Source organism: Streptomyces sp. NPDC026246, from assembly GCF_055567995.1.
On record NZ_JBVHPJ010000016.1, the window covers coordinates 1 to 54,926 of the forward strand.

Below are 54,926 nucleotides of genomic sequence, written 5' to 3' on the forward strand. Positions count from 1 at the left end.
CGCGGTCCCCAGCGGCCCACCCCCCGAGCACACCTCGCCGACCGGACGGAATCTCGCCACGGATCCGGGCCCGCCCCCCGAGACACCCGCCCGGTGCACCCGCCCGGCAGGACGAAGCGGGGACCGCACGCCACGCCACCCACCGGCCCACCACCGGAGGGCAGGCGTCCGCGGTCCCCCGCGGCCTACCTCCCGAGCACGGAGGCCAGGGCGACGACGAGGAACATCAGCACGAGCACACCGGCCATGATCCGGTTGCGGGTCTTCGGGTCCACGCCACCGAGCCTAACGGGCGCCGCCGAGCGCCCAGCGCCCGACCGCCTCGTAACGGGGCTGCTCGCCCGGCACCCCGGACACCGGCAGCCGGCTGCGCACCAGCGCCAGCTCCTCCACGGTCCAGGTCCGGCCGCCGAACGCCGCCAGGGCGTCCACGTAGGGCCGCACGTCCCGCGCCTCCCGGCTGCGCGCCACGGTCAGGTGGGCCCGGTAGCGCCGGTGCTCCCCCATCGGCACTCCCGCCTTCCGCGCCGCCGCCTCGGCCCGCTCGGCCAGCAGCCGCAGCGCGGCCACGTCCTCCCCGGCCCCGGCCCACAGGGCCCTGCCGTGCCCGAACTGGCCCCCGCCCCGCACGGCCAGCGGGAAGGGAGCGGTCCGGTGCGCGGCCCGCTCCAGCCGGGCCGACAGCTCCGGTACGAGCGCGTCGTCGACCTCGCCGTAGAAGGCGAGGGTGAAGTGCCAGCCGGGGCGGCCGGTCCAGCGCATCCGGTCGGCACCGGGAAGGCGCCGCAATCCGTCGACCGCGGAGCCCAGTTCACGCACCACGTCGTCGGGGGGCAGCACGGCCGCGAAGAGTCTCATGGGTCCACGATGGCACCCGGGCCCGCGGGCCCGGGCCGGTCCCGGTCACCGTGCGTATCGTCGTACCGCGCGGCCGGTCCGACCACGGGTACGGCCGAGGGGGAGCGCCGCGATGACCGTCCTTGACGCGACGAGGTCCCCCGGGACCGACCCTCCCTACGCCGCCGGGGCCAGCTGCTCCTGTTCCCGGGGGACGAACCGCACGCGGGGGTGGCCGCCGTGCCAGCCCACCGACAGGCGCAGGTTGCCGACCCGGGCCAGGATCAGGCCGATGACGGCCGCGGCGAGGGCCGCCACCGCGCCTCCGGCGGCCAGGCCGACCCGCGCGCCGTAGGTGTCGGTGATCCAGCCGACGATCGGGGCGCCGACCGGGGAACCGCCGAGGAAGATCATCATGTAGAGGGCCATGACGCGGCCGCGCATGGCCGGGTCGGTGGACATCTGGATCGCGGTGTTCGTCGTGACGTTGACGGTCATGCCGAACAGCCCCAGCGGGACCATGAGCAGGGCGAACATCCACAGCGCCGGGGTCGTCGCCGCGAGCACCTCCAGCGCGCCGAAGGCCATGGCGGCCACGATCAGCAGCCGCAGCCGGGCGGTGCCCCGCCGTGCCGCGAGCAGCGCGCCGGCGACCGAGCCGACGGCCATCAGCGTGTTGAACATGCTGTAGGCGCCCGCACCCGCGTGGAAGACGTCGTCCGCGAAGGCGGAGAGGTAGACGGGGAAGTTGAAGGCGAACGTGCCGACGAAGCCGACCAGGACGATCGGCCAGATCAGCTCGGGGCGGCCGGTGACGTAGCGGACGCCTTCCCGCAGCTGCCCCTTGCCGCGCGGGGCGCGCTCGGCGACGTGCAGGTCGCGGGCGCGCATCAGCAGCAGCCCGGCCAGGGGCGCCACGAAGGACAGGCCGTTGAACAGGAAGGCGTACCCGGTGCCGACGCCGGTGATGAGCAGGCCCGCCACGGCGGGGCCGACCAGGCGGGCGGACTGGAAGTTCGCCGAGTTCAGGCTGACGGCGTTCTGCAGCTGGCCGGGGCCGACCAGCTCGGAGACGAAGGACTGCCGGGCGGGGTTGTCCACGACCGTGGCGAGGCCGACCGCGAAGGCGGCGACGTACACGTGCCACACCTGGACGTGGCCGGTGAGGGTGAGGACGGCCAGGGCGATCGCCGTGAGGCCCATCGCCGTCTGGGTGACGAGCAGCGTGGGCCGCTTGCGCAGCCGGTCGACGAGGACGCCGCCGTACAGGCCGAAGAGCAGCATCGGCAGGAACTGCAGCGCGGTCGTGATGCCGACCGCGGCGGAGGAGCCGGTGAGGCTGAGCACCAGCCAGTCCTGGGCGATGCGCTGCATCCAGGTGCCGATGTTGGAGACGACCTGCCCCAGGAAGAACAGGCGGTAGTTGCGCACCCGGAGGGAGGAGAACATCGAGGACGTGCGGGCGGGCCGGGAGACGGGGGCTTTCGGTGCGGGCGGGGAGTCGTGGGGTTCAGGTGCGGGGGCGGAAGCTGTTCCGGGTCCCGAACTCAAAGGGTTCGCCTCCTTGGCGCATACGGCTTACAGGTGCGCGAGCTTCTCCAGCACGGGGGCGGCGGCGCGCAGTTTCGCCCACTCGTCCTCGTCGAGGTTCTCCGCGAGCGAGGCCAGGAACGCGTTGCGCTTGGCGCGGCTCTCCGCGAGCATCGCCTCGGCCTGCTCGGTGCGGGTGACGACCTTCTGGCGCCGGTCCTCGGGGTGCGGCTCCAGCCGGACCAGGCCCTTGGCCTCCAGCAGCGCCACGATGCGGGTCATCGACGGCGGCTGGACGTGCTCCTTGCGGGCGAGCTCGCCCGGCGTCGCCCGGCCGCACAGGGACAGGGTGCCCAGCACCGACATCTCGGTGGGGCTGAGCGACTCGTCGACCCGCTGGTGCTTGAGACGACGGGACAGCCGCATCACGGCGGAGCGGAGGGAGTTCACGGCGGCTACGTCGTCGCCATGGCTGAGGTCCGGCATGTTCGTTAGTCTAACTCATTACTCTCGCTAAGGACCACCGGTAACACACCTCTCCGGCCGTGACCCCCGCCACTGCCCTGCGAGATCACTCGTTCGAGTGACGCGGTGGCGGAACCGGACACACCGCCCCGAACGGTGCCGCGACCCTCATGGTCATGGGGACCAGTGTGCTCAGCCTGCGAATAGACCACGACCTGCTCGAACGGCTCCGGCACCATGCCGCGAAAAGAGGAATGAGCGTCCAGGACTATGTCGTCCGGACGCTCATTCGGGATGACTTCGACCAGCGGTTCCAGGCCGCGGTCGAGGAGACGGAGCGGTTCTACGGTTCACCCGGCTCCGAGGACGGCGATCAGGTCAGACCCAGCGCCGGCATCAGGTAGTAGAAGGCGAAGACCGCCGCCACCGCGTACATGGCCGGCGGCACCTCGCGGCCCCGGCCCACCGCGAGCCGCAGCACCACGAAGGTGATGAAGCCCATGCCGATGCCGTTGGTGATCGAGTAGGTGAACGGCATCATCAGCATCGTCACGAAGGCCGGCGCGGCGATCGTGTAGTCCGCCCAGTCGATCTCCTTCACCGACCCGGCCAGGATCAGGAAGCCCACCGCGACCAGGGCGGGGGTCGCCGCCTGGGACGGGACCATCGTGGCGATCGGCGTCAGGAACAGCGCGACGGCGAAGAGAGCGCCGGTGACGACGTTGGCCAGGCCCGTCCGGGCGCCCTCGCCGACCCCGGCCGTGGACTCGACGAAGGCGGTCGTCGCCGACGAGGAGCTGGCACCGCCCGCGGCGACCGCGAGACCGTCGACGAACAGCACCTTGTTGATGCCGGGCATCTGCCCCTCGCCGTCGGTCAGCTTCGCCTCGTCGGAGACGCCCATGATGGTGCCCATCGCGTCGAAGAAGCACGACAGCAGCACGGTGAAGACGAACAGCACACCGGTCAGCACACCGACCTTGTCGAAGCCGCCGAACAGGCTGACCTGGCCGATCAGCCCGAAGTCGGGGCTGGCGACGGGGTTGCCGGGCCACTTGGGCGTGGTCAGGCCCCAGCTCGGCACCTTCGCCACCGCGTTGATGACCACCGCGACGACCGTCATGGCGACGATCGAGATCAGGATCGCGCCCGAGACCTTGCGCACGATCAGCGCCAGGGTCAGCAGGACGCCCAGCACGAAGACCAGGACGGGCCAGCCGTCGAGGTGCCCGGTGGCGCCCAGCTGCAGCGGGACGGTGGTCTGGGCGGCGTCGGGGATCCGGGAGACGAAGCCCGCGTCCACCAGGCCGATCAGCAGGATGAACAGGCCGATACCGATGGAGATCGCCTTGCGCAGCCCGAAGGGGACGGCGTTCATCACGCGCTCGCGCAGGCCCGTGGCGACCAGCAGCATCACGACGAAGCCGGCCAGGACGACCATGCCCATCGCGTCCGGCCAGGACATGCGCGGGGCGAGCTGGAGGGCGACGACCGAGTTCACGCCGAGACCGGCGGCGAGCGCGATCGGGACGTTGCCGACGACACCCATGAGCAGCGTGGTGAACGCCGCGGTCAGGGCCGTGGCGGTGACCAGCTGCCCGTTGTCCAGCTGGTGGCCGTACATGTCCTTCGCGCTGCCGAGGATGATCGGGTTCAGCACGATGATGTAGGCCATCGCGAAGAAGGTGGCGAGACCGCCGCGGATCTCGCGGGGCAGGGTGCTGCCCCGCTCGGAGATCCGGAAGAAGCGGTCGAGTGCGCCGTACGTGGGCCCGGCTCCCGGCTGATCAGGGGCGGGGACCTTGGCGGGAGCCGAGGAGGACATGTATTTGGTGGTTCCTACGAAGAGAAGTGGTCAAACGCAAACCGTTTCAGTATGAACATATGAGGCCCGGCTCGGCCATCTCCGCGCGTAGACCTGATCGCCTCGTAAGCTGTCCCCCATGGCGAAGTGGACCCCCCGACACGAGGCGCCGGAGCCCCTGGAGGGCCCCGTGGTCGCCACCATCACCGGCGGCACGATTCTGTGGTTCGTCCTCTTCCTGGCGCAGCTGCCCTTCTACCGCTGGTTCGACGACCACGGCCACACCTGGTGGGTGTGGACCTGCCTGGCCGGTGGCGGGCTCGGCCTCATCGGCATCTGGTACGTCCGCAGGCGGGACGCCGCCATCAAGCGCTCGGCGTCCGGTGGGGAAGCCCCCGCGCCCCCGGCCGGATAGGGACCTTCCCGTCCCGCTCCTCGGGGAGACACTCCCCCGGCTCGTCCCTACGCTCGGAGGAGGCGGCCGGGCGTGCCCGAGACCGTCGGTGCGACACCGCCGCCCGACCGGTGAGGAGCGCAGCCATGACGACGCAGAACAGCACGGCCGACGTCGACCGTGCGCTGAAGGCCAAGCACCGCGCGATGTGGGCCCAGGGCGACTACCCGTCCCTGGCCGCCGAGATCATTCCCGAGCTCGGGGCGATCCTGGTCGAGGCGTGCGGGGTGGGCCCCGGGCAGCGGGTGCTGGACGTCGGGGCCGGGTCCGGCAACGCCGCGATCCCCGCGGCCCTGGCCGGCGCGGACGTGGTCGCCTCCGACCTGACCCCCGAGCTGTTCGGGGCCGGGCGGCGGGTGGCCGAGCGGCAGGGCGCGCGGCTCACCTGGCAGGAGGCCGACGCCGAGGCCCTGCCGTTCGGCGACGCGGAGTTCGACACCGTGCTGTCCTGCGTCGGCGTGATGTTCGCCCCGCACCACGAGCGGTCCGCCGGTGAACTCGTGCGGGTCTGCCGCCCCGGCGGCACCATCGGCCTGCTGAGCTGGACGCCCCAGGGGTTCATCGGGCGGATGTTCGCCGCGATGAAGCCCTACGCGCCGCCGCCCCCGCCGGGCGCGCAGCCGCCCCCGCTGTGGGGCGACGAGGAGCATGTGCGCGGCCTCCTCGGCGACCGGGTCACGGACGTGCGCGCCGAGCGCCGGACGGTCCGGGTCGACCGCTTCACCACACCGGAGGCGTTCCGCGACTACTTCAAGGAGCGCTACGGCCCCACCATCACCGTCTACAAGAACCTCGCCGGCGAGCCCGACCGCGCCGCCGCCCTCGACCGGGACCTGGTCGCCCTGGCCCGCGACGGCGGCCTGGCGGCGGGGCAGTACGGGACGGCGCTGCAATGGGAGTACCTGCTGCTCACCGCCCGCCGGTCCGGCTGAGGCCGGGCGGCGGCACCGCGGTCGGACGGCGTACAACTGCCGTACGACCACGGCACGAAGCCGGTCCTTCCCAGGTCGGATCTTCGCCGCATTCGGCGGGTGAAGCGGCAAAACCGCACGTACCGTCGAAGGCATGACGCATCTCGACGCGGGTGCCCGGACCGACTCCGCACAGCCGGGGACGATCACCTCACGCGAGACGGGGCTGACCGGCGCCCAGGTCGCCGAACGTGTGCGGCGCGGGCAGGTCAACGACGTGCCGGTGCGCAGCAGCCGGTCGGTCGCCGACATCGTCCGGGCGAACGTCTTCACCCGCTTCAACGCGATCATCGGCGTGCTGTGGCTGATCATGCTGGTCGTCGCACCGATCCAGGACAGCCTGTTCGGGTTCGTGATCCTCGCCAACACCGGCATCGGCATCGTGCAGGAGTGGCGGGCGAAGAAGACCCTGGACTCGCTCGCGGTGATCGGTGAGGCGCGGCCGACCGTGCGCCGGGACGGGACCGCCGCGCAGGTCCACACCTCCGAGATCGTCCTGGACGACCTGATCGAGATCGGCCCGGGCGACAAGGTCGTCGTGGACGGGGTGTGCGCCGAGGCCGACGGGCTGGAGATCGACGAGTCGCTGCTCACCGGCGAGGCCGACCCGGTCGTCAAGCAGCCCGGCGACCCGGTGATGTCCGGCAGTTTCGTGGTCGCGGGCGGCGGGGCGTTCCAGGCCACGAAGGTCGGCCGGGAGGCGTACGCGGCGCAGCTCGCGGAGGAGGCCTCCCGGTTCACGCTCGTCCAGTCCGAGCTGCGGTCGGGCATCTCCACGATCCTGAAGTACGTCACCTGGATGATGGTCCCGACCGCGATCGGCCTGATCGTCAGCCAGCTGGTGGTGAAGGAGAACGCCTTCGACGACTCCGTCGCCCGCACGGTCGGCGGCATCGTCCCGATGGTCCCCGAGGGTCTGGTCCTGCTCACCTCGGTCGCCTTCGCCATCGGCGTGATCCGGCTGGGCCGCAAGCAGTGCCTGGTCCAGGAGCTGCCCGCGATCGAGGGCCTGGCCCGGGTCGACACCGTCTGCCTGGACAAGACCGGCACCCTCACCGAGGGCGGCATGGACGTCACCGGGATGCGCCCGCTGCGGGGCGCGGACGAGACGTACGTCCGGAAGGTGCTCGGTGCCCTCGGCGCGTCCGACCCGCGGCCCAACGCCTCCCTGAAGGCGATCATCGACGCGTACCCGGCGGTGGCGGACTGGCCCTGCACCGAGGCGCTGCCGTTCTCCTCGGCCCGCAAGTACAGCGGTGCCGCCTTCGACGAGGGCGGCGGGCGGACCTCGCGGTGGCTGCTGGGCGCGCCGGACGTGCTGCTGGCGGACGACGACCCGGCGCTCGCGGAGACCGGCCGGCTCAACGAGCAGGGCCTGCGGGTGCTGCTGCTCGTCCGGGTCGCCCGGGACCTCGGCGACCCCGGCGTGACCGAGGACGCCGAGCCCACCGCCCTGGTCGTGCTGGAGCAGCGGCTGCGGCCGGACGCGGCCGACACCCTGCGCTACTTCGCCGACCAGGACGTGCGGGCCAAGGTCATCTCGGGCGACAACGCGGTCTCGGTCGGCGCGGTCGCCGCCAAGCTGGGGCTGTCCGGGACCACCGTGGACGCGCGGCGGCTGCCCGCCGACCAGGACGGCATGGCGGACGCGGTCGACGACGGCACGGTGTTCGGCCGGGTCACCCCGCAGCAGAAGCGGAACATGGTCGGGGCGCTCCAGTCGCGCGGGCACACCGTCGCGATGACGGGCGACGGCGTCAACGACGTGCTCGCCCTCAAGGACGCCGACATCGGCGTGGCGATGGGCTCCGGCTCGGAGGCGACCCGGGCGGTCGCGCAGATCGTGCTGCTGAACAACAGCTTCGCGACCCTGCCGTCGGTGGTCGCCGAGGGCCGCCGGGTGATCGGCAACATCACGCGGGTGGCGACGCTGTTCCTCGTCAAGACGGTGTACTCGGTGCTGCTGGCGGTCCTGGTGGTGTGCTCGCAGGTGGAGTACCCGTTCCTGCCCCGTCATCTGACGCTGCTGTCGACGCTGACGATCGGCGTCCCGGCGTTCTTCCTGGCGCTCGCGCCCAACAAGGAGCGCGCGCGGCCGAACTTCGTCCGGCGGGTCATGCGGTACGCGATCCCCGGCGGGGTGGTCGCGGCGGTGGCCACCTTCGCCACGTACCTCCTCGCCCGGGGGCACTACGCGGGGCCGGGCGCGCTGGACGCGGAGACCAGCGCGGCGACGCTGACGCTGTTCCTCGTGTCGATGTGGGTGCTGGCGATCATCGCCCGCCCCTACACCTGGTGGCGGATCGCGCTGGTCGCCGCGATGGGCGGGGCGTTCCTGCTGGTGCTGGTCGTGCCGTGGCTGCAGCACTTCTTCGCGCTGAAGCTGGTGGGGATGACGATGCCGTGGACCGCCGTCGCCGTCGCGGCGGTGGCGGCGGCCGCCCTGGAGCTCCTGTGGAGATGGGTGGACCGCCGCTTCCCCGCGTGAGTCAGACCGAGCGTGAGTGGCTCAGTCGAACCACCGGTCACGAGCCAGTTCCTCGGTGCGGGACGGGTCCTCCAGGAGGGCTGCCACCTCGAAGCGGCGGGGCCACTGGCCCGCCGCCCAGGCGAGTCCCGCGGCGACGCCCTCCAGGGTGGCCGCGTGCAGCACCCCGTCGTCGGTCAGCCGCCAGTCGATCTCCACGCCGTCCACGACGAGTTCGTCGTGCTCGACGTAGGAGGCGGGGGTCCGCGCCCCGAGCAGCGTCCGCACCGGCTCCGGCACCTCGTGCCCGGCACCCTCGGAGGTGACCTGGCCGGTGACGGACTCGCTGAGCCGCCGCACCTGGAACAGCTCCGCCAGCTCCGCGGCCCGGGCCGGGCGCACGGGCAGCAGGGGCACGCCCCTGGTGAACGGCAGCAGGTCGGGCGAGTCGCAGACCACCGCGTCGGCCGCGTCCACGACCTCCACCCGGCCGTCGACGACCGCGCGCAGATCGTCCGGCAGCGTCACCTGGTCCGGGTCCAGTTCGGCCAGCGCCCCGTACAGCGCGTGCAGTTGCGCGGCCGTCACCTCCCGCTCCGGGTCGGCCAGCCGGTCGAGCAGTTCGGCGGCGCCGCCGGGCTCGTCCAGCAGCGCGGCGACTGACGTCCGCACCCCCAGCGCCCGCAGCACCTGCTCGTCGTCGAAGCCGGTGGCGTCGGCCTCGTCGTACAGGCCACGCAGCAGCCGGTCCCCTCCGGCGGAGCGCAGACCCGCCGGGCGGCGGCCGTCCAGCACGGGGTTCCCGCGCAGCCACCAGGCGGTGTACGGCCGGACGGCCTCGTGCGTCCCGTCGTGCAGCAGGATCCGCACGGGCTGCACCAGGGCGTCCCGCAGCGGCGGCCGGGACAGCAGCGCCAGCGCCTGCGGCCACTTGTCCTCGTCGACCAGGTCCAGGTCCCGCACCGCGACGATCTCGGTCGCCACCGGCGGCACCGGGCTGTCGGGGAACCGGTCGAGCACGTCCTCGCACCACACGTCGACGGCGTCCAGCAGCCCCGGGTCGTCCGGCTCCGCGAAGTCACCCTCGCGCGGCTCCAGTTCGTCCGGGTCGAGGACGACGTCGGTGGCGCGGACCAGCGCGAAGTCCACCAGCACCCCGCACGCGGCCAGCGGCTGCTCCCCCCACCGGGATGCCAGCTCCGCGTCCGCGAAGGCCAGTTCGCCCTCCCGCATGACCTGGGCGAACGGCCCGCCCGGGTAGACCAGTTCGCACGCCGGGGCCGGTTCGCCGTCCTCGTCGGGCAGGGCGAGCGCGCCGAGCCAGGGCTCCTCGCCGGGCTCCAGGCCGGCGTCCCGGACGAGACCGAGCACGGTGTCGGCCAGCTCCTCGGCGTCGAGGACGTCGTCCTCCCAGTTGACCCCGCCCTCGTCGTCCAGGGAGGCGGCGACGGCGGCCCTCACCTGCGGGGTGGTGAGGACGGCCCGCGGGGTGGCGGGCAGGGCGCCCAGCTTCTCCAGGATCGGGTGCACGGCGTCCGGGTGGGCGACCTTCAGCCCCAGCCGGGCCAGGACCTCCGGGTCGATCCGGGCGGTCTCCGGCCCGGGCAGCAGCACCTGCCGCGGCCCGATCGTCGTCCGCCCCGCCCCTCTGCCGGACGCCTCGGGGTCACCCCCGGCCAGCGGCACGGGCAGTCCCGACAGCCGGTCCGGGTCGACCCCGGCGAGGCTGTCGTAGAGCCGCCGCCACCAGCCCGGCTCCTTCTCCAGCCCGGCCAGCCGGTCGATCGCGTCGGTGAGCGGGACCCGGGCGACGCCGAGGGTGCGCAGCTCGGCGCGGCGTTCCAGCCCGGCGGGCAGCAGCGTGGGCAGCACCTCGGCGAGGACCCGCACGGCGTCCGCGCCCGCGCCCTCGACGACCTCGGCGTCCCGCGGCCGCAGGGACTCGGGCAGGTCGTCGCCCTCCCGGGGAGGGAGCGCGGGCGGGAGGAACGCGGTGCGCGGAAGCCGCTGGAGGACGGCGTGGCGCAGGGCGCCGTCCAGTTCGCCCTTGCCGAGCGGGCCGGGCACCAGGTCGATGACGCCGGTGGACACCGGGCGCCAGGCGGCGAGGAGTTCGGCGTAGGCGTCGGCGGCACGCTCGACCAGGAAGTCGGTCAGCGGGCCGGGGGCGGCGTGGCGGCGCGTGGAGTCCAGCGGGAAGGACGCGATGAGCAGGGCGGGGACGCCGAGCGGCTCGTCGCTGGGCGTGGGGGCGTGCACCACGGCGCTGGTGCGCGGCCGGGCGGGGCCGCCGTCCCCGTCGACGGGCACGGCCCAGGTGACCGACCAGTGCGGCCGCAGCCGTTCCTCGACGGGCCGGTCGGCGAGCAGGCCCGGGTCGAGGGGGCCGTGGGCGGCGGCGATGCGCCAATGGGTGACGCCGTCGCGGGAGTCGTCGACGACGGTGAAGGGGCCGTCGGTGCGGCGGGTGAGGGTGCGCGCAGCCTCGTCGCCGATCTCGACGACGACCTCCTCCAGCCCGGGCAGGGCGAGCAGCAGCGCGTCGTCGACGGCCCGCAGCAGCCGCTCGGCGAGATCGGCGGCGGCCGCGTCGCGCAAGGGCAGGATGACGGCCGTGTCGTACGGGTCGGGCGCGGTGCCCTCGGCGGCGAACGGCAGCCGCAGCAGCGGGACGTGGCCGTCGCGCCGGCGGACCTCGTCGCCGAGACCGGGGCTGTGCCGGGCCGTGTCCGCGGCCAGGTCCCTGGCCTCGGCGAGGGACCAGCGCACCCCGCCGTGCCGGCCGACGACGGCGGGCTCGTCGGTGACGGACAGCACGGCGGCGAAGCCGACGCCGAACCGCCCGACGGAGGGAGTGTCGCGTTTGGCGGACGCCCGCAGCGTGGACAGCGACTCCACGCCCGTCGCGTCCAGCGGGGCGCCGGTGTTGGCGGCGACGAGCACTCCGTCGCGCAGCGTCAGCCGCAGCCGCCCGGCGGCCCCGGCGCGGGCCGCGGCGTCGGCGGCGTTCTGGGCGAGTTCGACGACGAGCCGGTCCCGGTAGCCGCCCAGGACCAGGTCCTCCTCGGCGTTGGCGTCCTCACGGAACCGGGCCGGACTGGTGGCCCAGGCGTCGAGGACACCGCGCCGCAGCCGGGCCGTGCCGAAGGGGTCGGCACCCTCGGCGGCGGGGCGCACGAACTTGCTGCTCACGTTGACTCTCCTCATCGGCCCTGATCGGCGTGAGGTCGAAGGTACCGCTCCCCGGCGGGGCGGTGAGACGGCCATGAGCGGCGCGGGCCCGGTGCGCCGGGCGTCAGCCCCGGGAGGCGTACGGCACGAACGCCGCCCACGTGCCCGGGGTGAAGCTGATGCGGGGGCCTTCGGCGTCCTTGGAGTCACGGACGTGGACGGTGCCGGGGGTGAGGGCGAGTTCGACGCACGACTCACCGTTGTTGCCACTGCTGTAGCTGCTCTTGAACCACGCCGGCTCGCAGGCCCCGGCAGTGATCTCGCGGATCATCTTTCTCCCAGCAGTTGCTCGATTAGGGTCAGCGACTCCCGCGGCGAGAGCGCCTGGGCTCGGATCGTCCCATACTGCAGTTCAAGGATGCGCAGGTGTTTGGGGTCCGACGTCGGCCGTCCGCTGAGCTCGCCATCGGCGCGGCCGACAGCCGTCCCGTCCGCGAATTTCAGCAGCTCGATCGTGCCGTCGGTCCCGGAGTGGGTCTCACAGTTCATCGGCATCACCTGGAGCACGACGTTGTGCAACCGCCCCACCTCCAGCAGGCGTTCGAGCTGCCGACGCCACACCATTGTGCCTCCGATGGGCCGACGCACCACCCCCTCTTCCAGGACGAAGCTGAGTGCCGGGGCCGGATCGCGCTCGAAAACGGCTCGCCGTGCGATGCGTGCGGCCACCATGCGCTCCACGTCGTCCGGAGAGTAGGGCGGCTGTGCCGCGCCGATGACAGCTCGCGCGTGTTCCGGCGTCTGCAGCAAGCCATTGATGCTGTTGGACTGGTACACCGCGATCTCGACCGCTCGCGCTTCCAGCTTCCCCAGCGCACGAACCTTCTGCGGATACCGGACCTTTTTCACGTCCTCCCAGGCCGCCGCGAGGAGTCCGCCCGCGCCCAGAACCTCGTCCGCCTTGTCCAGGAACTCCTGGCGGGGGATCCGCTTGCCGCCCTCGATCTTGTAGACCATGTCCTCGCCGTAGCCGACCACCCGGCCGAACTCGGCGGCCCGCATCCCCGCCGCCTCACGCCGCAGCTTCAGCTGCCTGCCGACGGTGGTGATGACCGCCACGCCCCACTCGTCGTCCGGGTCGACCTCCCAACCCGGCTCGTCCGCCTCGCTCTTGAGCCGACCCGCCCCCGCCTCGACCGCCGTCATGCCGCACCTCTCCCTCGGATGAACACCCCAAGTGACCATAGACGCACACGGGGTGACGGCATGCCGGTTGCCGGAACCCGCGTTCACGGACTCCGGTGCCGTCGGCGCCTTCCAGGACAAGAACGTGGGGAGAAAGCACCCCACCAAGCCCCACCCTTTCCCGCCCGGGGCCGCGCGCTCACTCGGGCGGGTGAACATCACCGGCTGAGCTGGATTTTCGCTCCCCCGGCACCTCTACGCTCAGCGCACACAACCGAAAAAAACTTCGGCCCCCGCCGGGACGGCAATCCCAGTGCGAGGGCCTGACCACCAAGGAAGCAAAGGCCCTTCCCCGATGGATACCCAAAACCCTAGCGCGCCCTCGCGCGCCCGGTCAGCCGCCGAGCGCAATTCGACCCGTTCGCGTCACCGCACGGGCGGCGTCGTCCACGAGAACACCCGCCACACCACCCGCTTCGTGGTGATCGGCAACCACCTCGCCCAGCACGAGGAGTTGTCGCTCCTGGCGATCGGGCTGGGCTGCCACATCCAGTCGCTGCCCGCCGGGACACCCGTGGACATCAAGAGCCTGGCCGCCCGGTTCACGGAGGGCACCACGCGGATCGCCGCCGCCCTGCGCGAACTGGAAGCCCACGGCTACCTCCGCCGCGAACGCGTCCGCACCCCCAGCGGCCGCATCGTCACCCGCACCATCTCCTGCAACCAGCCGGGCCACCGGCGACAGCCGGCCGAGCCTGACTGCCCCGACCCGCGGCCCCGGCCGGAACCGTCGCGACGGCCCCGGCCCCCCAAGGCCCTCCCCGCCGTCCCCCGGCCGACCCCCGCCGCAGCCACCGCGCTGCACCAGCAGGCCGCCGACCTCCTCACCGGCCTGCGCCGGTCCGATGCCCGCCTGCTGCTCTCCGCGGCGGACACCGCCCATCTGGCCCCCGGCGTCGTGGCCTGGCTGGAGCGCGACGTCACACCCACGGCCGTACGCCACGCCCTGACCGCCGGCCTCCCGGACGGGCCCCTGCGCCGCGCCGCGGCCCTCCTCGCGCACCGCCTCACGGCCCGGCTGCCCGCCCCGCCCCCGTACACCGCCCAGGCCGCCCCACCCGCGCCGCGCCACCCGCTGCGCTCCTGCGAGACCTGCGAGCGCGCCTTCCGCGCCCCCGCGACCGAGAGCCACTGCCGCGCCTGCCGCACGCACGCATTCCCCATCCATTGAGCAGGAGACGACCACCGCGATGTTCACGCCCCGGTGCCCGCCCTGCGGGCCGCCCTCGCCGTCGTGGATCCGCAGCGCCTGCCCGAGATGCAGCGGACGAAGGACGAGGCATTCGCCAAGGCCGTGGAGTGGCAGTCCCTCAGCCCGGTGCGGGGATGGGTCCTTGCCTGGGCTCGGGACATCGAGATCGCCCGCCGCCCGGACCTGGCGGCAGCTGGGCCTGGGAATACGCGTTCGGCGCAGAGGAAGCCGCGCGCACCGCCCCACCGTCCAGATCAGTTACCTCGGGCTCTGAGAGGAGACCGGCCGCACCGCCGCCGGCCTCCCCGGCGGGCTACGAGTGGCCGAGGTCGGCCGAGGGGTCGTCGGCCATGACCGGGACCGAGCCGGAGTCCGGGGCCGGGCGGAGCGGGAAGGGGTCCACGCGGGTCTCGTCGACGACCGGCGGGGCCGGCTGCGGCGGGCGGGGCATGACGGCGGCCTCGGAGTGGCCGCCGCAGCCGTAGGCGAGGGAGACCAGCCGGCCGTCGGCCGGGGAGAACTCGTTGGCGCAGGCGCCGAAGGCCTGGCCGAGGGAGCCGCCGATGGGCACCAGGAAGCCGCAGCTGACGCAGGACGCGGGGGCCGACTGGGCCATGGGGGTCTTGGCGCCGAACGCCTCCTCCCAGCGGTCGGCCGCGGTGTGCAGCCCGTAGCGGGACAGCACCCGGGCGCGGCGCATGCCCAGTTCCTCCGCGACGGCGGCGATGGAACCGCGCGAGGGGATGAGCGGGAGGCGGGCGGGCCCGTCCCCGGTGACGTCGGCGTCCTCCGCCTCCACCAGGTCGGCCATCTCGTGGGAGACCGCGGAGTTGGGCGGCGGCTCCTCCTCGCCGGAGTAGCCGGGCTCCAGGCGCAGGTCCTCGGCGTCCGTGGGGAGCAGGTCGCCCGGGCCCATGTCGCCCGGCCGCAGCCGCTCGCTCCACGGCACCCATTCGGGCGCCAGCACCGCGTCCGGCCCGGGCAGCAGGACCGCCTCGTCCACCGTGACGACCTTCGCCCGGGACGCCCGGGCCACGGTCACGGCCCAGCGCCAGCCCCGGTAGCCCAGTTCCCGGCACTCGAAGAAGTGCGTGACAACGCGGTCCCCCTCGGAGACCGTCCCCACGTGCTCGCCGACGATGCCCGGCGCGGCGGCCTCCTCGGCGGCGGCGCGGGCGAGGTCGACGGCCTCGGCGCACAGACGGTCAGGGGTGCGGCTTCGCGTTGTCGCTGCGCTCACAGGTATCGCTTCTCTCCATACGCCGTCTCACGAGTGCGCCACTCCCGGCGCGGGGACGGACGGAGCGGACCGGGGGACCGCGTCGACGTCCTTCATCCATTCTGCGGGATGGCTGAGATACGCACGCTACCCTTCCGCCCCACTTCGCGTACACCGACGGTCCTGATACCCACCGGACCGGTCATCACCGATCGCCCCCGGACAGTCACCCCAGAGGCCCTATACAAGCGGTAATGGCACTAGCCACAGCCTTATCGGGGCACTATGACGACGTGGCAGCCGCGAAGACGCCCCAGGGCGCCACCGGGACCGGTGGGTCGAAAGGGGTCAAGGGAACCAGCCGACCGCACGCGCCGGGCCGTCGGGGCCCCTTCCGCGCGTTCGGGCGCGCCCTGCACTTTCCGTTCACCGGAACCGCCCGCGGCATCCGCAAGGCCACGCACGCGCACGGCGCCGGCGAGTCCGGCCTCGGCAAGCTGATCGAACTGCACGGGGTGAACGGCGCCGGCGACGTCATGATCACCGTGGCCCTCGCCTCGACGGTGTTCTTCTCCGTGCCGACCGACGAGGCGCGCGGGCGCGTCGCGCTCTACCTCGCCATCACGATGGCGCCCTTCACCCTCCTCGCCCCGGTCATCGGCCCCCTCCTGGACCGCATCCCGCACGGCCGCCGCGCCGCGATGGCCGGGGCGATGTTCGCCCGGGCGCTGCTCGCGATCGTGCTGTCCGGCGCCGTCGCCAGCGGCAGCCTGGAGATGTACCCGGCGGCGCTCGGCGTTCTCGTCGCCTCGAAGGCGTACGGCGTGGTCAGAAGCGCCGTGGTGCCGCGGCTGCTGCCGCCGCGCTTCTCCCTGGTGAAGGCCAACTCGCGGGTCACCCTGGGCGGCCTCCTCGCCACCGGCATCGCCGCGCCCATCGGCGCGGGGCTCCAGCAGATCGGCCCGCGCTGGCCGCTCTACGGCGCCTTCCTGATCTTCGTCGCGGGAACGTTCCTGTCGTTCACGCTGCCGCCGAAGGTCGACTCCGCCAAGGGCGAGGACCGCGCCCTGCTGGCCGCGGACGAGCAGCACCTGCACGGGCCGCACCGCCGGCCGGTCAAGCGCCCCGGGCTGCGGACGGTCGGGCCGGCCGTCACCCACGCCCTGGCCGTCAACGCCTCCATCCGCTGCCTCACCGGGTTCCTGATCTTCTTCCTGGCCTTCCTGCTGCGCGAGCACCCGATCTCCGGCCAGAGCGCCGCCGTGTCGCTGGGGATAGTGGGCGTCGCCGCGGGCGCGGGCAACGCGCTCGGGACGGCCGTCGGGGCGTGGCTGCGCTCGCGGGCGCCGGAGATCATCATCGTGACGGTGGTGGCGTGCGTGCTGGGCGCGGCGATCACGGCCGCGGTGTTCTTCGGGGCGATCCTCGTCGCCGTGCTGGCCGCGATCGCGGGCTTCGCCCAGGCGCTGGCCAAACTGTCGCTGGACGCGCTGATCCAGCGCGACGTGCCCGAACTGGTCCGCACCTCGGCCTTCGCCCGCTCCGAGACGCTGCTGCAGATGTCCTGGGTGCTGGGCGGGGCGATCGGCATCGTCATGCCGCTCAACGGCACGGCGGGCCTCGCGGTGGGCGCGGCGATCGTGGGCACCGGCTGGCTGGCGACCGCCCGCGGCCTGATCGACTCGGCCCGCCGCGGAGGCACGGGCCGCGCCCGCGTGGCCTAGCCGACCGGGCACCGGGCGGAGCCGGGGCGGTGGGGTGGGGCGGGCGCGCCGGACCCCGCGTGGGCGGTGTGACCGGCGGGCCCGATAGCCTTCGCCCATGAACACGTTGCAATCCGCTGTGCGACGCCGCCGCGCCGTCGCCGCCGCCGGCGTCGTATCCGCCGGACTGCTCGTCCTGTCGGCCTGTGACAAGCCGACGTCGATGGCCACGCTGACCGTGGGCAGCGACTCGGTGAGCTCCGAGGCCACCTGCGGCGGCGAGGGCAAGTCCCTGAAGACCTCCGCGCTCACCCAGTGCCTGAAGGACAAGGGCATCAAGAGCATCTCCGTCGACCCCGACGAGACCGTCCGGTTCGGCGTCGACCCGGAGATCGCCGACGAGGGCTGGACGATCCTGATGAACGGTCAGCCGCTGACCGAGGCCAGCAAGAAGACCTACCGCACGATCCCGGGCAGCGTGTTCTTCAACGCCCAGTACGGCGCGCAGGGCAACTCGACGCTGGTGTCCATCAAGGCAGGCGAGAAGGACACCCAGGGACTCTGGAACTTCAAGCTCAAGAAGGACGCCTGATCGCTGCCGCTGAGCCCCGTCGGGTGCTGGTCGCCACCGCTGTTCCCGTGGAGCGGGACGCGGTGGCCGCGGGCCTTCACGGCAGCGGCAACGGCAGCGGCACGGACGTGATCGCCGCCGGGGTCGGGCCCGCGCTCGCCGCGGCCTCGACCGCCTCGGCCCTCACCGCCGCCGCCCTGCGCGGCACCCCGTACGGCCTCGTCGTCTCCGCCGGGATCGGCGGCGGGTTCCTGCCCGCGGCGCCCCCGGGGTCGCTCGTGATCGCCGACGAGATCGTCGCGGCCGACCTGGGCGCGCAGACCGAGGACGGGTTCCTGTCGGTCACCGAGCTGGGCTTCGGCACGGTCCGGCACGAGCCGCCCGCCGCCCTGGTGCGGCAGGCCGCCGACGCCACCGGCGCCCGGGCCGGCGCCGTACTGACCGTGTCGACCGTGACCGGCACCGCCGCCCGGGCCGTGGCGCTGCGCGAGCGGCACCCCACCGCCCTCGCCGAGGCGATGGAGGGTTTCGGCGTCGCCGAGGCCGCCGCCGCACAGGGGGTGCCGGTGCTGGAGATCCGGGCGATCTCCAATCCCGTCGGACCGCGCGACCGCGCCGCCTGGCGCATCCCCGACGCCCTGACGGCCCTCACCGAGGCGTTCGGGAAGCTCGCGCCCGTACTGGAGAGTTGGAACCAGCATGACCGTTGAGCAGCTGCAGATCGCGTACTCCCCCTGCCCGAACGACACCTTCGTCTTCGACGCCCTGGCCCACGGCCGCGTCCCCGGCGCCCCCGTGCTGGACGTGACCTTCGCCGACATCGACATCACCAACGGCATGGCCGAACGCGGCGAGCACGACGTGCTGAAGGTGTCCTACGCCGTCCTGCCCTACGTGCTGGACGACTACGCCCTGCTGCCGTGCGGCGGCGCGCTGGGACGCGGCTGCGGGCCGCTGGTGCTCACGCGGGAGGCGGGCGTCGACCTCACGGGGCGGACCGTGGCGGTGCCCAGCGAGACGTCGACCGCCTACCTGCTGTTCCGGCTGTGGGCCGCGGACACCCTGGACGGCGGGGTCGGCGAGATCGTCGTCATGCCGTTCCACGAGATCATGCCGGCCGTGCGGGACGGCAAGGTCGACGCGGGGCTCGTGATCCACGAGGCGCGCTTCACCTACCGCACCTACGGGCTGCACAAGCTCGCCGACATGGGCGAGCACTGGGAGCGCACCACCGGCCTGCCGATCCCGCTCGGCGCGATCATCGCCCGCCGGTCGCTGGGCGAGGAGAGGCTGCGGCTGCTCGCCGACGCGGTCCGGGCGTCCGTGCGGGCCGCCTGGGACGACCCGGAGGCGTCCCGGCCGTACGTCATGGAGCACGCCCAGGAGATGGACCCGGCCGTCGCCGACCAGCACATCGGGCTGTACGTCAACGAGTTCACCGCCGATCTCGGCGAGGACGGCTACGCGGCCGTGCGCGGGCTGCTGACCCGCGCGGCGGCCGAGGGGCTCGTCCCGCCCCTCGGCCCGGACGCGCTGCGGTTCCCCTGAGCCGCGGCGGGCTCGCCACATCCAACCGGTCGTCAGGCGGCCGACCGGTCGTCAGACGGGCCGACCGGTCGTCAGACGTCCAGCTGGTCGGCGACCGCGCGCAGCAGTCCGGCGATCTTCTTGCCGGCGGTCTTCTCCGGGTAGCGGCCGCGCTCCAGCATCGGCGTGATGTTCTCCAGGAGCGTGGTGAGGTCCTGGACGATCGAGGCCAGCTCGTCCGGCTTCTTGCGGGTCGCCGCCGCGACGGACGGGGTCGGGTCCAGGATCGTCAACGACAGCGCCTGGTCGCCGCGCTGTCCGGCGACGACGCCGAACTCCACGCGCTGGCCCGGCTTGAGCGTCTCGACTCCGGCGGGGAGGACCGAGGAATGGACGAAGACGTCACCGCCGTCGTCGCGGGAGAGAAAGCCGAAGCCCTTCTCACTGTTGAACCACTTGACCTTGCCGGTGGGCACGTCTGTCCTCGTCCTCGTACTCGTCGGAAAACTGCTTCTGAAACGGCTCTGGATAGCACTCGGGCGGGTCGTACGACCCGCCGGTACCAAGGCTAATGGTCTTGCAGCCGGTGACAAGACGTCACCCGGGCTGTTCCCTCGCGCTGGGAACTACCCTGGTCGGGTGCGTGACAAAACCCAAACGAATTCCGCCGCTCCCGGCGACCGCCTGGTCCGTACCGGAGCCGTCGTCTTCTTCATCGGCGCCGTGGCCACTCTGGTCACCGTCGCCCCGTTGTTCCTCGGAACGACGCCCTTTCCGACGTACATGTTCGGATTGAGCATGCTCATGGCGGTCGGTTTCCTGATGGCCGGAGCGGGAGTGCTGCGATCCGTGGCGGCCGGGCGGCGTCAGGCGCGCGCGGGACGGTAGTCCGAAATCCACCGCGGGAATTCGGTCAGGTCGCCGAGCACCACGTCCGCGCCCGCCGCGCGCAGTTCCTCCGGGGAGCAGGGGCCGGTGGCCACCGCGACCGAGAGCGCGCCGGCCGTGCGGGCCCCGCGGACGTCCCCGACGTGGTCCCCGACGTAGACGCCGGCCTCGTGCTCGCGCAGGGCCTCCGCCTTCTGCTCGGCCCACAGGTCGCCGATGACGGCGTCGGGCTCGATGCCCAAGTGGGCGAGGTGCAGCTTGGCGTTGGGCTCGTACTTGGCGGTGACGACGATCGCCCGTCCCCCGGCCTCGCGCACGGCGGCGATGGCCTCGCGGGCGCCGGGCAGCGCGAGGGTCGGCTCGACGGCGAAGGCCGGGTACATCTCGCGGTACACGTCCGCCATGGCCGGCACCTCCTCGGCCGGGAACCAGTTGATCAGCTCCTCGACCAGCGGCGGTCCGAGCCGGGTGACCGCGAGGTCGGCGTCGATGTACACACCCGTCCGCTCCGACAGCGCCCGGTAGCAGGCCCGGATGCCGGGCCGGGAGTCGATGAGGGTCATGTCGAGATCGAAGCCGACGGTGAGCGCGGGCGAGGTGGTGGCAGCCATATGGGCCATTGTGCCCGGGCGCCGTCGACGCCGGCCCGGAGCCTCTGACGGCCCTGGGCCGCAAGGGCCGGCGACCGCCTTTGCGGAGGGAGGCCGTGGCCTGCGGACCCGGTGGCGGCCCCCGGGTCGCAGCCGGTGACCGGCGGTCGGCGGACGCTGAGCCGTCCACGGCGGCCGCCCCGCCGTCGGCTATCCGCGGCGCTGGGAGCGCCTCGGCTATCCGCGGCGCTGGGAGCGCCAGACGAGGAACAGGGCCGACGTGATCGCCGCCGCCCGCACCACCCACGGCCAGGTCTCCGACACCGCGTCGTTCAGGTGCCCCTCGGCGACCGGGTCGCCCCAGCGGTCGTTCATCCGGCCCCAGAGCCAGACCAGTCCCCCCGCCACGCACAGGCCGGGCAGGACGGCGACCGTCCACTTGGTCTCCGCCGGGGTCAGGCGGCGCGAGGCGTAGGCCAGGAGCCAGCCGAGCAGCAGGACGAACCAGTTGCCGAGGACCGCGCCCGTCACCAGGAGTCCGGCGGCGACCAGCAGGAACGGGTTGCTCCAGCCCGACGAGGGCAGGCGCGGGAAGCGGCGCCGGCCGCCGGTCCCCGGGGCCGCGGGGGCCGTCTCGACCGCCGGGGCGGTGCCCGCGGCGGACCCGTCCGGTCCTGCTTTCTCCGGCTTCTCCGGCTTCTCCGGCTTGCGCTGCGGCGGCGGCCTGAGCAGGTCGGGCAGCTCCACCCCGCCCACGAACCCGGGCACCTCGTCACCCACGCCGAACGGGGTGCCGTCCACCCGCCACCAGTCCGGCTCCACCGCGCTGTCGCCGAGTTCGTGCGCCGCGGCCAGGTGCGGCGGGGTCGCTCCCTCCGCGGGGGCCGGCCGGGCCTCCTCGGCGGCCCGCGCCTGGCGGGGGCGCGGGACGACGCGCCGGACGCCCCCCTTGGGCCGCTCGCCCCGGCCCCGCGGCCCGGGTTCGCGCTGCACGGGAACGGCGGCGGGCGCGGTGCCCGGCGCGGCACCGGCGACGTCACCGCCACCGCCGTCGGCCGCCGCCGCCACGACCTCGTCGGGGCTGCCCAGCCGGGTCAGGATGCGGCGCACGGCGGCGGGCGAGTCGACGGTGGCCCGGGCGCGGCGCCGGTCGATCTCGTTGCGCAGATCCGCGACCAGGCGCATCCGGGTGGCCGAGGACAACTGCTGCTGCTGGGCCACGTCGCCGACGCGGCTCAGATACTCGTAAACGACCTGGTCGCTCTCAATCCCCACGAAGTCCCCTCCGGGGCGCATCCGTTGCGTGACGCCGTCGGACGACGGTACCGCGCGCGGCGGTGACCCGGCCAAACGCCCGTCCGCCGTCCGGGAGCGGGGCCCCGCACGGTCGGCCCGGGCGCCGGAGGCGACCCGCTACCGTGGACCGGATGAGCACCGAGGACACGCCTTCGGCCCCCCGCTCCCTCGCGGAAGCGCTCCGCGCGCGGGGCGACGCTTCGCTGGGCGCGCTCCTGCGCAGCCGCCCGGACCTCATCACGCCCGTCCCCACCGACCTGACGCAACTGGCGACGCGGGCGGGCACGCGTGCCTCGGTCGTCCGGGCCCTGGAGCGGCTGGACCGGTTCGCCCTGCAGACGGCGGAGGCGCTGGCGGTGGCCGCGGACCCGGCGGAGTACGGGGAACTGCTCGGGCTCATGGCCGGGGACGAGACGGACCCGGCCGTCGTCGCGGCCCTGCCGCGCGCCCTGGACGTGCTGCGCGAGCAGGCCCTGGTGTGGGGCGGCGACGACCGGCTGCGGCTGGTGCGCACCGCGCGCGAGCTGCTGTCGCCCTCGCCGCAGCACCCCTCGCCGACCGGTCTGGGCCCCACGGTGCGGGAGGCCGCCTCGGGGATGTCCCCGGGGCGGATCCAGGAGATCGTCACGGCCGCCGGGCTGCCCTCCACCCACGACTCGGTCTCCGCGGTGACCGCGCTGTCGGGGCTGTTCGGGGACCGCGCGCGGATGGCCGCCCTGCTCGACGGCGCCCCGGCCGACGCGCTGGAGGTGCTGGAGCGCCTGGTGTGGGGGCCGCCGTACGGGCAGGTCACGGCCGATCCGGCGCCCCGGCTGCGCTGGCTGCTGGACCGCGGGCTGCTGCTGCCGACCGCGCCCGGGACGGTGGTGCTGCCGCGTGAGGTCGCCCTGCACCTGCGGGGCGGTCGGGCCCATCGGACGCCCGAGCCGGTGCCGCCGGCCGTCGAGGCCGCCGCCGCGTACCGTCCACAGGTTGTGGACAGCACCGCGGCCGGCCAGGCGTACACCGCGCTCGCGACCGTCGAGGAGCTGCTGAAGGACTGGGACGAGGGCGGTCCGGCGGTACTGCGGGCCGGGGGCCTGAGCGTGCGGGACCTGAAGCGGACCGCGGTCGCGCTGGACGTGCCCGAGCCGGTCGCCGCGTTCTGGGTGGAACTGGCCTACACGGCGGGCCTGATCGCCTCGGACGGGGAGGCCGACGAGCGCTACGCGGCGACCCCCGCCCACGACGAGTGGCGCGAGCGGCCCGCCGCCGAGCGCTGGGCACGGCTGGTCACCGCCTGGCTCGCGGCGACCCGCACGGCGGGCCTGGTGGGCGGGCGCGACGCCAAGGACCGGACGCTGTCCGCGCTCGGGCCCGGACTCGACCGGTCGGCCGCGCCCGAGGTGCGGCACCGGGTGCTGACCCTGCTGGCCGGGCTGCCCGAGGGCGCCGCGCCGGCCGCCGCGTCGGTGCTCGCCCGGCTGCGCTGGGAGCGCCCTCTGCGCGGGGACCGGCGCGAGGACGATCTGCGCGGGCGGCTCGCCGAGTGGGCGCTGTCGGAGGCGGAACTGCTGGGCGTGACGGGCCGGGGCGCCCTGTCGGGCCACGGCCGGGCCCTGCTGGGCCTGCCGCCCGGCCCGGCGAAGGAGACCGGGGCGGAGCCGTCCGGCCCGGGCGACAAGCTGCCCGTCCACCATCACCACCGTCCCGCTCCGCCCGCCCCCCTGAACGCGGCCGAGCAGGCCGTCGCCTCCGCGGCCGCGGCCCGGCTGCTCGCCCCGCTGCTGCCCGAGCCGCTGGACCACGTGCTGCTCCAGGCCGACCTGACGGCGGTGGCGCCCGGGCCCCTGCAGCGGCCGCTGGCCGACATGCTCGGGGTGCTCGCGGACGTCGAGTCCAAGGGCGGGGCCACCGTCTACCGGTTCACGCCCGGCTCGGTGCGCCGGGCCCTGGACGCCGGGCAGAGCGCCTCGGACCTGCACGCCTTCCTCGCCGCGCACTCCCGGACGCCGGTGCCGCAGCCGCTGGCCTACCTGATCGACGACGTGGCCCGCAGACACGGGCACCTGCGCGTCGGTGCCGCGTCGTCGTACGTGCGCTGCGACGACGAGGCGGTGCTCAACGAGATCCTCGCCGACAAGCGGGCGGGCGGTCTGGGACTGCGCCGGCTCGCCCCCACCGTGCTGGCCGCGCAGGCCGATCCGGCCGGGCTGCTGGAGGGCCTGCGGGCGATGGGCTTCGCGCCGGCCGCCGAGTCCGCCGAGGGCGATGTGCTGATCACGCGCGCGCTCGCCCACCGCACCCCGCCCCGCAGCGCGCCCGAGCCGGTCCCCGACGGGCCGCCGGTGCCCGACGACACCCTCCTGTCGGCCGCGCTGCGCGCGATCCGCGCCGGCGACCTCGCCTCCACCACGCCGCGCAAGCCCGGTACGGCCCCGGCCGCGGACGGCGAGCTGCCGCGCACCGGTGCGGCGGAGACCCTGGCCACCATGCAGGCCGCCGTCCTCACCGGCGAGGCGTTGTGGATCGGCTACGTCAACGCCGAGGGCACCGCCAGCCAGCGCCTGATCGCCCCGATCCGGGTGGAGGGCGGTTTCGTCACGGCGTACGACCACACCGCCGACGAAGTGCGCACGTATCCGCTGCACCGGATCACCGGCGTCGCGGAGCTCGCGGACGACGCCGGCTGAGACCGCCCGGCGTCTCACCCGTACGGGTGCACACCGGCGTTCATGCACGCCACGCCGGGGAGGTCCCACCCTCGGGCGACCTTGCCGGGGGCGCCGCATCACCGGCCGGGCACGGGGGCAGCCACCGGGTGTCCTGATGCGACCCGGCCCCAGGGAGGGGGCCCGGGTCGGTTGCCACCCGAAAGGAAGTGTCCCCATGCGCGCTGCCCGCCGTATCGCCGCCGTCCTGGCCACCGCCGTGCTGATGACGTTCGGTTCGCTCGCCACCCCGGCGGCCGCGGTGAGCATCGACATCGCCGGTCTCGTCCTGGAGACGCCGCAGATCTGATCCGCTTCGCACCGTCGGCAGGGAAGGGGTCCCGTCGTACTCATGCGTGAGAAGTCCGCCGCCGTCGTCCTGTTCGCCGTCGCCCTGCTGGGCACGGCCGCGCCCGCCGCCACCGCGCGGCCGGCGCTGCCGCTGCCCCTGCCGGTCGCCGGGGTGGAGTCCCTGATCACCGAGGGGGTGAGTGTCGAGGGCCCGCTGGTGAACAACGTCGCGCTGCCCACGCTGAGGTGACCCCTCCCGGCGTCCGGCCGCCGGGGGGGGCCGGACGGCCGGGGGGCCGGGGGTCGGGGGGCCGGGGGGGCCGGGCGGCCGGGCGCACATCACACCGCCTGGCGCGGTGGATCAGGCACACTGGACGTTTGGCCGAGGCGTCGTGCTGTCGAGCCGTCCGAGCCCTCCGGCCGCAGAAAGGTGCCGCGCGTGAATGGTCCGCTGATCGTCCAGTCCGACAAGACCCTGCTCCTGGAAGTCGACCACGAGCAGGCCGACGACTGCCGTCGGGCCATCGCCCCGTTCGCCGAGCTGGAGCGCGCCCCGGAGCACATCCACACCTACCGGGTGACCCCGCTGGGCCTGTGGAACGCGCGCGCCGCCGGCCACGACGCCGAGCAGGTCGTCGACGCGCTGGTGCAGTACAGCCGCTACCCGGTGCCGCACGCGCTGCTCGTGGACATCGCCGAGACGATGGACCGCTACGGCCGCCTCACCCTCTCCAAGCACCCCGCGCACGGACTGGTCCTGACGACCACCGACCGTCCGGTGCTGGAGGAGGTCCTGAAGTCCAAGCGGATCACCCCGCTGGTCGGTGCCCGCATCGACCCCGACACGGTGGCCGTGCACCCCTCGGAGCGCGGCCAGATCAAGCAGACGCTGCTGAAGCTGGGCTGGCCCGCGGAGGACCTCGCCGGGTACGTCGACGGCGAGGCGCACGCGATCGACCTGGCCGAGGACGGCTGGGCGCTGCGGCCGTACCAGAAGCAGGCCGTGGAGAACTTCTGGCACGGCGGTTCGGGCGTCGTCGTCCTACCCTGCGGCGCCGGGAAGACGCTGGTCGGCGCGGGCGCGATGGCGCAGGCGAAGTCGACCACGCTGATCCTCGTCACCAACACCGTCTCCGCGCGGCAATGGAAGCACGAGCTGGTGAAGCGGACCTCGCTGACCGAGGAGGAGATCGGCGAGTACAGCGGGACGCGCAAGGAGATCCGGCCCGTCACGATCGCCACCTACCAGGTGCTGACGACCCGGCGGAAGGGCGTCTACCCGCACCTGGAGCTGTTCGACTCCCGGGACTGGGGGCTGATCCTCTACGACGAGGTGCACCTGCTGCCCGCGCCGGTCTTCAAGTTCACCGCCGACCTCCAGGCCCGCCGACGGCTCGGGCTGACGGCGACCCTGGTCCGCGAGGACGGCCGGGAGTCGGACGTCTTCTCCCTGATCGGCCCGAAGCGGTTCGACGCGCCGTGGAAGGAGATCGAGGCGCAGGGCTACATCGCGCCCGCCGACTGCGTCGAGGTCCGCGTCAACCTGACCGACTCCGAGCGCCTCGCGTACGCCACGGCCGAGGCGGAGGAGAAGTACCGCTTCTGTGCGACGACCGCGACCAAGCGGAAGGTCACGGAGGCGATCGTCCGCCGCTTCGCCGGACAGCAGATCCTGGTCATCGGCCAGTACATCGACCAGCTCGACGAGCTGGGCGAGCACCTCGGGGCGCCCGTGATCAAGGGCGAGACGTCCAACGCGCAGCGGGAGAAGCTCTTCGACGCCTTCCGCGAGGGCGAGATCAGCGTGCTCGTGGTGTCCAAGGTCGCGAACTTCTCGATCGACCTGCCGGAGGCGACGGTCGCGATCCAGGTGTCGGGCACCTTCGGCTCCCGCCAGGAGGAGGCCCAGCGTCTCGGCCGGGTGCTGCGCCCCAAGGCCGACGGCCACCAGGCGCACTTCTACTCCGTGGTCGCCCGGGACACCATCGACCAGGACTTCGCCGCCCACCGCCAGCGCTTCCTGGCGGAGCAGGGCTACGCGTACCGGATCATGGACGCGGACGAGCTGCTGGCGGGGAGCTGAGGAACGCGGGTCCGCTCACCGGTGGCGGCGGACCACGCCGACCTCCTCCCCGTACTGACCGAGGACGATCACGTCGAAGGCGGCGCCCGCGAAGACCTTGACGGCGCGCAGGGCATCGCCGAGACGGTGGCGGTGGCTGCCCGCCACGGCGGTGGCGCCGGGCGGACGGCCCGGTGCCGGGGCAGGGTGGAGGGTGGCTGCGCTCATGTCTCCATGGTGCGTTTCGCCCCGTAAAGCCCGCGTCGGTCTCGGGACGGAACCTCCGGGCCGTCCGGGTACGCCCGTGGGCCGACGCTCCCCCCTAGAGGGAGGGGCGCGTCCCCGGCCCATCCCCTAGGGGACGGAAAACCGTTCGCGGGCGGTGGCCCCGCTCCTCTAAGATCTCCGCTCTTGCCCGCCTCCCTCACGGAGCGCCGCCGACCGGACGGAAACCGGCCGGCATCACCGCCCTTTCCTCAGCAGGTCCCTCCGGAGGCACCGCCTTGTCCACGCCCGTCGACGACCCGCTCTCCCGTGAGCGCTCCCACCTCGCCGCGTCCCGTTCCGCCCTGCGCGCCATGCGCGAGGACGTCGAGGCCCTCGACATCACCGACGTCACCGCGAACTGGGTCAACGCCGAGGTGCTGGCCCGCCAGATCGAGGAGCGCGTCAAGTCCCTGGCCGACCTCAGCGACACCCCGCTGTTCTTCGGCCGGCTCGACTACCTGCACGCCCCGGGCGGCGACCGTGCCGAGGGAGCGGAGGGGGAACGCTTCTACATCGGGCGCCGCCATGTGCACGACCACGACGGCGACCCCATGGTCATCGACTGGCGCGCACCGGTCTCGCAGCCGTTCTACCGGGCGTCCAAGAAGGACCCGATGGACGTCGCGCTGCGCCGCCGTTTCGGCTACACCCGCGGCGACATCACGGCGTACGAGGACGAGCACCTCTCCGACCCGGCCGAGGCGGCTCGCACCAGCAAGCTGCTCCAGCAGGAGATCGAGCGGCCCCGCGTCGGCCCTATGCGGGACATCGTCGCGACGATCCAGCCCGAGCAGGACGAGATCGTCCGGTCCGGGCTGGCCGGCTCGGTGTGCGTGCAGGGGGGCCCGGGCACCGGGAAGACCGCCGTCGGCCTGCACCGGGTCGCCTACCTGCTCTACGCGCACCGCGAGCGCCTGGCCCGCACCGGCACGCTGGTCATCGGGCCGAACCGGTCCTTCCTGCACTACATCGAGCAGGTGCTGCCCGCGCTCGGCGAGCTGACCGTGCAGCAGGCCACCGTCGACGACCTGGTGGCCCACGTGGAGATCAGGGGCACGGACGAGGCGGCGGCCGCGACCGTCAAGGGCGACGCCCGGATGGCCGAGGTGCTGCGCCGGGCGCTGTACGCGCACGTCACGCCGCCCACCGAACCGGTCGTGGTGGTGCGCGGCTCCCGCCGCTGGCGGGTACCGGCGTACGAACTGGAGGACATCGTCCGCGAGTTGCTCGACCGGGACATCCGCTACGGCGCCGCCCGGGAGGCCCTGCCGCAGCGCATCGCGCACGCCGTGCTGGTGCAGATGGAGCGCTCGGGCGAGGCCCCGGACGACCGCGTGCAGGACGCGGTGGCCCGCAACACCGCGGTGAAGGCGGCCGTGAAGACGATCTGGCCCGCCGTCGACCCGGCGAAACTGGTGCTGCGGCTGCTGTCGGACGCGGGGTTCCTCGCCCAGCACGCGGAGGGGATCCTCGACGCGGACGAGCAGAAGGCGATCCTGTGGGCCCGGCCGGCGCGCAGCGTGAAGTCGGCCCGGTGGTCGGCCGCCGACGCGGTCCTCGTCGACGAGGCCACCGACCTGGTCCAGCGCACGCACTCCCTGGGCCACGTCGTCCTGGACGAGGCCCAGGACCTCTCCCCCATGCAGTACCGGGCGGTCGGCCGCCGCTGCACCACCGGCAGCGCCACCGTCCTGGGCGACCTGGCCCAGGGCACGACGCCCTGGGCGACCCGCAGCTGGCAGGAGGCACTGCGCCACCTCGGCAAGCAGGACGCGGTGATCGAGGAGCTGACGGCCGGTTTCCGCGTGCCGACGGACGTCATCACCTACGCCTCCCGGCTGCTGCCGGACATCGCCCCCGGCCTCACCCCGGTGGTGTCGATCCGGGAGAACCCGGGTCACTTCGAGATCCGGCCGGTGTCCGGTCCGGCGGACGTGGTCGACGCCTGCCGTGACGCGCTGCGGCACGAGGGCTCGACGGGCCTGATCGCGGCGGACGCGCGGATCCCGGAGTTGGCCGGGGCCCTGGAGCAGGCCGGGATCCCGTATCTGGGCCCCGGCGAGGAGACCACCCGCGAGACCCGGCTGACCCTCGTCCCGGCGTCCCTGGCCAAGGGCCTGGAGTACGACCACGTCGTCCTGGACGAGCCGCGCGCGGTGATCGACGGCGAACCGGACGAACGAACCGGCCTGCGCCGCCTGTACGTGGCCCTCACCCGGGCGGTGTCGGGCCTGACGGTCACGCACACGGCACCGCTGCCCCCGCAGCTGATCTAGGGCGCGGGTGCCGCGAGGGGGGCGGCGGGTGCCTGCCGGGCGGCGTCCACCGCGGTGCGCCACTCGGCCACCGCCCGCGCCGACACCGGCGCGTCCCAGCCGCCCGGACGGGCCGCGCCGCCGATGTGGAAGCCGTCGACGCCGGCCTCGCGCAGCACGGGCACGTGGTCGAGGCGCAGTCCGCCGCCCACCAGCAGCTGCTGCTCGTAGCCCGGCTCGCCGGCCCGCCCGGCCTCCGCGAACAGCACGGGCAGCCCGTCGTCCACCCCGCCGGCCGACCCGGCCGTCAGGTACGTGTCGAGCCCGGGCAGCCCGTCCAGCTGCTTGCGCGCGGCGTCCCGGTCGGCGGCCCGGTCGATGGCCCGGTGGAAGGTCCAGGGGCATCCGTCCAGCGCGGCCACCACCCGCTCCACGGCCGGCAGGTCCACCGCGCCCCCGGCGTCGAGGAAGCCCAGCACGAACTCCTGCGCCCCGGCCTCCCGCAGCTCCGCGGCCGTACCGGCGAGCCGGTCGACGTCCCCCGCGGCGAACCCGTCCGCGAGACGGACCATCACCCGCAGGGGGATGTCGACGGCGCGCCGGATCCCGGCGACGGTGGCGGGCGACGGGGTGAGCCCGTCGGCCGCCATGTCGGTGACCAGCTCGAGGCGGTCCGCGCCTCCCTCCTGGGCGGCGACCGCGTCCTCGACGCCGAGGGCGATCACCTCCAGGACTGCACGCTTGCTCATGGGGCCCCTTCGTCGGCATGGCGGCGTTCGATGACAGGTCTAGTCCAATCACAGACTACGCTGCCCATTCCCACCGCCTCCCACGCCCCGGGGGGGGTGCCTCACCCGTAGATGTCGAGCTCCTTCGCCTCCACACCGGCGAGCTCGAACACGGCGTCGCCGGCCGGCCGTCCCGTGTACAGCCGGACCAGGGTCGGCCCGTCGCCGATGAACCGGCCCGGGGGCCGCTCCCCGCCGCTCTCCCCCAGCCGCAGCGGCTCGTCCAGGTCGTCGAGGTCGGCGTGCAGCGGCACGTGCCCGCGCTCGCGCGTGAGGCGGGCGAGCAGCGCCAGCGCGTCGGGCAGCCCGGCCCCGCCGTACGCCCCCGGTTCGCCCAGGGCGTCCCGTACGTCCCCGGCGTGCACCCACTCCCCCAGGGCGAGGCCGTCCAGCGTCCCGCCGGCCCGCGCGATCACCGGCCCGGCCGCTGTCATCCCGCGCTCCAGTTCGTCCACGACCTCGGCGTCGCTCCGGCCGGACCGTGCGGCGATGTCCCGGTCGTTGGACTCGGGCGAGAACACGCCCGGCTCGAGCCCGCCCTCCACCGCCCGGGTCAGCGCGGCCGCGCAGTGGGCCAGCACGTCCCGCACCGTCCAGCCCGGGCACGCGGCCACCGGCCGGGCGAAGTCCTCCGGGGCCCGGCCCCGCAGCAGCGGGATCAGCGCGTCCCGTTCCGTCGCGAGCAGCCGCCCGGGCTGCTCGGGGTCCCGTACGTCGTGCACATCAGCAGGAGTCGTCATGGCCCCCACGCTAGGTGCCCGGGCCGCCGGGGCGGGAGAATGCCCCCATGGCCGATCCCGAGATCCTGCGCATCCGCTTCGTCCGCACCCTGGAGGCGGCGCGGGGCCCGGCAGGCGGGCCGGACCCGGCGCCCTACGCCGAGAACCTGCTCGCCCGCTGGCAGGAGCCACAGCGCCGCTACCACACGGCCGAGCACCTCACGGCGGTCCTGGACCGCGTCGACGAGCTGCAGCGGTACGCCCGGGACCCGGACGTGGTGCGGCTGGCCGCCTGGTTCCACGACGCGGTGTACCTGCCCGACCGCTCCGAGAACGAGGAGCGCTCCGCCCGGCTGGCCGAGCGGGCCCTGCCGGAGGCGGGCGTCCCGGACGGCAAGGTGGCCGAGGTGGCCCGGCTGGTCCGGCTCACCGTCACCCACGACCCCGCCGACGACGACCCCGACGGCCAGGTCCTGTGCGACGCCGACCTGGCCGTCCTCGCCGCCCCGCCCTCGGCGTACGCCGCGTACACCGCCGCCGTGCGCGAGGAGTACCACTTCGTGCCGAACGAGGCCTTCCGCACGGGCCGCGCCGCGATCCTGCGTCAACTCCTGGACCTGCCACGGCTGTTCCGGACGCCGCACGGCGCGGCCGAGTGGGAGGCCACGGCCCGGTACAACCTGGCCTCCGAGCTGGAAATGCTGTCGCTGCCGGGCGTGGATCCCTCGTAGCCTGCCCGCCATGTGGACAACGGGTGCGGAACAGGTGGAGCAGGCCGTCGCCGAGTGCGTGGGGCTGCTGGGGGCGGTCACCGGCCGGGACTGGGAGGGCGTACGGGCCGGGCGGCTGGACTGGAGCTGCCGGCGGACGGCCGTGCACATCGCGGAGGACCTGATCGCCTACGCGGGCCAGTTGGCCGGGCGGGAGCAGGAGTCGTACGCGCCGTTCGAACTCGTGCTGGAGGAGGGCGCGGGCAACGCGGACGCGCTGCGGGTGATCGGCACGACGGGGGCGCTGCTGGCCGCCGCGGTCCGCACCACGCCGCGCGAGGCGCGGGCCTTCCACCCGTACCCGTTCCGCAGCGCGAACCGCGAGGGCTTCGCCGCGATGGGCGTGGCCGAGGTGCTGCTGCACACGCACGACGTCGCCGAGGGCCTGGGGCTGGCGTACGAACCGGCCCCCGAGCTGTGCGCGTTCGTGCTCACCCGGATCTTCCCGCACGTCCAGCCCGGCGAGAGCCCCTGGCGGACGCTGCTGTGGGCCACGGGACGCGGCGAACTGCCCGGCCGGGCCCGGGTCACCGGCTGGCGCTGGAGCAACAACCTGGTCCTCGGCACCGAGCGGCTCACCCTCCAGGGCGTCACCCCGGCGGCGGCCGCGGATCTCGCCGCGGTGGGCGACGGCGGCTTCGCGTGGCTGGAGGGCGGCCCGGTCGAGGGCACCCGGGTGGGCGCCGGGCTGGTGCACAAGCAGTACGAGGACGGCGTCCACCTGCCCGAGTGGGGCATGTACGTGCTGGTCCGCCGCGAGGACGGCCGGGCGCTCGGCGCCATGGGGTTCCACGGCGTACCGGACGCGGAGGGACGGGTCGAGGTCGGCTACGACCTGGTCGAGGGCGCCCGGGGCCACGGCCACGCGACGGAGGCGCTGCGCGCGCTGTCGCGGTGGGCGCTGGACCGGCCGCAGGTGCGGACCGTCGTCGCGAACGTCGAACGGGGCAACACGCCGTCGCAGAACGTCCTCGCGCGGGCCGGCTTCACCCTGGCCGCCGAGGACCCCGAGCACCTGACCTACGAGCTGCGCGAACCCCGCGAGGGATAGCGCCCCTTGGGCCGGCGCAGTCCCGCCTCGCGCAGCAGCCGCACCACCTCGCGGCTGCGCACCTCCACGGCACCGGCGGCCACCGCGTCCGCGTACCGCTGGGCGGGGAGGTCGTAGTGGTCGCGGTCGAAGGCGCGGCGGGGCACGCCCAGGCGCTCGGCGAAGGCGTGGAGTTCGTCGTAGGAGACGTCGCTGATCAGGTGCGACCACAGGCGGCCGTGGCCGGGCCAGGCCGGCGGGTCTATGTAGAGCGTCACGCGGACCTCACGAGGACGCCGGATCGCCGAGGGCCTCGCCCAGCGACCCCACCGCGGCGACCTTCACGCCCGCCTCACTGCACACCCAGTGCGGATCGGGCCCCAACTCCGGCTCGACGTCCAGCGCGTGCGGCTGGCCCGTGCCGCACACCGGGCACAGCGGCCAGCGGCCGTACCGCTCCAGCAGGGCGTCCTGCACGTCCTGCGCGACCAGCCCGGCCACGTACCGCGCGCCCTCCGGCCACTGCTCGACCCACCAGCGCCGCTGCACCACGGACTCCTCGACCAGCGACACGACGTCCGCCTCGGCGACGCGTCCCGCGACGAGGTCGGCCAGCACGAGGGCGCGCGCGGCGTGCAGCGCCTGCTCCAGAGGGCTGATGGGTTCCATGCACCCATTGTGCGCACTCTTGACCCGCACGCCGCCCCGAAAATATCTTTCAGGGGTGACCCGCGACGTGAAGGAAATTTTCGCCCGGGACCGCGGCGGCCCCGGCGGCACGCTGGGCGCACCGCCCGCCCCCGCGGCCCTCGCGGCCAAGGTCCGCACGCTGGGCCCGTCGATGACGCGCTCCATGCAGCGCGTCGCCGAGGCCGTCGCCGGCGACCCGGCCGGCTGCGCGGCGCTCACGGTCACCGGCCTCGCCGAGCTCACCGGCACCAGCGAGGCGACCGTCGTCCGCACCGCGCGGCTGCTGGGCTATCCGGGTTACCGCGACCTGCGGCTGGCCCTGGCCGGGCTCGCCGCGCAGCAGCAGTCGGGCCGGGCCCCGGCCATCACGACGGACATCGCCGTCGACGACCCCATCGCCGACGTCGTCGCCAAGCTCGCCTACGACGAGCAGCAGACCCTCGCCGACACCGCGGCGGGCCTGGACACGGCGCAGCTGGGAGCGGCCGTCACCGCGCTGGCCGCGGCCCGGCGCACCGACGTGTACGGCGTCGGGGCGTCGGGGCTGGTGGCCCAGGACCTCACACAGAAGCTGCTGCGCATAGGGCTGATGGCGCACGCACACAGCGATCCGCACCTGGCCGTCACCAACGCCGTGCAGTTGCGCGCGGGCGACGTCGCGATCGCCGTCACCCACTCCGGGTCGACGGGGGACGTCATCGAGCCGCTGCGGGTGGCCTTCGAGCGCGGCGCGACGACCGTGGCCATCACCGGCCGCCCGCACGGCCCCGTCACCCAGTACGCCGACCACGTCCTGACCACGTCCACCGCCCGGGAGAGCGAGCTGCGTCCGGCGGCCATGTCGTCGCGGACCGGACAGCTCCTCGTGGTGGACTGCCTGTTCGTGGGGGTGGCGCAGCGGACGTACGAGTCGGCGGCGCCGGCGCTGTCGGCGTCGTACGAGGCGCTGGCCCACCGGCACCGCTCCTGAGCAGGCCGCCCCGCCCAGCACCGGAAGCACACGGAAAGAGCCGTCCATGACCTCCGCCTCCCGACCCCGTGACGTCCGAGCCGAGTTGGCGACCCTGACCACCGAGGCCTTCCGGCCGGAGCTCGCCGAGGTCGACCGGCTGCCGACACTGGACATCGCGCGGCTGATGAACGGCGAGGACGCGAGCGTGGCCGGGGCGGTCGCGGCGCGGCTGCCCGAGATCGCCGCCGCGATCGACGCGGTCGCCGGGCGCATGGCCCGCGGCGGCCGGCTCGTCTACGCGGGCGCGGGCACCGCGGGCCGGCTGGGCGTCCTGGACGCCTCCGAGTGCCCGCCGACGTTCAACACCGACCCGTCCCGGGTCGTCGGGCTGATCGCGGGCGGCCCGCAGGCCCTGGTGACCTCGGTCGAGGGCGCGGAGGACTCCCCGGAACTGGCCCGGGCCGCCCTGGAGCCGCTCCGCCTGACCGCACACGACACGGTGGTCGGCGTCTCGGCCTCCGGCCGCACCCCGTACGCGATCGGCGCGGTCGGGTACGCCCGGGAGCGGGGCGCCCTCACCGTCGGCCTGTCCTGCAACGCGGGCAGCCCCCTGGCGGCCGCCGCCGACCACGGCATCGAGGTCGTCGTCGGCCCCGAGCTGCTCACCGGCTCCACCCGCCTGAAGGCCGGCACCGCCCAGAAGCTCGTCCTGAACATGCTCTCGACGATCACGATGATCCGCCTGGGCAAGACCTACGGGAACCTGATGGTCGACGTCCGCGCCTCCAACGACAAGCTCCGCGCCCGCTCCCACCGCATCGTCGCCCTCGCCACGGGCGCCGAGGACAAGGAGATCGAGGAGGCGCTGACCGCCACCGACGGCGAGGTGAAGAACGCGATCCTCACGATCCTGGCCGACGTGGACGCACCGACGGCGGCCCGCCTGCTCCAGGAGTCCGGCGGGCACCTGCGGGCGGCCCTGGGCGCACACGCGCAGGGCGGGCCGGAGGACGGCACCGCCTGAGGGCCCCGCCCCGGCCCCGGTGACGGCCCGGCCCCGGTGACGGCCGTCGGTGCCGCCGGGCCGTCACCGCCGGGGACTCACGTGAGCAGCACCGTCGGACCGGACACCACCACCGCGACGCGCCGCTCCTCCTCCTGCGGCTGCTCCCGCTCCGCTTCCGCCTTGGCGGCGAGGGCCTCGACCGCCGCGTTGAACCGCTGCATCGACGTCGGGTGGTCCGGGCCCAGGACGTACTCCTTGAGGACGCGGCGCTCGGGGGCCATCGGGTCGTGCCGGGGCTCGCGGACCGAGCGGAGGATCTCCGGCAGCCGGGTGCAGTCCCGGTCGAGGAGGTAGGCGCCCCCGGCCGTGGTGTAGGCCGCCCGGAAGTCCGCGTCGGGCAGGTCGTTCGCGTTGGTCAGGACGTACGGCTTGAGGCTGGCCACGAAGTCCGCGACGACGGACGACACGTCGCTGACGAGCATGTCGGCCTGGTCGAAGCACGCGTACAGCGTCGGCAGCTGACCGGTGACCACCTCGTGCCGCAGGGGCCCCCGGCTCGCCCAGAACAGGCGGTGCCACTCGGCGCGCAGCTCGTGCCACTCGGCCTCGCCGTCCGGGCCCGGGACGCGGGCCTCGCGCGTCTGCTGGGCGTCGTCGCCGGGCAGCCGCCCGGACAGTTCGGCGAGCCGGTCGCGGATCTCGTCCATGCGCGGCCGGGCCTCGGCGATCGCGGACTGCGCCCGCTCGGCGTCCCGCCGCTCGTTGTCGGCGTTCAGCAGCTCCCGCACGGCCCGGTCCGCCTCGGCCGCGGCGGGCGAGCGCTTGCCGGTGAGCGGGTGCGGCTTGTAGAGGACCCGCACGTTCTCCGCGAGCAGCCTCTCGACCAGCCTCACGCCCATCGGGATCAGGGACGTGTGGCAGTCGTCGTCGCTCCACCCCTCCCAGGTGGGCGCGTACAGCACGGTCGGCAGCGGCCCCGGCACGTGGTCGGCGTGCAGCCGGATCGACGACAGCTGGGGGCGGCCCACCTCGACGATCGCGGAGTCGCTGATGGCGTGCCGCACCCGCTGGTAGCGGTCGCGCCCGGCCCGGCCGGCCACCCAGATCTCGTCGTAGACCTTGCTCACGCGGTTGCTGCTGGCGAGCTTGTCGCTGTCGCCGTGCCCGATGAACACGTGCTTGGCCTCGGCGACGCGCAGCATGTGCACGTTCTTGCCCGCGTTGCCCGGGTAGAGGACGACCCGCAGCTCGGGCAGTTCCAGCAGTGCCACGTCGTCCGCCTTCGGCACGCACAGCACGGGGATCCGCGTCCGGCTCAGGAAGCGGAACGAGGCCCGCTCGCGCAGGACGATCAGCGGCCGGCGGTCGAGCTGCTCCAGCGTCTCGATCCACATGTTGACCTGGTACATGAAGTCGCGCGAGACGGACGCGAAGCTGAAGTACAGGGCCACCTCGGGGCGGTACCCGGCCAGTTGCCGGTTCACCTCGGCGATCACCTCGTCCCGGCCGGGCATCCGGCGGGCCCGGCGCAGCTGACCGAGCAGCGCCACCACGGCTGCCGCCGTCAGCCCGGCCGTCAGCGCGAACCCGGTCCCGGCGGCCTGCCACGCGCCCGCGGCGAGCGCGACGAGCAGCCCCGCGTGCGCGGGCAGGTCGAGATGCAGCAGCTTGCGCAGGAAGCGCCGGTACAGGAAGGCGGGCGGGGACTGCGGGATGCCCGCCCCGCTCATGTCGAGGTTGCGCACCACCACGGGCAGCACGCGGCGCCGCCGTATCGCGTGGTGCACGGCCGAGTACAGGATCACCAGGGTGAAGTGCAGGCTGAACACCGCCAGCGCGCCGACCAGCACGGTGTCGGGGGCGTCCATGCGCTCCGCCAGCGCGAGCAGCATCACCGTGCGCACGGCGAACCGCAGGGTACGGGTGAGCTGCAGCGCGGCCAGCCGCCGCACGAAGGCGGGAGCACGGGCGTGCAGCACCTCGTCGGCCACGTAGGTGACGAGCGAGGCCGCGGCGAAGCCCCACAGCGACGGCAGCAGCGCGAAGACGGGCAGTGCGGCGAAGCCGGCGGCGAACAGGAACACGAGCAGGAGGTCGGTCTTCCCGCGCACACGCAGGACACCGCACAGCCAACGGAACGTCATGGACAGGCTTTCTCTCGGGCAGACGTGCATTCCGGGCGGCGTGCGGTGGGGCGGACGCCGGGGTGTACGCGCGATACGCCTGTTAGACGGTGATCAGGGCCGTTTGGTTGTACACCTTTCGATCATCCGTACGTCATCGCCCCTTCACCCCCCTTCGGCCGGCCTGAGAGCCGCACCGGCCGGCGGAGGACAATGGGGAGCATGAACCACGCCCAGCTGACCGCACTCGGCCGTGCCCTCCGTCTGCTCGGTGAGCACGGCGAGGCCCTGACCACCGACTCGCCGGACGCCAAGCTGCACGAGGTCAGGGCGGATCTGCGGCGGGCCCTGGACCTGCTGGAGGAGAGCGTCTCGAACGCCGCGCCCAGCACCCGCTGCCCGGAGCACCCGAACGGGCCGGTCGACGAGGCCGCCCCGGACCTGTGCCTGCTGTGCGAGACCCGGCGCAGGGCGGCCCGCCGGGCGGAGTTCAACGGCCCCGCCCCGTACCAGCCGCAGAGCGAGCCGGTCCAGACCCGCTACGGCGTGCGCGGCGACCGCCCCCAGCCCCAGCAGCGCTGGCTGCCGGAGCTGTGGAACGGCCAGAGCTGGCAGCTGTGCGGCACCCCGCGCCGGGACCGCCGCGAGGCCGAGCTGTACATCGCGGCCCAGCGCCGCGCACCCCGGGCGGCCATGGCGTACCGCCTGGTGCACGAGTTCACCGACTACGAGGTGCTGCGCGTGTGGGGCACGCCCGTGCGCGTCGACATCGAGCCGATGGGCAACCTCTAGACGCTCACAGCAGCGGCAGCGGCCGGAACTCGTGGTTCTCCCACAGCCGCCGGGCCGTCTCCTCGGGGTACGGCGCGACCACCGGCTCCGCGTCCAGCACCTGCACCAGCCGCCGCTCGTCGTACACCGGCCAGCCCGGGTCGCCCGTGCGCGCGAACGCCGACCAGGACGAGCGGAAGCGGGCCGACAGCGCCCGGGCCTCGGCGGACGGCTCGGCGCCCGCGAACAGCAGGGCCCCCAGGTCCGCGCCGTACGTGCCGAACAGCAGCGGGATGTCCAGGCCGTGGCAGGCGCCGAACGCGCCGCCGCTGCCGGGGGCGGGCCAGGTCAGTTCGTAGACGTGCGCGGTGCCGCCGCCCGCGCGCTGCGCCTCGGCCAGGTGCAGGGAGGGCATGGAGAACAGCCATTCCGTCTGGACGCGCTCGTACAGCTCGCCCGCACCGGCACCGGGGAAGGCGTCCCGGTAGGACTGCTCGCCGCCCGGGGCGAACAGGCGCAGGGCCGAGGCCGCCCGCTCCTCGCCGACCCCGCCCAGGTGCCCGGCCATGGCGAGGAAGAGGCGGTACTCCTCGCGGTTGTGGCCGACGATCAGAGCCACGTCCCGGGCGCTTCCGGCCGCCAGGGCCCGCCAGGGGGTCTGCGGCAGGACGTCGCCGTCGACGACCGGGGCGAACGGCGTGACCGTGGGGGCCGCCTGGCCCCAGCGGTCGACGTACTGGGTCATCTTGGCGCTCAGCGTCTCGCCCGCGGTGGGCAGCCGCCGCGGGTCCACCGCCGACAGGTCGGCGACGGTCGGGCGCAGACCCAGCTCGGCGGCGAGGGCGCGGCCCATGTCGGCGGCGAGTTCGGCGGAGAAGAACGTGCCCGGCACGCTCTGCGCTATCGCCCGGCGGAACAGGCCGGCGGCCCGGTCCATGCCGAGCAGCGAGGCGATCGAACCCGCACCGGCGGACTCGCCGAACAGCGTGACCAGCCCCGGATCGCCGCCGAACGCCTCGATGTTGTCCCGCACCCACTCCAGGGCCGCCACCTGGTCGAGCAGGCCCCGGTTGGCGGGGGCGCCCTCGACGGCGGCGAAACCCTCCATGCCGACGCGGTAGTTGAGGGTGACGACCACGACGTCGCCGTCGGCCGCGAGGTGCCGGGCGTCGTAGCCGGGGCTGCCGCCGTGGCCGAGCTTGTAGGCACCGCCGTGGATCCACACCATGACCGGACGGCGGGCGGCCGGATCCGCCTCGGGCGTCCAGACGTTGACCGTGAGCCACTCGTCGCCCTGGGGCACGTCGATCAGGCCCGGGCCGCCCATCAGGCCGAGGTCCTGCGGGGGCGGCGGGCCGAAGGCGTGGGCCTCCCGCACGCCGTCCCAGGGCGCGGCGGGCCGGGGCGCCATGAAACGGTCCTCGCCGACCGGGGGCGCGGCGAAGGGAACACCGCGGAAGACGGCGAGCTCCTCCTCCCTGCGGCCGCGGACCGCGCCGGCGGTGGTGCGCACCACCGGCGCGGACCGCGGGCCGTCCGTCGGAAAGCGGGGCTCGGACGTCGTCATGTGGGGTCTCCTCACGAAGTGCCGTCGGACTGGCGCCCGTTCAGTGTCCTCCGGCCGTCGCGAGCGGGTGCGGGCACCCCGTGCCCGGCCGGCTCAGCTGAGGGTCTTCAGGGCGGCCGGGTCGTAGGGGGCCAGCTCCTCGAAGCGGCCGGAGAGCACCTTGCGGGCCCACTCGGGGTCCTGGAGCAGGGCGCGGCCGACGGCGACCATGTCGAACTCGTCGCGCTCGAGGCGGTCGAGGAGGTTGTCGAGGTCGCCGACCTCGGCGCCCTGGCCCTGGAAGGACTTGAGGAAGTCGACGCCGTTCAGGCCGACCGAGCCGACCGTGATGGCGGGCTTGCCGGTGATCTTCTTGGTCCAGCCGGCGAGGTTGAGGTCGGAGTCGTCGAACTCGGGGACCCAGTGGCGGCGCGTGGAGGCGTGGAAGGCGTCGACGCCGGCGGCCGCGAGCGGGGTCAGGATCGACTCCAGCTCCTCGGGCGTCTCGGCGAGGCGGGCGCGGTAGGCCTCCTGCTTCCACTGCGAGTAGCGGAGGATGACGGGGAAGTCGGCGGAGACGGTCTCGCGGACGGCCGCGACGATCTCCGCGGCGAACCTGACCCGGGCGACCCGGTCGCCGCCGTAGGCGTCGGTGCGGCGGTTGGTGCCCTCCCACAGGAACTGGTCGAGCAGGTAGCCGTGGGCGCCGTGCAGCTCCACGCCGTCGAAGCCGATGCGCTCGGCGGCCGCGGCGGCCTCGGCGAAGGCGCCGATGACGGCGTCGATGTCGGCCTGGGTCATGGCCTTGCCGGTGGGCTCGTCGGCGCCGATGCGCAGCCCGGAGGGGCCGACGGCGGGGGCGTCGGCGACGGGCGGCTCGCCCTGGTTGCGGACCATGCCGATGTGCCACAGCTGCGGCACGATCGTGCCGCCCGCGGCGTGCACGGCCTCGGCGACCTTCGCCCAGCCGGCGAGCTGCTCCTCGCCGTGGAACCGCGGCACGCTGTCGCTCTGCCCGGCCGACTCGTGCCCGACGTAGGTGCCCTCGGTGACGATCAGGCCGACCCCCGCGGCGGCGCGGCGCGCGTAGTAGGAGACGACGTCCTCACCGGGCACGCCGCCCGGGGAGAACATGCGGGTCATCGGGGCCATCGCGATCCGGTTGGGGACGGTCAGGCCGTTCAGGGTCACGGGCCGGGACAGGATGTCGGCTGCGCGGGAGGCGGCGTCGCTCACGTGGGGGCTCCTTCGGATACCGGACAGTACGCGCATACCGGTCAGTATGTGCATACGCATAGGTCCTTAGGTTCAACCACTCCGTCCCGGTGCGCCATCCCGCGCGCCCTGTGATCCCGCACACGCCGAAGGGCGGCACCCCCTGCCGGAACAGGGGATGCCGCCCTCGGAAAGGACGCGATCGACCGGGTCGATCAGAAGTCCATGTCACCGCCCGGCATGCCGCCGCCGGCCGGCGCGGCGGCCTTCTCCGGCTTGTCGGCGATGACGGCCTCGGTGGTGAGGAACAGCGCGGCGATGGAGGCGGCGTTCTGCAGCGCGGAACGGGTCACCTTCGCCGGGTCGATGATGCCCTCGGCGATCATGTCGACGTACTCACCGGTCGCGGCGTTCAGGCCGTGGCCGACGGTGAGGTTGCGGACCTTCTCCACGACGACGCCGCCCTCGAGACCACCGTTGACGGCGATCTGCTTCAGCGGGGCCTCCAGCGCGAGCTTCACGGCGTTGGCGCCGGTCGCCTCGTCACCGTCGAGCTCCAGCTTCTCGAAGACCTGGGAGGCCTGCAGCAGGGCCACGCCACCACCGGCGACGATGCCCTCCTCGACGGCCGCCTTGGCGTTGCGCACGGCGTCCTCGATGCGGTGCTTGCGCTCCTTGAGCTCCACCTCGGTGGCGGCACCGGCCTTGATGACCGCGACACCGCCGGCGAGCTTCGCCAGGCGCTCCTGCAGCTTCTCGCGGTCGTAGTCCGAGTCGCTGTTCTCGATCTCGGCGCGGATCTGGTTCACGCGACCCTGGACCTGGTCGGCGGAGCCGGCACCGTCCACGATCGTGGTCTCGTCCTTGGTGATGACGACCTTGCGGGCCTTGCCGAGCAGGTCGAGCGTGGCGTTCTCCAGCTTGAGGCCGACCTCCTCGGAGATCACCTCGCCGCCGGTGAGGATGCCGATGTCCTGCAGCATCGCCTTGCGGCGGTCGCCGAAGCCCGGGGCCTTGACGGCGACGGACTTGAAGGTGCCGCGGATCTTGTTGACGACCAGGGTCGACAGGGCCTCGCCCTCGACGTCCTCGGCGATGATCAGCAGCGGCTTGCCCGACTGCATGACCTTCTCCAGGAGCGGGAGCAGGTCCTTGACGTTGGAGATCTTCGAGTTGGCGATCAGGATGTACGGGTCGTCGAGGACGGCCTCCATACGCTCCATGTCGGTGGCGAAGTACGCCGAGATGTAGCCCTTGTCGAAGCGCATACCCTCGGTGAGCTCCAGCTCCAGACCGAAGGTCTGGGACTCCTCGACGGTGATGACGCCTTCCTTGCCGACCTTGTCCATCGCCTCGGCGATGAGCTCGCCGATCTGGGTGTCGGCGGCGGAGATCGAGGCCGTGGAGGCAATCTGCTCCTTGGTCTCGACGTCCTTGGCCTGCTCGAGCAGGGCGGCGGAGACGGCCTCGACGGCCTTCTCGATACCGCGCTTCAGGGCCATCGGGTTGGCACCGGCGGCCACGTTGCGCAGACCCTCGCGCACCAGGGCCTGGGCCAGGACGGTCGCCGTGGTCGTACCGTCACCGGCGACGTCGTCCGTCTTCTTGGCGACTTCCTTGACCAGCTCGGCGCCGATCTTCTCGTACGGGTCCTCGAGCTCGATCTCCTTGGCGATGGACACACCATCGTTGGTGATCGTGGGCGCGCCCCACTTCTTCTCGAGGACGACGTTGCGGCCCTTGGGGCCGAGCGTCACCTTCACGGCGTCCGCGAGCTGGTTCATGCCGCGCTCGAGGCCGCGCCGCGCCTCCTCGTCGAACGCGATGATCTTGGCCATGTGAAGTGGTCCCTCCAGGACTGGGGGTGATGACTCCAGGACCGCGCCCGCGCCCGCGACGGACGGCTCGCCGGCCTCGTGGTTCCTTCCCACTTCGGCCTGCGGGCCTCACCGACCCGGTCCTTACGTTGTCACTCTCACCTTCAGAGTGCTAACGCCAATGATTAGCACTCGACCCCCCAGAGTGCAAGGCGCGCCCGCGCAGCGGGTGCTCATCGAGGGGTGGCGGTCGGGTGACGGGCGGGCGCAAGCGCCCCCCGGAGCGGATGGGGCGCTCAGCCCGCCCGCGAACACGCCCCCGCGCGCCTCCCGGGCAAGCGGAAGGGCCCGCACCCCGGGGGATGCGGACCCTTCTGCGAAGACCGGTCGCGTGAGCTTTTGGTCGTGGTGCGCGTTCAGGCAGAGACGCGAACCATGTCGGCCTGCGGCCCCTTCTGGCCCTGCGAGATCTCGAACTCGACCCGCTGGCCCTCTTCCAGGGTGCGGTAGCCGTCCATCTGGATCGCGCTGTAGTGGACGAAAACATCCGCACCACCGTCGACCGCGATGAAGCCGTACCCCTTCTCCGCGTTGAACCACTTGACGGTGCCCTGAGCCATGCCTAACTCCCCTATTACTGGCCCTTGCACAGATCCACACTTCGCGGATCCGGGTCAGACCTCACCCCCCACGGTTGGGGGCGTGCGCCGGAACGCGTCGACCGCGGCTGAATGTATCTGTCCAACTGCCGTCTGCAACAGGTCAATCGGACGAGAATTCTGGACGCTCAGGGTCCGGAATGTGGGGAGAATTCGCCCGAATTCAGGGCAAGTCGGGCCACACAAAAAGAACAAAAGCCGCGAAAGACGCGCACACTTTGGCTACATCTTGTCGGGCTCGCGGCAGGAATTCAGGGTTCCGGTCGGTGGATCCGGAACGCGTTCCCCAACTGTACCGCGCTCAATCACACAGAATTGCCCCCTCCGCTTCTCTCACGGTGAGGGCAATTCGATGCACGCTCGGTGACCGGCATTACTCAAGGTAACAATCAAGCCGGTCGGCCGGATTCAGCCGCCGGCGACAGCCGGAATGATCGACACTCCGGCACCGTCCGGCGTGGCCGTCTCCAGACCCTGCTCGAACCGCACGTCGTCGTCGTTGACGTACACGTTGACGAACCGCCGCAGCTTGCCCTGGTCGTCCAGCACCCGGGCGGCGATCCCGGTGTGGTTCTTCTCCAGGTCGGCGATGACCTCCCCGAGGTTCGCGCCCTCGGCGGCGACCTCGGCCTGCCCGCCCGTGTAGGTGCGCAGGATGGTGGGGATGCGAACGGTGACGCTCATCGGAACATGACCTCCGGTTTTGTCGAAGCTACGGCTGGGGCGCACCCTCAGGGGCGCGGGGAACTGCGCGACCGGCCCCCACCGGCCCGCAGCGAACAACGATCAGACGAGCCCGGCATCCCGGAACGACTCCAGGCTGGGCCGGATGGTCGCGGTCAGCCCCGTGCCCGCCACCGCGTCCAGCGTCTTCAGACCGTCCCCGGTGTTCAGCACCACGGTGGTCTTCGTGGGGTCGAGCACCCCGTTCGCGATCAGCTTGCGCGTCACGCCCACGGTCACCCCGCCGGCGGTCTCCGCGAAGATCCCCTCGGTCCTGGCCAGGACCTTGATCGCGTCGACGACCTGCTCGTCCGTCACGTCCTCCACCGCACCACCGGTCCGCCGCGCGATGTCCAGCACGTACGGCCCGTCCGCCGGGTTGCCGATCGCCAGGGACTTGGCGATCGTGTCCGGCTTCTGCGGACGCACCACGTCGTGCCCGGCCTTGAACGCCGTCGACACCGGCGAGCAGCCCTCGGCCTGCGCACCGAAGATCGTGTACGGCTTGTCCTCGACGAGGCCGAGCTTGATCAGCTCCTGCAGCCCCTTGTCGATCTTCGTGAGCTGCGAGCCGGAGGCGATCGGCACGACCAGCTGGTCCGGCAGCCGCCAGCCGAGCTGCTCGCAGATCTCGTACGCGAGGGTCTTGGAGCCCTCCGCGTAGTAGGGGCGCAGGTTGACGTTGACGAAGCCCCAGCCCTCACCGGCCGGGTCGCCGATCAGCTCCGAGCAGAAGCGGTTCACGTCGTCGTAGTTGCCCTCGATGCCGACGAGCTCGCCGCCGTAGACCGCGGCCATGACGACCTTGCCCTGCTCCAGGTCGTGCGGGATGAACACGCACGAGCGGAAGCCGGCGCGGGCGGCGGCGGCACCCACCGCGCCGGCCAGGTTGCCGGTGGAGGAGCAGGACAGGGTGGTGAAGCCGAAGGCGCGGGCGGCCTCCAGGGCCTGGGCGACGACCCGGTCCTTGAAGGAGTGCGTCGGGTTGCCGGAGTCGTCCTTGACGAACAGCTTGCCGGGGTCGACGCCCAGCTCGCGGGCCAGGTTGTCGGCCTTGACCAGCTTGGTCCAGCCCGGGTTGATGTTCGGCTTGTCCGCCACGTCCGCCGGGACCGGCAGCAGCGGGGCGTAGCGCCAGATGTTCGCGGGTCCCGCTTCGATGCGCTTGCGGAGCTCTTCGGTGTCGTAGGCCGAGAAGTCGTAGGCGATCTCCAGCGGGCCGAAACACTCCTCGCAGGCGAAGACCGGGCCGAGAGGCACGCGGTGACCGCACTCGCGGCAGCTCAGAGCGGCGGCCGGGCCGAGGTCTACGGTGGAGTTCGTGGTGCTTGCAACAGTCTGCACAGCCATGTGAGGCGAGGCCCTTTCTCCTCATCTTCCTCACGACGCATCTCGCCGTGAGACGGATTTGGCACCTTCCCTAGCCGGGAGCCTCGCGGAGTGGTCAGCAGTGACCTACGAGAACCGACTGGAGGGTTGCCGGGGCTTCATCGGGCCGTTTCCCTCTGCCCCTCTGGATGAGCTGTATGTGGTTGTAGGCGGCGGGCGACCCCGGACATGCGAGGGTCATCCGCGTTGTTCAAGACTGTAACCGACGACCAGGACAGTTGAGATAGTCGTCCGAACCGCGAGACGCGTCACATTCGTCCCGCCGAGAGAACGCAAGGAGCAGCCACGGTGCTGGAAGAAGTCGAGCGCTGGCTGAGCGCCCGTTCCTGGTCCGTGCACGACCGTCCCCTCCACAGCCTCCTGGCGGCCAAGCAGCGCACGGGCCGCACGGTCAGCGTGGTGCTGCCCGCCCTGAACGAGGAGGAGACCGTCGGCGACATCGCCGCCGCGATCCGCCACGACCTCATGCTGCGGGTGCCGCTCGTCGACGAGCTGGTCGTGATCGACTCGGGGTCGGCCGACCGCACGTCCGAGGTGGCCGCCGCCGCGGGCGCGACGGTGGTGCACCGGGACGCGATCCTGCCCCGCCTGCCCGCCCTGCCCGGCAAGGGCGAGGTGCTGTGGCGCTCGCTGCTGGTCACCCGCGGCGACATCGTCTGCTTCGTCGACGCGGACCTGCGGGAGTTCTCGTCCGACTTCGTCTCCGGCATCGTGGGCCCGCTGCTGACCGACCCGGAGGTCGAGCTCGTCAAGGGCATGTACGACCGTCCCCTCGGCGCCGCCGCCGGGCAGGGCGGCCGGGTCACGGAGCTGATGGCGCGCCCCCTGCTCAACATGCACTGGCCGCGGCTCGCCGGGTTCGTGCAGCCGCTGGGCGGCGAGTACGCGGCCCGCCGCTCCCTGCTGGAGCAGCTGCCCTTCCCCGTCGGGTACGGCGTCGAACTGGGCGTGCTCGTCGACGCCCTGCACCTGGCGGGCCTCGACGCGCTCGGCCAGGTCGACCTGGGGGTGCGCAAGCACCGGCACCAGGACGGGCAGGCGCTCGGCCGGATGGCCGCCGAGATCTACCGCACGGCCCAGCTGCGGCTGGCCCGGGGGCATCTGATCCGGCCGTCCCTCACCCAGTTCGAGCGGACCGGGGACGGCTTCGAACCGCGGACGTACTCCGTGGACACCGAGGAACGCCCGCCGATGGTGGAGATCGCCGAGTACCAGGCGCGGCGGGCCGCCTGACCCGGGCTGTTTTCGGCCGGGCGCGGCAGGTCCGTACGTTTGAGCGTTTACAGGCCGGGCTAGGTTGAGGCCTATGGGTTCGACGCACGGTTCTGCACGGGTATTGGTGGCCTCCAACCGCGGCCCGGTCTCCTACACGGTCGGTGACGACGGTTCGCTGAACGCCAGACGGGGCGGCGGCGGACTGGTCTCGGGGCTCTCGGCGATCGGCTCCGACGCGGACTCCCTGTGGGTCTGCTCGGCGCTGTCCGACGGCGACCGCGCGGCGGTGGCCCGCGGGGTCGGCGAGGAGGGCGTGCGGATGCTGGACATCCCGGCCGACGTGCACGCCGACGCCTACAACGGCATCGCCAACTCGGTGCTGTGGTTCGTCCACCACATGCTCTACCAGACTCCCCTGGAGCCGGTCTTCGACGCGGAGTTCCGCCGCCAGTGGGCGTCCTACGAGACGTACAACCGGGCGTTCGCCGAGGCGCTGGCCGAGGAGGCGGCGCAGGGCGCGGCGGTCGTGGTGCAGGACTACCACCTGACGCTGGTGCCGGGCATGCTGCGCGAGCTGCGCCCGGACCTCAGGATCGGCCACTTCTCGCACACGCCGTGGGCGCCGCCCGAGTACTTCCGGATGCTGCCGGACGACGTGGCCGGGCAGGTGCTGCGCGGCATGCTCGGCGCGGACCGGCTCGGCTTCCTCACCCAGCGCTGGGCGGACGCGTTCACCGCCTGCGCCGAGCGGTTCGCGGGCGGTCTCGGCGGCACGCGGATCGGGGTGCACGGCCTGGGCGCCGACGCGGACTTCCTGCGCGAGCGGGCCCACGAGCCGGACGTCGAGGAACGGATCACCGCGCTGCGGCAGGAGATCGGCGAGGGCCGCCGCACCATCGTCCGGGTCGACCGCACCGAGCTGTCGAAGAACATCGTGCGCGGCCTGCTGGCCTACCGGCGGCTGCTCCAGGCCCACGGCGAGTGGCGCGAGCGCGTGGTGCACGTGGCCTTCGCCTACCCCTCCCGGCAGGACCTCGCGGTGTACCGGGACTACACGGCCGAGGTGCAGCGCCTGGCCGACGAGATCAACGCCGAGTTCGGCACGCCGGGCTGGACGCCGGTCGTGCTGCACGTCAAGGACGACTTCGCCCGCTCCCTGGCCGCCTACCGGCTGGCCGACGTGGCCCTGGTCAACCCCATCCGCGACGGGATGAACCTGGTGGCCAAGGAGGTCCCGGTCGTCTCCGACGGGGGCTGCGCGCTGGTGCTGTCCCGGGAGGCGGGGGCGCACGAGGAGCTGGGCGAGGACGCGATCACGGTCAACCCGTACGACGTCACCGGCACGGCCGAGGCCCTGCACGAGGCCCTGTCGATGCGCCCGGAGGAGCGCGCCGAACGCAGCAAGCGCCTGGCGGCGGCGGCCACGGCTCTGCCGCCGGCCCGCTGGTTCGTCGAGCAGCTCGACGCGCTGAGGGGCTGAGCGGCCGATGAGCACCACGCCCGCCTCCCAGCCGCTGCCCGTCCCCGTCACCGAGGCGGGGCACAAGGGCCTGGACGCCCTGCTGGGCGGCCCCGGCAAGGCCCTGATCGGCCTCGACTTCGACGGGACGCTCGCGCCGATCGTGGCCGATCCCGACCAGGCCCGGGCCCACCCGGAGGCCCTGTCCGCACTCGCGGCGCTCGCGCCGAAGGTGGCCGCCGTCGCGGTGATCACCGGCCGGCCGGCCGAGGTCGCCGTGCGCAACGGCGCCTTCGCGGACGCGCCCGGTCTGGAGCACCTGGTCGTCCTCGGGCACTACGGCGCCGAGCGCTGGGACGCCCGCACCGGAGAGGTCACCGCCCCGCCGGCGCACCCGGGGGTCGACGCCGTGCGCGCCGAGCTGCCCGGGCTGCTGGCGGGCAGCGGGGCCCGGGTGGAGGACAAGGGCCGGGCCGTGGCCGTGCACACCCGGCGCGCGGCCGACCCGCAGGGCACCTTCGAGGCCCTGCGCGAACCGCTCACCGGCCTGGCGACCCGCCACGGCCTGATCGTCGAGCCCGGCCGCATGGTCCTGGAACTGCGCCCGCCCGGCATGGACAAGGGCGTCGCCCTGACCGGCTTCGCCCGCGAGATCGGCGCGGGCTGCGTCCTGTACGCCGGCGACGACCTCGGCGACCTGCCCGCCTACGCCGCCGTGGACACCCTCCGCACGGAGGGCACCCCGGGCCTGCTGGTGTGCAGCGGCAGCGACGAGGTGACGGAACTGCGCGACCGGGCGGACGTGGTGGTGAACGGCCCGGAGGGCGTGGTCCACCTGCTGCAAGCCCTGGCCGACCGCATCGCCTGAAGGACCACCCTCAGGGGCGCGGGGAACTGCGCGAAAAGCCACGCCGCACCCGCGGACGACGAACAACGACGGGCACCCTCAGGGGCGCGGGGAACTGCGCGAAAACCACCACGCACCCGCAGACGACGAACAGCCACGGGCACCCTCAGGGGCGCGGGGAACTGCGCGAAATCCACCACGCACCCGCGGACGACGGCCGACCCCAGGTCAGCGCTCCGCCCGACGGCGATCCCGCACCCGCCGCAACCGATTGACCGTCACCGGCGCATGGGCGAGAGCCCGAGGGTCGTCCAGCAGGGCGTTGAGGAGCTGGTAGTAGCGGACCGGCGCGAGACCCAGCTCCTCCCGTATGGCCCGCTCCTTCGCACCCGGACCGGGAAAGCCACGCCCCTCCAGCGCCAGGATGTCCCGCTCCCTGCGCCCGAGCCCCGTCCCGCCGCCGCTCTCCTCGTCCATGCCCGGCACCGTAACCCCTGCCACCGACAGCCGCGCCCCTCCGCGCTACTCCGCGCTCTCCGCCCGGCTCGCCGACGCCTGGAGGTGTCCCAGCACGCCCGAGACGCTGCCGCCGGGAGCCACGGCCTTGCCGATCTGCTGCTTGACCTGCGCGCTGACCTCGGCCCAGGACGTCTTGCCCACCGGGTAGATCTCGGAGGCGGGCAGTTCCTCCAGGAACGGCCTGAGGTGCTTGTCCCGGGCGGCGGCGGCCATGGTCGCGGACGCCGAGTTCGTCACCGGCAGCAGGTCGTACTCACGGGAGAAGGCCAGCACGTTCTTCTCGCTGTAGACGAAGTCGAGGAAGTCCCCGGCCGCGTCGCGGTGACCGTTCTTGCGGAAGGCCATCATCCAGTCGGCGACACCGAGGGTGGAGCGGCTCCTGCCGTCCTTGCCCGGCAGCGGCACCATCCCGTAGTCGACGCCCTTCTTCTCCGCGATCTTCATCAGCGAGGGGTGGCCGGTCAGCATGCCGACCTCCCCCTCGGCGAACGCGGAGAACGCGGCGGCCCGGTTGAGCTTGCCCGGCGCGACCGGCCCGGTCAGGCCCTTGCCGACCAGTTCGTCCTTCAGCCAGGTGAACGTGCCGATGTTGTCCGGGGAGTCGATGCCGTAGCTGCCGGCGGTGTCGGTGTAGCCGCCCCCGCCGCCGAGCATCCACTGCATGGTCTCGGCCTGCGCCTCCTCCGGCCCGAGGGGCAGGGCGTAGGGGTACTTCACGCCCTTCGCCTTCAGCTTCTCCGCGTCCTCGGCCAGCTCGTCCCAGGTCTCGGGCGGAGTGATGCCGGCCTTGGCGAAGAGGGACTTGTTGTAGAAGAGGACCCGCGTGGAGGAGGCGAACGGCATGCCGTACTGGACACCGTTCACCTGCCCGGCGGCGGCCAACTGCCCCAGGAAGTCGGCCTGCACGGGTATGGAGAGCAGTTCGTCGGCCTTGTAGAGCCGGCCGCGCGCCGCGTAGTCGGCGTACGCGCCGATCTGCGCCAGGTCCGGCGGGTCACCGGCCGCGACCATCTCCTTGACCTTGCGGTCGACGTCGTTCCAGGAGTAGACGCTGACGTCGACGTCCACGTCGGGGTGGTCGGCCTCGTACTCCGCGGCCAGCTTCTCCCAGTACTTCTTCGAGCTGTTGGCGGCGCTGTCGCCGTAGTCGGCGGCGACCAGCCTGAGCGTGACGTCGGCCGAGCCGTCCGAGGCCCCGCAGCCGCCGAGAACCGCCGTCATGCCCAGTGCGGACACCACCGCGACCGTTCCTGCCATCCGCCGCCGCTGCACCGCTGTTCTTCCCCACCCTGGCGTCGCCGCCGTTCGAGACTTTTCGATATCCGGAACAAGGTCTACACCACGTGAGTGGACTAGACCTCTTGCGGGTCCCCGGGTCACACTGTCCCCGTGAGACATGTCATCGCCCTCGACGTGGGCGGCACCGGGATGAAGGCCGCCCTGGCCGGACCCGGGGGCGAGGTGCTGCACCGGGCCCGCCGGGCGACCGGCCGCGCGCACGGCCCGGACGCGGTCGTCGCGGCCATCGTCGACTTCGCCGCCGAGCTGCACGCGTACGGCACCGAGCGCTTCGGCACGCCCGCCTCCGCCGCCGGCGTGGCCGTCCCCGGCATCGTCGACGAGGCCCGGGGCGTCGCCGCCTACGCGGCGAACCTCGGCTGGCGCGACGTCCCGCTGCGCGACCTGCTCACCGAGCGGCTGGGCGTCCCCGTCGCCCTCGGCCACGACGTGCGCACCGGCGGGCTCGCCGAGGGCCGGGTCGGGGCGGGCCGGGGCGCGGACCGGTTCCTGTTCGTGGCGCTCGGCACCGGCATCGCGGGCGCCATCGGCGTCGACGGCCGGGTCGAGGCCGGTGCGCACGGCTTCGCGGGCGAGATCGGCCACGTCGTCGTACGCCCCGGCGGCGCCCCCTGCCCGTGCGGGCAGCGCGGCTGCCTGGAGCGGTTCGCCTCGGCGGCGGCCGTCAGCGAGGCGTGGGCGGCGGCCTCGGGCACCCCGGGCGCGGACGCGGCGGACTGCGCCAAGGCGGTGGACTCCGGCGACCCCGGGGCGTCAGCGGTCTGGCAGGAGGCCGTGGACGCCCTGGCCGACGGGCTGGTCACGGCCCTGACCCTGCTGGACCCGCGCGTCCTGATCGTCGGCGGCGGCCTGGCGGAGGCGGGGGACACCCTCTTCACGCCCCTGCGTGAGGCGATCCGCAGCCGCATCACCTTCCAGAAGGAGCCGTCGATCGTCCCGGCGGCCCTGGGCGACGCCGCCGGATGCCTGGGCGCCGGGCTCCTGGCCTGGGATCTCCTCGACCGAACCGACCGCATGGAGGTAACTCCCTGATGGCCATTGCCCCAGGGGCGCGGGGAACTGCGCGACCAGCCACAGTGCATCCGCACCCCGCCACGGCCGGACTCCCCACGGTCCTCTCCGGCGCGACGGTGGTCCTCCCCACAGGAACCGTCGAAGACGGCCGACTGACCGTCGACGGCACCCGCATCGCCGCCGCCCCACCGGAGAACGCCCACGTCATCGACGTCACCGGCCACTACGTCGTCCCCGGCTTCGTCGACATCCACAACCACGGCGGCGGCGGGGCCTCCTTCACCTCCGGCTCGGTCGACGACATCCTCAAGGGCATCCACACCCACCGCATGCACGGCACGACCACCCTGGTCGCCTCCACCGTCACCGGTGACATGGACTTCCTCACCCGGCGTGCGGGCCTGCTGAGCGAACTCGCCGAGCAGGGCGAGATCGCCGGCATCCACTTCGAGGGACCGTTCATCTCCCCCTGCCGCAAGGGCGCCCACTCCGAGGAACTGCTGCGCGACCCGGACCCGGCGGAGGTCCGCAAGCTGCTCGACGCGAGCCGGGGGCAGGCCAGGATGGTCACCCTCGCCCCCGAACTGCCCGGCGGCCTCGACTCCGTGCGCCTCCTCGCCGAACACGGCGTGATCGCCGCGATCGGCCACACGGACGCCGGCTACGAGCAGGCCGTCGAGGCCATCGACGCCGGCGCCACGGTCGCCACGCACCTGTTCAACGCCATGCCCCCGCTCGGCCACCGCGCCCCCGGCCCGATCACCGCCCTCCTGGAGGACGAGCGGATCACCGTCGAGCTGATCAACGACGGTACGCATCTGCACCCCGCGGCCCTCCAGTTGGCGTTCCACCACGCGGGCGCCGGGCGGGTCGCGTTCATCACCGACGCGATGGACGCGGCCGGGTTCGGCGACGGCCGCTACTGGCTCGGCCCGCTGGAGGTGGAGGTCGCGGACGGCGTGGCCCGGCTGGTGGCGGACGGCACGATCGCCGGTTCCACCCTCACCCAGGACCGCGCCTTCAAGCGGGCCGTCACGGTCGACGGCCTGTCCGTCGAGGACGCGGTGACGGCACTGTCCACCACTCCGGCCCGCCTGCTGGGCATGGCCGACACGGTCGGCTCCCTGGAGCCCGGCAAGTCCGCCGACCTGCTGCTCCTGGACGCCGCGTTCGACCTCAAGGGCGTGATGCGCCGGGGCGAATGGGTGGTCGGTCCCCAACTGGGCTGATCCGTCCCGCAGTCGGAAGACGGTGGCCGAGTCCGGGACTGGGCCGGCCGCCGTCTCTTTGGCATGATCGGGCTTTCGGTTAAGTCCACGGCGACAAGCGCGTTTCTCGGGGGAGGTCGGCCGAGGTGATACTCACGGTCACGCTGAACACCGCTCTCGACATCACCTATCGCGTGCGGTCCCTCAGGCCGCACACCTCCCACCGTGTCACCGAGGTGACCGAACGCCCCGGCGGCAAGGGCGTCAACGTGGCCCGGGTCCTCGCGGCCCTCGGTCACCAGGTCACGGTGACCGGCTTCACCGGCGGCGCGACCGGCCGGGTGGTCCGGGAAGGACTCGCGACGGTGCCGGGCGTGGTGGACGCGCTGGTCCCGATCTCGGGCGCGACCCGTCGCACCGTCGCCGTGGTCGACGAACGCACCGGCGACACCACACAGTTGAACGAACCGGGCCCGACGATCCTGCCCGCCGAGTGGTCGGCCTTCCAGGCGGCCTACGCGGATCTGCTGGCCGGCGCCTCGGCGGTGGCGCTGTGCGGCAGCCTGCCACCGGGCGTGCCGGTGGGGGCGTACGCGGCCCTGGTCCGCACGGCCCGGGCCGCCGGGGTCCCGGTCCTGCTCGACACCAGCGGGGAACCGCTGCGGCGGGGTGTGGCGGCCCGTCCCGACATCATCAAGCCGAACGCCGACGAACTGGCCGAACTGACCGGCTCCCACGAGCCGTTGCGCGCCACGCAGGACGCCCGGCGCCGGGGCGCGGGCGCGGTGGTCGCCTCCCTCGGCCCGGCGGGCCTGCTCGCGCTCACCCCGGAGGGCCGCTGGCGTGCCACGCCGCCGTCCGCGCTCCGCGGCAACCCGACGGGCGCGGGCGACGCGGTGGTGGCGGGCCTGCTGTCGGGTCTGCTGGAGGACCTCCCGTGGCCGGACCGCCTGACCCGGGCGGCGGCCCTGGCGGCGGCAGCGGTCACCTCACCGGTGGCCGGCGAGTACGACCCCCGGACCTACGAGACTTCGCTGGCCACGGTCGCGGTGACGACGGAGGCCAGCGCGGCCTGATCTAACCCTGCTCGTCGGTGAGCCACATCTGGTCGAGCACCGCGTCGCACTTGTTGCCCTCGTTGCAGACGAGTTCGATGGTGTTCGTGCCCTTGGTCAGGCGGACGGTGGACCAGGTGTCCTTCCAGCCCTTTTCCCAGTCGCCCTTCGGCGTCCCGCCGAAGTTCTCCATGTTGACGGGCCGGCTCTCGGCCTGGCCGTTGACCACCAGCGTGGCGTCGGCGTCCGTGCCGGGAGTGCTGTACCGCACGTACAGCCGGTAGCTGTCGGCCTTCTTGATGCCGTCCACGGACCAGGTGACCTTGGCGCCGACCTGGTTGAAGCCCGTCACATAGACGCCGCCGTCGGCCTTGGCGCCCTTGAACTCCGACGCCGTCGACAGGCCGGGGCCGAGCCGCAGGGCCTTCGCGTCGATCGTCGGGAGTTCCGCCTCGCTGTCGTCGCCCTTGCTGGCCGACGGACTCGGCTTGGAGTCCTCCGTCTGCGTCGGCGCCGGGTTCGGGCCGCCGCCCTCGTCGCCCTTGTCGTCGTCGCCGCCCAGCATGGCCACGCCGATGCCGATGACGACCGCGGCGACCACCGCGATCGCGCCGATC

Annotated in this window: 53 protein-coding genes and 1 riboswitch (1 of these 54 running past the window's edge); of the genes, 27 read left to right on the plus strand and 26 right to left on the minus strand. The window is 73.4% G+C overall.

What is annotated here, in order from left to right:
- Positions 1-285: 285 nt before the first annotated feature.
- From thpR to ACZ4M5_RS30330, 3 genes are all read right to left on the minus strand, one after another.
- Complete coding sequence (gene thpR, locus ACZ4M5_RS30320; protein WP_467741520.1) at positions 286-858, minus strand: RNA 2',3'-cyclic phosphodiesterase; 573 nt, start codon at positions 856-858, stop codon at positions 286-288.
- 156 nt (positions 859-1,014) lie between these two features.
- Positions 1,015-2,388: an MFS transporter gene (locus ACZ4M5_RS30325; RefSeq protein WP_467741522.1), complete on the minus strand. Its 1,374-nt coding sequence runs from the start codon at positions 2,386-2,388 to the stop codon at positions 1,015-1,017.
- A gap of 27 nt (positions 2,389-2,415) precedes the next feature.
- The gene (locus tag ACZ4M5_RS30330; protein ID WP_398110945.1) at positions 2,416-2,853 is read right to left on the minus strand and encodes a MarR family winged helix-turn-helix transcriptional regulator; all 438 of its coding nucleotides are present in this window, start codon (positions 2,851-2,853) and stop codon (positions 2,416-2,418) included.
- A gap of 149 nt (positions 2,854-3,002) precedes the next feature.
- On the opposite strand from ACZ4M5_RS30330, the gene ACZ4M5_RS30335 reads away from it, so the two are divergent.
- Positions 3,003-3,236, plus strand: a complete 234-nt coding sequence (locus ACZ4M5_RS30335) for a ribbon-helix-helix protein, CopG family (protein ID WP_467741525.1) — start codon at positions 3,003-3,005, stop codon at positions 3,234-3,236.
- Here the strand turns inward: ACZ4M5_RS30335 and ACZ4M5_RS30340 are convergent.
- Positions 3,206-4,657: an NCS2 family permease gene (locus ACZ4M5_RS30340; protein ID WP_467741527.1), complete on the minus strand. Its 1,452-nt coding sequence runs from the start codon at positions 4,655-4,657 to the stop codon at positions 3,206-3,208. The two genes, ACZ4M5_RS30335 and ACZ4M5_RS30340, sit on opposite strands and share 31 nt — an antisense overlap.
- Before the next feature lie 118 nt (positions 4,658-4,775).
- Here ACZ4M5_RS30340 and ACZ4M5_RS30345 point away from each other — a divergent pair, with 118 nt between their 5' ends.
- From ACZ4M5_RS30345 to ACZ4M5_RS30355, 3 genes are all read left to right on the plus strand, one after another.
- Entirely contained in the window at positions 4,776-5,051 is a 276-nt protein-coding gene (locus ACZ4M5_RS30345) for a DUF2530 domain-containing protein (RefSeq protein ID WP_467741529.1), read from the plus strand.
- Positions 5,052-5,176: 125 nt separating this feature from the next.
- Positions 5,177-6,022 (plus strand): class I SAM-dependent methyltransferase, encoded by an 846-nt coding sequence (locus ACZ4M5_RS30350; RefSeq protein WP_467741531.1) that lies wholly within the window; start codon positions 5,177-5,179, stop codon positions 6,020-6,022.
- Positions 6,023-6,155: 133 nt separating this feature from the next.
- Positions 6,156-8,549 carry an HAD-IC family P-type ATPase gene (locus ACZ4M5_RS30355; protein WP_467741533.1) on the plus strand — a complete coding sequence of 798 codons (2,394 nt, stop codon included), beginning with the start codon at positions 6,156-6,158 and terminating at the stop codon, positions 8,547-8,549.
- Positions 8,550-8,570: 21 nt separating this feature from the next.
- On the opposite strand, the gene ACZ4M5_RS30360 is transcribed toward ACZ4M5_RS30355, so the two are convergent.
- The 3 genes from ACZ4M5_RS30360 to ACZ4M5_RS30370 form a co-directional block, all read right to left on the minus strand.
- Positions 8,571-11,735 carry a sacsin N-terminal ATP-binding-like domain-containing protein gene (locus ACZ4M5_RS30360; protein WP_467741535.1) on the minus strand — a complete coding sequence of 1,055 codons (3,165 nt, stop codon included), beginning with the start codon at positions 11,733-11,735 and terminating at the stop codon, positions 8,571-8,573.
- 88 nt (positions 11,736-11,823) lie between these two features.
- Positions 11,824-12,030 carry a DUF397 domain-containing protein gene (locus ACZ4M5_RS30365; protein ID WP_467741537.1) on the minus strand — a complete coding sequence of 69 codons (207 nt, stop codon included), beginning with the start codon at positions 12,028-12,030 and terminating at the stop codon, positions 11,824-11,826.
- On the minus strand, positions 12,027-12,905 hold the full coding sequence (locus tag ACZ4M5_RS30370; protein WP_467741539.1) for a helix-turn-helix domain-containing protein: 879 nt from the start codon (positions 12,903-12,905) through the stop codon (positions 12,027-12,029). Before ACZ4M5_RS30370 ends, ACZ4M5_RS30365 begins: the two co-directional genes overlap by 4 nt.
- Before the next feature lie 334 nt (positions 12,906-13,239).
- Between ACZ4M5_RS30370 and ACZ4M5_RS30375 the strand changes: the two genes are divergently transcribed.
- Both ACZ4M5_RS30375 and ACZ4M5_RS30380 read left to right on the plus strand, forming a co-directional pair.
- Positions 13,240-14,115 (plus strand): helix-turn-helix domain-containing protein, encoded by an 876-nt coding sequence (locus tag ACZ4M5_RS30375; protein WP_467741541.1) that lies wholly within the window; start codon positions 13,240-13,242, stop codon positions 14,113-14,115.
- Positions 14,116-14,148: 33 nt separating this feature from the next.
- Entirely contained in the window at positions 14,149-14,490 is a 342-nt protein-coding gene (locus tag ACZ4M5_RS30380) for a hypothetical protein (RefSeq protein ID WP_467741543.1), read from the plus strand.
- Here the strand turns inward: ACZ4M5_RS30380 and ACZ4M5_RS30385 are convergent.
- Positions 14,450-15,376: a DUF3027 domain-containing protein gene (locus tag ACZ4M5_RS30385; protein WP_467741544.1), complete on the minus strand. Its 927-nt coding sequence runs from the start codon at positions 15,374-15,376 to the stop codon at positions 14,450-14,452. The genes ACZ4M5_RS30380 and ACZ4M5_RS30385 overlap by 41 nt on opposite strands.
- 272 nt (positions 15,377-15,648) lie before the next feature.
- Here ACZ4M5_RS30385 and ACZ4M5_RS30390 point away from each other — a divergent pair, with 272 nt between their 5' ends.
- The 4 genes from ACZ4M5_RS30390 to ACZ4M5_RS30405 all read left to right on the plus strand — a co-directional run bounded on the left by ACZ4M5_RS30390 (position 15,649) and on the right by ACZ4M5_RS30405 (position 19,177).
- Positions 15,649-17,079 carry an MFS transporter gene (locus ACZ4M5_RS30390; RefSeq protein WP_467741546.1) on the plus strand — a complete coding sequence of 477 codons (1,431 nt, stop codon included), beginning with the start codon at positions 15,649-15,651 and terminating at the stop codon, positions 17,077-17,079.
- A 97-nt stretch (positions 17,080-17,176) separates the two neighbouring features.
- Positions 17,177-17,650 carry a DUF2771 domain-containing protein gene (locus tag ACZ4M5_RS30395; protein ID WP_467741548.1) on the plus strand — a complete coding sequence of 158 codons (474 nt, stop codon included), beginning with the start codon at positions 17,177-17,179 and terminating at the stop codon, positions 17,648-17,650.
- A gap of 23 nt (positions 17,651-17,673) precedes the next feature.
- Positions 17,674-18,339, plus strand: a complete 666-nt coding sequence (locus tag ACZ4M5_RS30400) for a futalosine hydrolase (protein ID WP_467741550.1) — start codon at positions 17,674-17,676, stop codon at positions 18,337-18,339.
- Positions 18,329-19,177: a 1,4-dihydroxy-6-naphthoate synthase gene (locus ACZ4M5_RS30405; protein WP_467741552.1), complete on the plus strand. Its 849-nt coding sequence runs from the start codon at positions 18,329-18,331 to the stop codon at positions 19,175-19,177. Before ACZ4M5_RS30400 ends, ACZ4M5_RS30405 begins: the two co-directional genes overlap by 11 nt.
- A gap of 71 nt (positions 19,178-19,248) precedes the next feature.
- Here the strand turns inward: ACZ4M5_RS30405 and ACZ4M5_RS30410 are convergent, their stop codons facing one another.
- Positions 19,249-19,632 carry a cold-shock protein gene (locus ACZ4M5_RS30410; RefSeq protein WP_010035896.1) on the minus strand — a complete coding sequence of 128 codons (384 nt, stop codon included), beginning with the start codon at positions 19,630-19,632 and terminating at the stop codon, positions 19,249-19,251.
- 163 nt (positions 19,633-19,795) lie between these two features.
- Between ACZ4M5_RS30410 and ACZ4M5_RS30415 the strand changes: the two genes are divergently transcribed.
- The gene (locus ACZ4M5_RS30415) at positions 19,796-20,044 is read left to right on the plus strand and encodes a hypothetical protein (protein ID WP_467741554.1); all 249 of its coding nucleotides are present in this window, start codon (positions 19,796-19,798) and stop codon (positions 20,042-20,044) included.
- Here ACZ4M5_RS30415 and ACZ4M5_RS30420 read toward each other — a convergent pair.
- Positions 20,023-20,655 carry an HAD family hydrolase gene (locus ACZ4M5_RS30420; protein WP_467741556.1) on the minus strand — a complete coding sequence of 211 codons (633 nt, stop codon included), beginning with the start codon at positions 20,653-20,655 and terminating at the stop codon, positions 20,023-20,025. The genes ACZ4M5_RS30415 and ACZ4M5_RS30420 overlap by 22 nt on opposite strands.
- A 216-nt stretch (positions 20,656-20,871) precedes the next feature.
- Positions 20,872-21,909: a hypothetical protein gene (locus tag ACZ4M5_RS30425; protein ID WP_467741558.1), complete on the minus strand. Its 1,038-nt coding sequence runs from the start codon at positions 21,907-21,909 to the stop codon at positions 20,872-20,874.
- 152 nt (positions 21,910-22,061) lie between these two features.
- Here ACZ4M5_RS30425 and ACZ4M5_RS30430 point away from each other — a divergent pair, with 152 nt between their 5' ends.
- The 4 genes from ACZ4M5_RS30430 (at position 22,062) to ACZ4M5_RS30445 (ending at position 26,994) form a co-directional block, all read left to right on the plus strand.
- Positions 22,062-24,602 (plus strand): helicase-associated domain-containing protein, encoded by a 2,541-nt coding sequence (locus ACZ4M5_RS30430; RefSeq protein ID WP_467741560.1) that lies wholly within the window; start codon positions 22,062-22,064, stop codon positions 24,600-24,602.
- Positions 24,603-24,798: 196 nt separating this feature from the next.
- Positions 24,799-24,930 carry a hypothetical protein gene (locus tag ACZ4M5_RS30435; RefSeq protein ID WP_333935328.1) on the plus strand — a complete coding sequence of 44 codons (132 nt, stop codon included), beginning with the start codon at positions 24,799-24,801 and terminating at the stop codon, positions 24,928-24,930.
- Between the two features lie 42 nt (positions 24,931-24,972).
- Complete coding sequence (locus ACZ4M5_RS30440; RefSeq protein WP_467741562.1) at positions 24,973-25,161, plus strand: hypothetical protein; 189 nt, start codon at positions 24,973-24,975, stop codon at positions 25,159-25,161.
- A gap of 189 nt (positions 25,162-25,350) precedes the next feature.
- Positions 25,351-26,994 carry a DNA repair helicase XPB gene (locus ACZ4M5_RS30445; RefSeq protein WP_467741564.1) on the plus strand — a complete coding sequence of 548 codons (1,644 nt, stop codon included), beginning with the start codon at positions 25,351-25,353 and terminating at the stop codon, positions 26,992-26,994.
- Between the two features lie 15 nt (positions 26,995-27,009).
- Here ACZ4M5_RS30445 and ACZ4M5_RS30450 read toward each other — a convergent pair whose 3' ends face one another.
- The gene (locus tag ACZ4M5_RS30450) at positions 27,010-27,201 is read right to left on the minus strand and encodes a hypothetical protein (RefSeq protein ID WP_467741566.1); all 192 of its coding nucleotides are present in this window, start codon (positions 27,199-27,201) and stop codon (positions 27,010-27,012) included.
- A gap of 275 nt (positions 27,202-27,476) precedes the next feature.
- Between ACZ4M5_RS30450 and ACZ4M5_RS30455 the strand changes: the two genes are divergently transcribed.
- Complete coding sequence (locus tag ACZ4M5_RS30455) at positions 27,477-29,516, plus strand: HelD family protein (protein WP_467741568.1); 2,040 nt, start codon at positions 27,477-27,479, stop codon at positions 29,514-29,516.
- On the opposite strand, the gene ACZ4M5_RS30460 is transcribed toward ACZ4M5_RS30455, so the two are convergent.
- Both ACZ4M5_RS30460 and ACZ4M5_RS30465 read right to left on the minus strand, forming a co-directional pair.
- Complete coding sequence (locus tag ACZ4M5_RS30460) at positions 29,513-30,244, minus strand: copper homeostasis protein CutC (RefSeq protein WP_467741570.1); 732 nt, start codon at positions 30,242-30,244, stop codon at positions 29,513-29,515. The two genes, ACZ4M5_RS30455 and ACZ4M5_RS30460, sit on opposite strands and share 4 nt — an antisense overlap.
- Before the next feature lie 101 nt (positions 30,245-30,345).
- On the minus strand, positions 30,346-31,023 hold the full coding sequence (locus ACZ4M5_RS30465; RefSeq protein ID WP_467741572.1) for a maleylpyruvate isomerase family mycothiol-dependent enzyme: 678 nt from the start codon (positions 31,021-31,023) through the stop codon (positions 30,346-30,348).
- A 47-nt stretch (positions 31,024-31,070) separates the two neighbouring features.
- Between ACZ4M5_RS30465 and ACZ4M5_RS30470 the strand changes: the two genes are divergently transcribed.
- Positions 31,071-31,733 (plus strand): HD domain-containing protein, encoded by a 663-nt coding sequence (locus ACZ4M5_RS30470; RefSeq protein WP_467741574.1) that lies wholly within the window; start codon positions 31,071-31,073, stop codon positions 31,731-31,733.
- Positions 31,734-31,743: 10 nt separating this feature from the next.
- Positions 31,744-32,823, plus strand: a complete 1,080-nt coding sequence (locus ACZ4M5_RS30475) for a GNAT family N-acetyltransferase (protein ID WP_467741576.1) — start codon at positions 31,744-31,746, stop codon at positions 32,821-32,823.
- On the opposite strand, the gene ACZ4M5_RS30480 is transcribed toward ACZ4M5_RS30475, so the two are convergent.
- Both ACZ4M5_RS30480 and ACZ4M5_RS30485 read right to left on the minus strand, forming a co-directional pair.
- On the minus strand, positions 32,793-33,080 hold the full coding sequence (locus tag ACZ4M5_RS30480; RefSeq protein WP_467741578.1) for a DUF4031 domain-containing protein: 288 nt from the start codon (positions 33,078-33,080) through the stop codon (positions 32,793-32,795). The genes ACZ4M5_RS30475 and ACZ4M5_RS30480 overlap by 31 nt on opposite strands.
- Before the next feature lie 7 nt (positions 33,081-33,087).
- A complete protein-coding gene (locus ACZ4M5_RS30485) occupies positions 33,088-33,471 on the minus strand; it encodes a hypothetical protein (RefSeq protein ID WP_451876775.1) in 384 nt (127 codons plus the stop codon).
- Positions 33,472-33,526: 55 nt separating this feature from the next.
- Here ACZ4M5_RS30485 and ACZ4M5_RS30490 point away from each other — a divergent pair, with 55 nt between their 5' ends.
- On the plus strand, positions 33,527-34,462 hold the full coding sequence (locus ACZ4M5_RS30490) for a MurR/RpiR family transcriptional regulator (RefSeq protein WP_467741580.1): 936 nt from the start codon (positions 33,527-33,529) through the stop codon (positions 34,460-34,462).
- A gap of 46 nt (positions 34,463-34,508) precedes the next feature.
- The gene (gene murQ, locus ACZ4M5_RS30495) at positions 34,509-35,468 is read left to right on the plus strand and encodes an N-acetylmuramic acid 6-phosphate etherase (RefSeq protein ID WP_467741582.1); all 960 of its coding nucleotides are present in this window, start codon (positions 34,509-34,511) and stop codon (positions 35,466-35,468) included.
- Between the two features lie 77 nt (positions 35,469-35,545).
- Here murQ and ACZ4M5_RS30500 read toward each other — a convergent pair whose 3' ends face one another.
- On the minus strand, positions 35,546-37,594 hold the full coding sequence (locus ACZ4M5_RS30500; RefSeq protein ID WP_467741584.1) for a hypothetical protein: 2,049 nt from the start codon (positions 37,592-37,594) through the stop codon (positions 35,546-35,548).
- Between the two features lie 201 nt (positions 37,595-37,795).
- Here ACZ4M5_RS30500 and ACZ4M5_RS30505 point away from each other — a divergent pair, with 201 nt between their 5' ends.
- The gene (locus ACZ4M5_RS30505) at positions 37,796-38,365 is read left to right on the plus strand and encodes a hypothetical protein (protein WP_467741586.1); all 570 of its coding nucleotides are present in this window, start codon (positions 37,796-37,798) and stop codon (positions 38,363-38,365) included.
- A gap of 4 nt (positions 38,366-38,369) precedes the next feature.
- Here the strand turns inward: ACZ4M5_RS30505 and ACZ4M5_RS30510 are convergent, their stop codons facing one another.
- The 6 genes from ACZ4M5_RS30510 to thrC form a co-directional block, all read right to left on the minus strand.
- Complete coding sequence (locus ACZ4M5_RS30510; protein ID WP_467741588.1) at positions 38,370-39,911, minus strand: carboxylesterase/lipase family protein; 1,542 nt, start codon at positions 39,909-39,911, stop codon at positions 38,370-38,372.
- A gap of 93 nt (positions 39,912-40,004) precedes the next feature.
- Positions 40,005-41,126: an NADH:flavin oxidoreductase gene (locus ACZ4M5_RS30515; RefSeq protein ID WP_467741590.1), complete on the minus strand. Its 1,122-nt coding sequence runs from the start codon at positions 41,124-41,126 to the stop codon at positions 40,005-40,007.
- A 194-nt stretch (positions 41,127-41,320) separates the two neighbouring features.
- Entirely contained in the window at positions 41,321-42,943 is a 1,623-nt protein-coding gene (gene groL / locus ACZ4M5_RS30520) for a chaperonin GroEL (protein WP_184561087.1), read from the minus strand.
- A gap of 395 nt (positions 42,944-43,338) precedes the next feature.
- Positions 43,339-43,542, minus strand: a complete 204-nt coding sequence (locus ACZ4M5_RS30525; RefSeq protein ID WP_010035953.1) for a cold-shock protein — start codon at positions 43,540-43,542, stop codon at positions 43,339-43,341.
- Positions 43,543-43,989: 447 nt separating this feature from the next.
- The gene (locus tag ACZ4M5_RS30530) at positions 43,990-44,265 is read right to left on the minus strand and encodes a MoaD/ThiS family protein (RefSeq protein ID WP_003991133.1); all 276 of its coding nucleotides are present in this window, start codon (positions 44,263-44,265) and stop codon (positions 43,990-43,992) included.
- A 102-nt stretch (positions 44,266-44,367) separates the two neighbouring features.
- Entirely contained in the window at positions 44,368-45,654 is a 1,287-nt protein-coding gene (gene thrC, locus ACZ4M5_RS30535) for a threonine synthase (RefSeq protein WP_467741593.1), read from the minus strand.
- Positions 45,655-45,672: 18 nt separating this feature from the next.
- Positions 45,673-45,828: riboswitch (SAM riboswitch) on the minus strand.
- A gap of 153 nt (positions 45,829-45,981) precedes the next feature.
- Here thrC and ACZ4M5_RS30540 point away from each other — a divergent pair.
- From ACZ4M5_RS30540 to otsB, 3 genes are all read left to right on the plus strand, one after another.
- Complete coding sequence (locus ACZ4M5_RS30540; RefSeq protein WP_467741595.1) at positions 45,982-46,926, plus strand: glucosyl-3-phosphoglycerate synthase; 945 nt, start codon at positions 45,982-45,984, stop codon at positions 46,924-46,926.
- A gap of 73 nt (positions 46,927-46,999) precedes the next feature.
- On the plus strand, positions 47,000-48,388 hold the full coding sequence (locus tag ACZ4M5_RS30545) for an alpha,alpha-trehalose-phosphate synthase (UDP-forming) (protein WP_467741597.1): 1,389 nt from the start codon (positions 47,000-47,002) through the stop codon (positions 48,386-48,388).
- A gap of 7 nt (positions 48,389-48,395) precedes the next feature.
- Positions 48,396-49,235 carry a trehalose-phosphatase gene (otsB, locus tag ACZ4M5_RS30550; protein ID WP_467741599.1) on the plus strand — a complete coding sequence of 280 codons (840 nt, stop codon included), beginning with the start codon at positions 48,396-48,398 and terminating at the stop codon, positions 49,233-49,235.
- A gap of 207 nt (positions 49,236-49,442) precedes the next feature.
- On the opposite strand, the gene ACZ4M5_RS30555 is transcribed toward otsB, so the two are convergent.
- Positions 49,443-49,691: a DUF3263 domain-containing protein gene (locus ACZ4M5_RS30555; protein WP_467741601.1), complete on the minus strand. Its 249-nt coding sequence runs from the start codon at positions 49,689-49,691 to the stop codon at positions 49,443-49,445.
- Positions 49,692-49,736: 45 nt separating this feature from the next.
- The gene (locus ACZ4M5_RS30560) at positions 49,737-50,990 is read right to left on the minus strand and encodes an ABC transporter substrate-binding protein (RefSeq protein ID WP_467741603.1); all 1,254 of its coding nucleotides are present in this window, start codon (positions 50,988-50,990) and stop codon (positions 49,737-49,739) included.
- 132 nt (positions 50,991-51,122) lie between these two features.
- Between ACZ4M5_RS30560 and ACZ4M5_RS30565 the strand changes: the two genes are divergently transcribed.
- The 3 genes from ACZ4M5_RS30565 (at position 51,123) to ACZ4M5_RS30575 (ending at position 54,330) form a co-directional block, all read left to right on the plus strand.
- Positions 51,123-52,064 (plus strand): ROK family protein, encoded by a 942-nt coding sequence (locus ACZ4M5_RS30565; protein ID WP_467741605.1) that lies wholly within the window; start codon positions 51,123-51,125, stop codon positions 52,062-52,064.
- Positions 52,064-53,275, plus strand: coding sequence for an N-acetylglucosamine-6-phosphate deacetylase (nagA, locus tag ACZ4M5_RS30570; protein WP_467741607.1), 1,212 nt, complete (start codon positions 52,064-52,066; stop codon positions 53,273-53,275). Before ACZ4M5_RS30565 ends, nagA begins: the two co-directional genes overlap by 1 nt.
- Before the next feature lie 125 nt (positions 53,276-53,400).
- Positions 53,401-54,330 carry a 1-phosphofructokinase family hexose kinase gene (locus ACZ4M5_RS30575; protein ID WP_467741609.1) on the plus strand — a complete coding sequence of 310 codons (930 nt, stop codon included), beginning with the start codon at positions 53,401-53,403 and terminating at the stop codon, positions 54,328-54,330.
- A 1-nt stretch (position 54,331) separates the two neighbouring features.
- Here the strand turns inward: ACZ4M5_RS30575 and ACZ4M5_RS30580 are convergent, their stop codons facing one another.
- A protein-coding gene (locus tag ACZ4M5_RS30580; RefSeq protein ID WP_467741611.1) for a CBM35 domain-containing protein crosses the window boundary here: on the minus strand, positions 54,332-54,926 show its 3' portion. The gene runs 353 nt beyond the window's last position; only the last 595 of its 948 coding nucleotides appear in the window; its start codon lies off the right edge, out of view — the gene reads right to left on this strand; its stop codon occupies positions 54,332-54,334.

What these genes read in the sequence shown, in the direction of transcription:
- thpR (WP_467741520.1), bottom strand. Translation starts at nt 858, where the DNA reads ATGAGACTCTTCGCGGCCGTGCTGCCCCCCGACGACGTGGTGCGTGAA.
- ACZ4M5_RS30330 (WP_398110945.1), bottom strand. Translation starts at nt 2,853, where the DNA reads ATGCCGGACCTCAGCCATGGCGACGACGTAGCCGCCGTGAACTCCCTC.
- ACZ4M5_RS30335 (WP_467741525.1), top strand. Translation starts at nt 3,003, where the DNA reads ATGGTCATGGGGACCAGTGTGCTCAGCCTGCGAATAGACCACGACCTG.
- ACZ4M5_RS30340 (WP_467741527.1), bottom strand. Translation starts at nt 4,657, where the DNA reads ATGTCCTCCTCGGCTCCCGCCAAGGTCCCCGCCCCTGATCAGCCGGGA.
- ACZ4M5_RS30345 (WP_467741529.1), top strand. Translation starts at nt 4,776, where the DNA reads ATGGCGAAGTGGACCCCCCGACACGAGGCGCCGGAGCCCCTGGAGGGC.
- ACZ4M5_RS30350 (WP_467741531.1), top strand. Translation starts at nt 5,177, where the DNA reads ATGACGACGCAGAACAGCACGGCCGACGTCGACCGTGCGCTGAAGGCC.
- ACZ4M5_RS30355 (WP_467741533.1), top strand. Translation starts at nt 6,156, where the DNA reads ATGACGCATCTCGACGCGGGTGCCCGGACCGACTCCGCACAGCCGGGG.
- ACZ4M5_RS30360 (WP_467741535.1), bottom strand. Translation starts at nt 11,735, where the DNA reads ATGAGGAGAGTCAACGTGAGCAGCAAGTTCGTGCGCCCCGCCGCCGAG.
- ACZ4M5_RS30365 (WP_467741537.1), bottom strand. Translation starts at nt 12,030, where the DNA reads ATGATCCGCGAGATCACTGCCGGGGCCTGCGAGCCGGCGTGGTTCAAG.
- ACZ4M5_RS30370 (WP_467741539.1), bottom strand. Translation starts at nt 12,905, where the DNA reads ATGACGGCGGTCGAGGCGGGGGCGGGTCGGCTCAAGAGCGAGGCGGAC.
- ACZ4M5_RS30375 (WP_467741541.1), top strand. Translation starts at nt 13,240, where the DNA reads ATGGATACCCAAAACCCTAGCGCGCCCTCGCGCGCCCGGTCAGCCGCC.
- ACZ4M5_RS30395 (WP_467741548.1), top strand. Translation starts at nt 17,177, where the DNA reads ATGAACACGTTGCAATCCGCTGTGCGACGCCGCCGCGCCGTCGCCGCC.
- ACZ4M5_RS30405 (WP_467741552.1), top strand. Translation starts at nt 18,329, where the DNA reads ATGACCGTTGAGCAGCTGCAGATCGCGTACTCCCCCTGCCCGAACGAC.
- ACZ4M5_RS30420 (WP_467741556.1), bottom strand. Translation starts at nt 20,655, where the DNA reads ATGGCTGCCACCACCTCGCCCGCGCTCACCGTCGGCTTCGATCTCGAC.
- ACZ4M5_RS30430 (WP_467741560.1), top strand. Translation starts at nt 22,062, where the DNA reads ATGAGCACCGAGGACACGCCTTCGGCCCCCCGCTCCCTCGCGGAAGCG.
- ACZ4M5_RS30435 (WP_333935328.1), top strand. Translation starts at nt 24,799, where the DNA reads ATGCGCGCTGCCCGCCGTATCGCCGCCGTCCTGGCCACCGCCGTGCTG.
- ACZ4M5_RS30440 (WP_467741562.1), top strand. Translation starts at nt 24,973, where the DNA reads ATGCGTGAGAAGTCCGCCGCCGTCGTCCTGTTCGCCGTCGCCCTGCTG.
- ACZ4M5_RS30450 (WP_467741566.1), bottom strand. Translation starts at nt 27,201, where the DNA reads ATGAGCGCAGCCACCCTCCACCCTGCCCCGGCACCGGGCCGTCCGCCC.
- ACZ4M5_RS30460 (WP_467741570.1), bottom strand. Translation starts at nt 30,244, where the DNA reads ATGAGCAAGCGTGCAGTCCTGGAGGTGATCGCCCTCGGCGTCGAGGAC.
- ACZ4M5_RS30465 (WP_467741572.1), bottom strand. Translation starts at nt 31,023, where the DNA reads ATGACGACTCCTGCTGATGTGCACGACGTACGGGACCCCGAGCAGCCC.
- ACZ4M5_RS30470 (WP_467741574.1), top strand. Translation starts at nt 31,071, where the DNA reads ATGGCCGATCCCGAGATCCTGCGCATCCGCTTCGTCCGCACCCTGGAG.
- ACZ4M5_RS30475 (WP_467741576.1), top strand. Translation starts at nt 31,744, where the DNA reads ATGTGGACAACGGGTGCGGAACAGGTGGAGCAGGCCGTCGCCGAGTGC.
- ACZ4M5_RS30485 (WP_451876775.1), bottom strand. Translation starts at nt 33,471, where the DNA reads ATGGAACCCATCAGCCCTCTGGAGCAGGCGCTGCACGCCGCGCGCGCC.
- murQ (WP_467741582.1), top strand. Translation starts at nt 34,509, where the DNA reads ATGACCTCCGCCTCCCGACCCCGTGACGTCCGAGCCGAGTTGGCGACC.
- ACZ4M5_RS30500 (WP_467741584.1), bottom strand. Translation starts at nt 37,594, where the DNA reads ATGACGTTCCGTTGGCTGTGCGGTGTCCTGCGTGTGCGCGGGAAGACC.
- ACZ4M5_RS30505 (WP_467741586.1), top strand. Translation starts at nt 37,796, where the DNA reads ATGAACCACGCCCAGCTGACCGCACTCGGCCGTGCCCTCCGTCTGCTC.
- ACZ4M5_RS30510 (WP_467741588.1), bottom strand. Translation starts at nt 39,911, where the DNA reads ATGACGACGTCCGAGCCCCGCTTTCCGACGGACGGCCCGCGGTCCGCG.
- groL (WP_184561087.1), bottom strand. Translation starts at nt 42,943, where the DNA reads ATGGCCAAGATCATCGCGTTCGACGAGGAGGCGCGGCGCGGCCTCGAG.
- ACZ4M5_RS30525 (WP_010035953.1), bottom strand. Translation starts at nt 43,542, where the DNA reads ATGGCTCAGGGCACCGTCAAGTGGTTCAACGCGGAGAAGGGGTACGGC.
- ACZ4M5_RS30530 (WP_003991133.1), bottom strand. Translation starts at nt 44,265, where the DNA reads ATGAGCGTCACCGTTCGCATCCCCACCATCCTGCGCACCTACACGGGC.
- thrC (WP_467741593.1), bottom strand. Translation starts at nt 45,654, where the DNA reads ATGGCTGTGCAGACTGTTGCAAGCACCACGAACTCCACCGTAGACCTC.
- ACZ4M5_RS30545 (WP_467741597.1), top strand. Translation starts at nt 47,000, where the DNA reads ATGGGTTCGACGCACGGTTCTGCACGGGTATTGGTGGCCTCCAACCGC.
- otsB (WP_467741599.1), top strand. Translation starts at nt 48,396, where the DNA reads ATGAGCACCACGCCCGCCTCCCAGCCGCTGCCCGTCCCCGTCACCGAG.
- ACZ4M5_RS30555 (WP_467741601.1), bottom strand. Translation starts at nt 49,691, where the DNA reads ATGGACGAGGAGAGCGGCGGCGGGACGGGGCTCGGGCGCAGGGAGCGG.
- ACZ4M5_RS30560 (WP_467741603.1), bottom strand. Translation starts at nt 50,990, where the DNA reads ATGGCAGGAACGGTCGCGGTGGTGTCCGCACTGGGCATGACGGCGGTT.
- nagA (WP_467741607.1), top strand. Translation starts at nt 52,064, where the DNA reads ATGGCCATTGCCCCAGGGGCGCGGGGAACTGCGCGACCAGCCACAGTG.